The organism is Kitasatospora sp. NPDC005751 (assembly GCF_040630835.1).
Lineage (GTDB): Bacteria > Actinomycetota > Actinomycetes > Streptomycetales > Streptomycetaceae > Kitasatospora.
The window spans coordinates 1-52249 of sequence record NZ_JBEXYC010000038.1; the positions used below are offsets into that span (position 1 = coordinate 1).

Sequence of the window (52249 nt, forward strand, 5' to 3'; positions counted from 1 at the left end):
ATCTGTGTGTTAACTAGTTATGGTGTGGGCGGGGGGGTTTAATGGCGGGGGCTATCGGGCCCCCCCGGGGGGTGGCCCTACCCCCGCCGGGGGGGCCCGTGCGGACGCGTCCGCACGGGCCCCTTCACCGGGACGTTAGATCAGACCGGTCAGCCGGCCGCCTCGACGCTCTCACCGGGCGGGCGTCCGCTCACCCGTTCGGACTCAAGGGCGGTCTGCAGGATCACCACCGCGGCGGCCTGGTCGACCACCGAGCGGCCCTTCTTGGCCTTGACCCCGGAGGCGCGCAGCCCGTGGGTGGCCGTGACGGTGGACATCCGCTCGTCGACCAGCCGGACCGGCACCGGGTAGAGCCGGTTGGCCAGCCGGGTGGCGTACCCGCGGACCTTCTCCGCCGCCGGGCCCTCCTTGCCGCTGAGCGAGCGCGGCAGGCCGACGATCACCTCGATCGCCTGGTACTCGTCGGCGATGGCGGCGATCCTGGCCTGCGACTTCACCCCGGCGGGGACGGTCTCCACCGGCGTGGCGAGCACCCCGTCGGGGTCGCAGGACGCTACCCCGATCCGGGCGTCACCGACGTCGACGGCGATCCGCCGCCCGCGGCGGAAGGGCGGCCTCTCCTCCTGGTCCATCAGCTGGCGCGCTCCGCGACCAGACCGCGCACCGCGGCGATGGCCTCGCCGACCGCGCCCGCGTCGGAGCCGCCGCCCTGGGCGACGTCGTCCTTGCCGCCACCGCCGCCGCCGAGGGTCTTGGCGGCGACCCGGACCAGCTCGCCGGCCTTGATGCCGCGCCCGCGCGCGTCCTCGTTGGTGGCGATCACGGTCAGCGGGCGGTCGTTGGCCACCGTGAAGGCGGCGACCACGGCCGGCCGCGAGCCGAGCCGGCCGCGCACGTCCAGGACGAGCTTGCGCAGCTCGTCGGCGCCGGTGCCGTCGGCGACCCGGGCGGCCACCACGGCGATGCCCTGGACGTCCTCGGCGGAGTCGGCCAGACCCGCGGCGGCGGCCAGCACCTTCTCGGCGCGGAAGCGCTCGATCTCCTTCTCGGCGTCCTTGAGCTTGGCGAGCATGCCCGAGATCTTCTCCGGCAGCTCCTCCGGGCGGCCCTTGACCAGCTCGGTCAGCTGGGCGACCACGGTGTGCTCACGGGCGAGGAACTTGTAGGCGTCCACGCCGACCAGCGCCTCGACCCGGCGCACGCCGGAGCCGATCGAGGACTCGCCGAGCAGCTTCACCAGGCCCAGCTGGGCGGTGTTGCCGACGTGCGTGCCACCGCAGAGCTCCTTGGAGAAGTCCCCGATGGTGACGACGCGGACCGAGTCGCCGTACTTCTCGCCGAACATCGCGATGGCGCCGGCCTTGCGGGCCTGGTCCATCGTCATGACCTCGGCGGTCACGTCCAGCTCGCGGGTCAGCACGTCGTTGATCTTCTGCTCGACGTCGACCAGCACGCTGCCGGGCACGGCGGCGGGCGAGCCGAAGTCGAAGCGGAAGCGGCCGGGGGCGTTCTCGGAGCCGGCCTGGGCGGCCGTCGGGCCGAGCGCGTCGCGCAGCGCCTGGTGGGTCAGGTGGGTGGCCGAGTGGGCGCGGGCGATGGCACGGCGGCGCTCGATGTCGATGGTGGCGTACGCCGAGGCGCCGAGCACGACCTCGCCGAACAGCACGCCGCCGGAGTGCACCGTCACGCCCGGGACGGGCTGCTGCACGTCGCGGATCTCCACCACGGCGCCGGAGTCCAGTCGGATCCGGCCGTGGTCGGCGAGCTGGCCGCCGCCCTCGGCGTAGAACGGGGTGCGGTCGAGGATGATCTCGACCTCGTCGCCCTCGCTCGCGGCCGGCGCCGGGACGCCGTCCACCAGCAGGCCGACCACGGTGGCCTCGCCCTCGGTGAGGTTGTAGCCGGTGAAGACGCTGGCGCCGGACTTGTCGGCGACCTCGCGGTACGCGGCGACGTCGGCGTGGCCCATCTTCTTGGCCTTGGCATCGGCCTTGGCACGGTCCCGCTGCTCCTGCATGAGGCGGCGGAAGCCGGCCTCGTCGACCTGGAGGCCCTGCTCCTCGGCCATCTCCAGGGTCAGGTCGATCGGGAACCCGTAGGTGTCGTGCAGCTTGAACGCCTGCTCGCCGGAGAGCACCGCGCCGCCGGACTGCTTGGTCTCGGTGACCGCGGTGTCCAGCAGGGTGGTGCCGGCCTTCAGGGTCTGCAGGAAGGCCGCCTCCTCGCCGCTGACGACCGTCTCGATGCGCTTGCGGTCGGCCTCCAGCTCCGGGTACTGCGGGGCCATCGCCTTGATCGCGACCTCGGTCAGGTCCTTGGCGACCTGGCCGGTGGCGCCCAGCAGGCGCATGTTGCGGATGGCGCGGCGCAGGATGCGGCGCAGCACGTAGCCGCGGCCCTCGTTGCCGGGGGTGACACCGTCGCCGATCAGCATCAGCGCGGTGCGGATGTGGTCGGTGACCACGCGCAGCGAGACGTCCGACTTGTGGTCGGCGCCGTAGGTGTGACCGGTCAGCTCGGCGGCGCGGTCGAGGATCATCCGGCTGGTGTCGATCTCGAAGAGGTTGTCGACGCCCTGCAGGATGGCGGCGAGGCGCTCCAGGCCGAGGCCGGTGTCGATGTTCTTGCTCGGCAGGTCGCCGAGGATCTCGAAACCGTCCTTGCCGTCACCGTGGCCGCGCTCGTACTGCATGAAGACCAGGTTCCAGATCTCCAGGTAGCGCTCGCCGTTGACGGCCGGGCCGCCCTCCTCGCCGTACGCGGGGCCGCGGTCGTAGTTGATCTCCGAGCACGGGCCGCACGGGCCGGGGACGCCCATCGACCAGAAGTTGTCCTTCATGCCGAGGCGCTGGATGCGCTCGGAGGGCACGCCGATGACGTCGCGCCAGATCTGCTCGGCCTCGTCGTCGTCCTTGTAGACGGTGATCCAGAGCTTCTCCTTCTCCAGGCCGTAGCCGCCGTCCGCGACGGGAGTGGTGAGCAGCTCCCACGCGAACTTGATGGCCCCTTCCTTGAAGTAGTCGCCGAAGGAGAAGTTGCCGCACATCTGGAAGAAGGAGCCGTGCCGGGTGGTCTTCCCGACCTCCTCGATGTCCAGGGTGCGCACGCACTTCTGGACGCTGGTGGCCCGGGAGAACTGCGGCTTGACCTCGCCGAGGAAGTACGGCTTGAAGGGCACCATGCCGGCGTTGACCAGCAGCAGGGTGGGGTCGTCGGCGACCAGGGACGCCGACGGAACGACGGTGTGGCCGCGCTCCTCGAAGAAGCGCAGCCAGCGGCGGCGGATCTCTGCCGACTCCATTAGTGGTCCTTCCGGTTCGGGGTACCGCCCGGCTGCGGCAGTGCGCGGCCGGGCGTCTTTTCGATGGCTGGGGTGGTGCGCGCACCGTCGGACGATGCGCGGGCACTGCTGGACGGAGGCAGGGCGGCGGCCGGGCTGCCGGGCGCCGCCGAGATAGCTCGGTACTGCGGCTCGCCGCGCAGGACCCGGCGCCGGGGCTCGACGACGGCGGTGCCGTCCAGTCCGAGGTCCTCGCGCAGCTGCTCCTCGCGCTCGGCCATGCCCGCCTTCACGTCCTGGGCGAACCGCTTGGCCGCGTCGCCCAGGTGCAGCGCGCCGCGCGCGGCGGTGCCGGAGAGGCTGTCCGGGGTGAGCCGGTGCACGGCCTCGTTGGCCTTGTTCATGGCCCAGACGGTGGCACCGGCGCCGACCGCCATCCAGAAGATGCGTCGCACCATGCCGTCAGCCCCTCACCGCGCGCCGGACCCGGGCGAGCAGGCCGCTCCTGGCCGTCGTCGCGGCGCGCACCTCGGCCCGGATCAGCCGGGCCAGCTCCTCGCGCTCGCTCGGCTGGGTGGGCAGCGTCACGGTGCCGTTCTGCTTGGCGACGGCCTTGCGGACGCCGTAGCTGAAGGCCGCGACCTTGACCAGCGGCCCGCCCAGGGTGGCCGCGACGGTGGAGGAGAGCGCCTGGGCGTTGGCGGCGGCGTCCTGGACGTTGGCGGTGATCTCGTCCACCCGCTCCAGCTGCTCGTTGGCGCTGCGCACGGCGGCTCCGGCCTCGGTCAGCAGCGGCACGGCCTGCTCGGTCACGGCGGAGACCAGGACGGCGGCCTCCTTGAGCACCCGCGAGAGGTGCACCAGCACGACGGCGAGCAGGGTGACCAGGACCGCCCAGAACACGGCGACGAGCAAGCCGGCCAGCTCTCCCACGGACACCTTGTGCGCTCCCTCGCCTTGCTGTTCTCCGAAGGAGACCCTATCGCGACCACGGCCGGTTTCCGGACCGGATATCGGCCGGGGCGTCCCCGGGCCCGCCCCCGCGGATCCGGTCCGGTGTACGAGCCGCGCGCGTAACCTACCGGCCGGTCACCTCGTTCTGCCGGACGGGCCGTCGCCGGGGCGGCCCGCGGGCACGCCCGAACCGCGACGGTCCGGGCCCGGAGACGGGAGCAGCGCTTGGCCGCGGACCCGACAGCACGGCCCGGAGCGGGGGCGGCGCGGCGGGAGCCGGCGCCCGGCCGGCTCCCGGCCGAGGTGACCAGCTTCGTCGGCCGGCAGCGGGAGCTGACCGAGCTGGCCCGGCTGCTGGCCGCCGCGCGGCTGGTCACGGTGACCGGCCCGGGTGGCGTGGGCAAGAGCCGGCTGGCCCTGCGCGCGGCGGCCCGGGCGGGCGGCGCCTTCCCGGACGGCACCTGGCTGGTCGAGGTCGCTCCCGTGCAGGACCCGCTGCTGCTCGGCCACGCCGTGCTGGAGGCGCTGCGGCTGACCGACGGCACCCCCCGGCCGCCGCTGGACGTGCTGACCGAGCAGCTCGCCGGGCGCCGGACGCTGATCGTGCTGGACGGCTGCGAGCATCTGGTGGACGCCTGCGCGGAGCTGGTCGACGCCCTGCTGCGGGCGCTGCCCGGCCTGCGGGTGCTGGCCACCAGCCGGGCGGCGCTGCGCGCCCCGGGCGAGCACCTGCTTCTCCTGGCGCCGCTGCCGGTGGGCCCGGTCGGCCCCGGCGTACTGCCGGACGCGGTGCGGCTGTTCGCCGACCGGGCCCGGGCGGTGCTGCCCTCCTTCGAGATCACCGCGGCCTCCGCCGAGGGGATCGCCCAGCTCTGCCGCCGGCTGGACGGCATCCCGCTGGCCGTCGAGCTGGCGGCCGGCCGGCTGCGGTCGCTCTCGGTCGCGCAGATCGACGCCCGGCTGGGCGACCGGTTCCGCCTGCTCACCGGCGGCGCCCGGACGGCGCTGCCGCGCCACCAGACGCTTCGCACGACCATCGGGTGGAGTCACGAACTCTGCACGCCGCAGGAACGTTTGCTCTGGGCCCGGCTCTCGGTCTTCGCGGGGAGCTTCGACCTGGAGGCCGCCGAGTACGTCTGCGCCGGCGACGGCATCGAACCGGAGGACCTGCTCGACCTGGTGTCCGAGCTGATCAACAAGTCGGTGCTGCTCCGGGTGTCGGCCCCCGGCCGGCCGGCCGGGGAGGGGGGCGGCGTCAGGTTCGGACTGCTGGACACCCTGCGCGAGTACGGCCTGCGGTGGCTGCGCTCGACCGGTGAGGAGCAGCGGCTGCGGCGCCGCCACCGGGACTGGTACCTGGGCGTGGCCACCTGGGGCGAGGTCGAGTGGTTCGGCCCCCGGCAGGCGGAGACCGCCGAGCGCACCGAGCTCGCCCACCCCAACCTGCGCGCGGCGCTGGAGTTCTGCCTGGCCGAACCGGGCGAGGAGCAGCTCGCCCTGCTGCTGGCGAGCACGCTCTGGTTCTACTGGGTCGGCTGCGGCCACCTCGGCGAGGGCCGGCACTGGCTGGACCGCGCGCTCGCCCTCGACCCGGAGCCGACCGAGGCCCGCGCCAAGGCGCTCTGGGTCACCGGGTACATGGCGACCCTCCAGGGCGACCTGCTCACCGCCCGCCCGGCCCTGGAGGAGTGCCGCCGCCAGGCGCTGGACACCGGCGACGACCGGGCGCTCGCCTACGCCGTCCACCGGCAGGGCTGCGCCGCGCTGATCGGGGACGAGCCGGCCCGTGCCGCCGAGCTCTTCGAGGAGGCGCTCTGGCACTACCGGACGATCGGCGAGCTCAACAGCAACGTCCTGATGGCCATGTTCGAGCTGGGTATCGCCTACCTGTTCCAGGGCGACCAGGACAGCGGCGAGTTCTGGCTCGGCGAGGTCCGCGAGCTCTGCGAGGAGCACGGCGAGCAGTGGGCGTACGCCTACGGGCTCTACGCGCTCGGGTACTCGCACTGGCTGGACGGCGAGGTCCGGCTGGCCCGGGCGCGGGCCCGCGAGAGCGTCCGGCTCAACCACCTCTTCCACGACCTGCTGGGCATCGTGCTGGCGATCGACCTGCTGGCGCTGCTGGAGACCGAGCCCACCGGGCCCGGCCGGCCGGGCGACCTGCGCGAGGCCCGGGTGCTGCAGGGCGCCGCGCACCGGATCTGGCAGGCGGTGGGCAAGCCGTTCTTCGGCTCGCGCACCTTCAACGGCCCCCACCGGCACTGCGAGGAGCGGGCCAGGGCCGGGCTGACCGAGCAGGAGTTCACCGAGTGCTTCGACCGCGGTGCCCGGCTGGACCTCGACGCCGCCGTCCACCGGGCGCTCGGCGGCGACGGCCGCGCGGGCGGTCCGGGCCGGCTGCCGGGCCCCTTCCCGGTGCCGCCGGCGCCGCACCCCTCACCGGCCAGGAATAGTTGAATCTTGTCCATTGCTACACCGGTCGGCACCTCCCGGCACCCCGCCGGGCGGACGCCCGGAAGGAGCAATCGTGGCCACCAACACCGCCGACGAGTACCGCCTCGCGACGTTCTACTTCGACTCCAAGGCGTACACCGACGCCGCCCGCATGCTGGAGGGCGTCCTCGCCGAGGAGCCGGCCAACCTGTCGGTCCGGCTGCTGCTGGCCCGCAGCTACTTCCACTCGGCCCAGCTCTCCCGCGCCGAGGCCGAGCTGCGCCGGATCCTGGACGCCCACCCGGCCGAGGACTACGCCCGGCTGATGCTGGGCCGGACCCTGGAGCGCCAGGGCCGCGCCGAGGAGGCCCGCCCGCACCTGCGGCTGGCCGCCGCGATGACCGGCGAGGACGACTGAGCACAACCCGGGAGCACCCGGGAACGGGACGAGCCCCCGCCGCCTCGAAAGGCGACGGGGGCTCGCTGGGTACGGCAGGCGTACCGCTCGCGGGTCAGCGCGAGTAGTACTCGACGACGAGCTGCTCGTCGCAGATCACCGGGACCTCCTTGCGCTGCGGCGCGCGGTCCAGGCGGAAGGCCAGGGCCTTCAGGTTGACCTCGAGGTACTTCGGGGTCTGGCCCTCGCCCGCGTAGCCACCCTCACGGGCGACCTGGAACGGGACCTTCTCCTTGCTGCGCTCGCGAACGGTCACGACGAAGCCCGGCTTCATCTGGTACGACGGCTTGTTGACCTTGCCGCCGTTGACCTCGATGTGACCGTGGACGACCATCTGGCGGGCCTGGTAGATGGTGCGGGCAATGCCCGAACGCAGCACCAGGGAGTCCAGACGGGTCTCCAGCTCGGCGACGAGCGCCTCACCGGTCTTGCCCTCGGCCTTCTTCGCGCGGTCGAACGCGCGCGCCATCTGCTTCTCGCTCAGGTCGTACTGGGCGCGCAGACGCTGCTTCTCGAGCAGACGGACCTTGTAGTCCGAGTTCTGCTTGCGGCCACGGCCGTGCTGGCCGGGCGGGTACGGGCGGGCCTCGAAGTACTTGACGGACTTCGGGGTCAGCGGCACGCCGAGCGCACGCGCGATCTTGACCTTGGGACGCTTCTGGTTCGCCATGAACCAAACCTTCCTTGCTTACGAATACGGCTTCACCAGGTGTTGACGGAGGTCGCTCCTCGCGGTCCGGAGACAACCGCACCGCCCGGGGGCGGTGCGATCAGCCGCTCTCCACGACCGGGCACGGATGTGCAAGCACACGAGTAGCCCACCGAACCTGGGTTGGTGGGCTGCACGCGACACCGAAACGGTGCGCGACGCTCCTGGGGCCTCCCGGAGGAGACCACGGCCATTGCCCCGCTGGTGCGGCCGGTCGGTCAGGGTCTCCCCTGCCGCCGCGCCCGGGACACGGCACTCCGGACGAGTATACCCGCCGATCACTCGCCCTTGAGCCGACCCCTGGTCCACTCCACGATGTCCGCGTACCGGGCCTCCCCGCCGTGCCGGGTCGGCCGGTAGTACGCCTTGCCGTGCACGGCGTCCGGCGCGTACTGCTGCGCCGCGATGCCCTCCGGCAGATCGTGCGGGTACTGGTAGCCCTGGCCGTGCCCGAGCTTGCCCGCGCCGCCGTAGTGCGCGTCCCGCAGGTGCGGCGGCACCGCGCCCGCCAGGCCCTGCCGGACGTCCGCCAGCGCCGCGTCGATCGCCAGGTAGGCGGCGTTGGACTTGGGCGCCAGCGCCAGCGCGATCGCCGCCTGGGAGAGGATGATCCGCGCCTCCGGGAAGCCGATCAGCGCCACCGCCTGGGCCGCCGCGACCGCCGTGGCCAGCGCCGTCGGGTCGGCCAGGCCGACGTCCTCGCTGGCCGAGATCATCAGCCGCCGGGCGATGAACCGCGGGTCCTCCCCGGCCTCGATCATCCGGGCCAGGTAGTGCAGGGTGGCGTCCACGTCACTGCCCCGGATCGACTTGATCAGCGCGCTGGCCACGTCGTAGTGCTGGTCGCCGTCCTTGTCGTAGCGCACCGCGGCCTGGTTCACGGCCGTCTCGGTGGTGGCCAGCGTGATGCTCGCCTCGCCCTTCTCCAGCGCCGCCCCGGCGGCCGCCTCCAGCGTGGTGAGCGCCCGCCGGGCGTCCCCGCCGGCCAGCCGGACCAGGTGGTCCTCGGCCTCCGGGGTGAGCTCCAGCGCGCCCTCCAGACCGCGCTCGTCGGCCACCGCGCGGTGCAGCAGGGCGCGGATGTCCTCGTCCGTCAGCGACTCCAGCGTGAGCAGCAGCGAGCGCGACAGCAGCGGGGAGATCACCGAGAAGTACGGGTTCTCGGTGGTGGCCGCGATCAGGGTGACCCAGCGGTTCTCCACGGCGGGCAGCAGCGAGTCCTGCTGGGCCTTGGAGAAGCGGTGGATCTCGTCCAGGAAGAGCACCGTCTCCCTGCCGTTCATGCCGACCGCCCGGCGGGCGCCGTCGATCACCGCGCGGACCTCCTTGACGCCCGCGGTGATCGCGGACAGCTCCACGAAGCGGCCCTCGACGGACTGGCTGATCACGTGCGCCAGGGTGGTCTTGCCGGTACCGGGCGGCCCCCAGAGGATCACCGAACTGGTCGCCGCCGGGCCGCGCGAGCCCGACACCAGCCGGCGCAGCGGCGAGCCCGCCTTCAGCAGCTGCCGCTGCCCGGCGACCTCGTCCAGGGTGCGCGGGCGCATCCGCACGGCCAGCGGGGCCCGGCCGGGCTCCTTGGCCTGGCGTTCCTCGGCGGCGGCGGTGAAGAGGTCCGGTTCGTCCACACCGGAAGCCTATGCGAGCCGACCGACACCCCGGCCCGGCCGCCGCGCCCCCGGCCGGATCCGCGCCTCCGCGGCCCCGCGGAGCTCTCGGGCGGCCGGGCCTACCCGATCCGCGCCGAGTGGTCCGGTACGTACTTCTGCAGGTCCCGCGGCGGCCGCTGGTAGCCGCGCGACTCCGGGCGGGCCGGCAGCTCGATCCGCCGCGGGGCCACCTCGTGGTACGGGACGGTCGAGAGCAGGTGGGCGATCATGTTGATCCGGGCCCGCCGCTTGTCGTCGCTCTCCACCACGTTCCACGGCGAGTCCGGGATGTCGGTGTAGACGAACATCTCGTCCTTGGCCCGCGAGTAGTCCTCCCAGCGGCTGACCGACTCGACGTCCATCGGCGAGAGCTTCCACCGCCGCATCGGGTCCTCCAGCCGGTCCCGGAACCGCCGCTGCTGCTCGGTGTCGCTGACCGAGAACCAGTACTTGCGCAGCAGGGTGCCCGACTCGATCAGCATCCGCTCGAACATCGGGCACTGGTGCAGGAACTGCCAGTACTGCTCGTCCGTGCAGAAGCCCATCACCCGCTCGACCCCGGCCCGGTTGTACCAGCTGCGGTCGAACAGCACGATCTCCCCCGCGGCCGGCAACTGCTCGACGTAGCGCTGGAAGTACCACTGGGTCCGCTGGCGCTCGGTGGGCGTGGGCAGCGCCGCCACCCGGGCGATGCGCGGGTTCAGGTACTCCGTCACCCGCTTGATCGCGCCGCCCTTGCCGGCCGCGTCGCGCCCCTCGAAGACGACCACCAGCCGGGCGCCCTCGGCCCGCACCCACTCCTGGAGCTTCACCAGCTCGTTCTGGAGCCTCAGCAGCTCCCGCTCGTACGGCTTCTTCGCGAGCCGCTCCCGCCGGTGCTCCGGGCCGGTACCGGGATCGTGCTCGGCCTTGGCTGCCACCTGGGTGCCTCCGTTCGGCAAAGGCTGATGAGCACTCACCGTAGGCGCAACCCCGGGTTCCCGCAGGCCGGGGCGCCGGCCCGGCAGCGGCGGCCCCCTGAACCGCCGCTGCCGGACTCCCCCGTGGCCGGCCCGCGAGGGCCGAGTGATCAACCCTGTCGCAGACCTGCCGGGCTGGTCCAATATCCCGTTCCATAACCTTGGGGCATGGATGTGGACACCCGACTGCTGCGGAGCTTCGCCGCGGTCTGCGAGGAGGGCCAGCTGACGGCCGCCGCGGCCCGGCTGTTCGTCTCGCAGCCGACCCTCACCAAGCAGATCCGCCAGCTGGAGGCGCTGCTCGGGGTGGAGCTGTTCGAGCGCTCGCGCCGGGGCATGGCGCCCACCCACGCCGGCCGGGCCCTGGCCGAGCGCACCGGGCCGGTGCTGGCCGGCTGGGACGACGCGCTGCGCGCCACCCGGGCGGCGGCGGCCGAGCAGGGCTCGACGCTGCGGGTGGGCTTCGAGGGCGGCAGCATCAACCTGATGACCCGCAGCACGGTGACGGACTTCACCCGGCGGATGCCCGGCTGGCAGGTCGAGCTGCGGCAGAACAACTGGTTCGACCCGACCTCGGGGCTCGCCACCGGGGAGATCGACCTGACGCTCTGGCACGCCCCGCCGTCGCTCTCCGAGCAGTACAACGTCGCGGTGCTGGGCGAGGAGCCGCGCTGTGTGGCGCTGCCGGCCGGGCACCGGTTGGCGGGCCACCAGGTGATCCGGTTCGAGGACCTGCTGGACGAGCCCTTCGTCGCGATCCCGCTGGAGGCCGGGCACTGGCGCGACTACTGGCTGGCGGTCCCGGAACGGCGCGGGCGGCCGGTGCGGGTCGGCGCGGTGGCGCACAACTCCGACGAGTGGCTGGCCGCGGTGGTGTGCGGTCAGGGCGTCGGCTTCGCCCCGGAGGCGATGAGCAGGCTGGCGGCGCGGGAGGACATCGCGTACCGGCCGGTGCGGGGGCTCAGCCCGAGCCTGGTCGGGCTCTACTGGCCGATGGGCCGCGAACTGACGCCCGCCATGGCCGCGTTCGTGCGCAGCTGCCGGGCCACGGTCGGGTTCTCGGCCGGCCCGGCGGTCCCGGGCCAGGCGGAGTGAGCCGGACGGAGCCGGTCCGGCGCGTACGGGGGCGGGCCGGACCGGGTCAGACCGCCTCGAAGGGCTCCGGGTAGCGGCAGAGCCCGCGCGGACCGCCGTCGTAGGCCGGCAGGGCGAGGGTCTGGAAGTAGGCCTCCGGCACCTCGAACGGGCCGGTGACCTCGTGCCGGCCCGCCGGCGCGAAGCCGAACCTGCCGTAGTAGTCCGGATCGCCGAGGACGACGACGAGCTTCTCCGCCGCCTCCTCCGCGGCCGTCAGCGCGGCCCGGACGACCAGCTCGCCGACGCCCTTGCGCTGCCACTCCGGGGCGACCGCGACGGGCGCGAGCGCCAGGCCCCGGCCGTCGCCGACCGCCAGCCGGGTGAGCAGCGCGTGGCCGACCACCAGCCCGGCCTCATCCACCGCCACCACGGACAGCTCGGGCAGCCAGGCGGGGTCGCGGCGCAGCGCGTCCACCAGATCGGCCTCGTCGGGGCCGGGGAAGGCCGCCATGTGGACCCGTCTGGTGGCGGGTGCGTCCTCGGGACACTCGATTCTGGTGGTGACCTTCATGGGGGGGAGCCTCTCTCCGTCGCACACCGTTGTGGACCGGCCCCGGACGGCGGGTGCGCCGTCCGGGGCCGTGAAAGATTAGCCGATTGGGCGTCAGGCCCGGGGCTGGGCCTCGGGCTTGACCTCGGAGGACTTGGCGTCCTCGCGGACCTTCGGCTGGGCGTCGACGCCGGCCTCGCGACGCTGCGCCGGGGTGATCGGGGTCGGGGCACCGGTCAGCGGGTCACCACCGGTGGACGTCTTCGGGAACGCGATGACGTCGCGGATGGTGTCGTACCCGCCCAGCAGCGTGACGACGCGGTCCAGGCCGAAGGCGACACCGCCGTGCGGCGGCGGGCCGTAGTTGAAGGCGTCCAGCAGGAAGCCGAACTGCGAGGCCGCCTCCTCCTCGGAGAGGCCGATCGCGTCGAACGCCCGCTTCTGCACGTCCCGCTGGTGGATACGGATCGAACCGCCGCCCAGCTCCGAGCCGTTGAGGACCAGGTCGTAGGCGTTGGAGAGCGCCGAACCCGGGTCGGTGTCGAAGGTGGCGAGCGACTCGGCGGTCGGGGCGGTGAACGGGTGGTGCACCGCGTGCCAGCCCTGGAACTCGCCCTTGTCGTCCTCGATCGGCTCGAACATCGGGAAGTCGACGACCCAGAGGAAGGCCCAGCGGGACTCGTCGATCAGCTCGCAGCGGCGGCCGATCTCCAGGCGGGCGGCGCCGAGCAGCTCCTGCGAGGGGCGCTCCTTGCCGGCCGCGAAGAAGATCGCGTCACCGTTCTTGGCCCCGGCGGCGGCGGCCAGGCCGGCCAGGTGCTCCTCGGAGAGGTTCTTGGCGACCGGGCCGCGCAGCTCGCCGGTCTCGGCGTCGATCAGCACGTAGGCGAGGCCCCGGGCGCCGCGCGCCTTGGCCCAGTCCTGCCAGGCGTCGAGCTGCTTGCGCGGCTGCGAGGCACCGCCTGGCATGACCACGGCGCCGACGTACGGGGCCTGGAACACGCGGAACGAGGTGCCCTTGAAGTACTCGGTGAGGTCCGTGAGCTCCTGACCGAAGCGGACGTCCGGCTTGTCCGAGCCGTAGCGGCCCATCGCGTCCGCGTAGCTCATCCGGGGCAGCGGGTTGGGGATCTCGTACCCGTGCACGTCGCGCCAGATCGCACCGATGATCTTCTCGCCGAGGGCCAGGATGTCCTCCTGGTCGACGAAGGAGGCCTCGATGTCCAGCTGGGTGAACTCCGGCTGGCGGTCGGCGCGGAAGTCCTCGTCGCGGAAGCAGCGCGCGATCTGGTAGTACCGCTCCATGCCGGCCACCATCAGCAGCTGCTTGAACAGCTGGGGCGACTGCGGCAGCGCGTACCAGTGGCCGGGCTGCAGGCGGACCGGGACGAGGAAGTCGCGGGCGCCCTCGGGGGTGGAGCGGGTGAGGTACGGCGTCTCGATGTCGAGGTAGTCGTTCTCCTCCATCACCCGGCGGATGATGTTGCTGACCTTGGAGCGCAGGCGCAGGCCCTTGGCCGGGCCCTCGCGGCGCAGGTCCAGGTAGCGGTAGCGGAGGCGGACCTCCTCGTTGACCGTACCGGGCTCGTACTCGGCGACCGGGAAGGGCAGCGGGGCGGCCTCGGAGAGCACCTCGATCTCGCTGACCACGACCTCGACGGCGCCGGTCGGGATGTCCGGGTTCTCGTTGCCCTCGGGCCGCACGCGGACGTCGCCGACGACCTTGACGCAGTACTCGGCACGCAGGCCGTGCACCGAGTCGAGGTCGCGGACCACGATCTGCACGGTGCCGGAGGCGTCCCGCAGGTCGATGAAGGCCACGCCGCCGTGGTCTCGGCGGCGGGCGACCCAGCCGGCCAGGGTGACGGTGGTGCCTGCGTGCTCCGGGCGGAGCGTGCCCGCGTCGTGCGTGCGGATCACAGCTGCTTCTCCTTCAGGGTGGTGACGAGAGCGTCGAGGGCGACGGGGTTCTGCTCGCCGGTGGTCATGTCCTTGAGCTGGACGACGCCGTCGGCGAGGTCCCGGTCACCGGCGAGCACGGCGAAGCGGGCGCCGGAACGGTCCGCGGACTTCATCGCGTTCTTGATGCCCTTGACGCCGAAGGCGAGGTCGGTGGCGACGCCCGCGCGGCGCAGTTCGACCACCTTGGCGAAGAGGACGTTCTTGGCCTGGTCGCTGAGCGCGACGGCGTAGACGGAGGTGGCGGCCGGCAGGTCGAGGACGACGCCCTCGGCCTCCATCGCCAGGTAGCTGCGGTCCACCCCGAGGGCCCAGCCGACGGACGGCAGCGCGGGGCCGCCGATCATCTCGGAGAGCCCGTCGTAGCGGCCGCCGCCACCGATCGCGGACTGCGCGCCGAGGCCGTTGTGGACGAACTCGAAGGTGGTACGGGTGTAGTAGTCCAGGCCGCGGACCAGCTTGGGGTCGTCGGTGAAGGCCACCCCGTTGGCGGTCAGCAGCTCGCGGACCTTCTCGTCGTAGGCCTTGCACTCCTGGCAGAGGAAGTCGCGCAGCATCGGCGCGCCGCCGAGCTGGGCCTGCACCGACTCGCGCTTGTCGTCCAGCACGCGCAGCGGGTTGATCTCGGCCCGGCGGCGGGTGTCGTCGTCCAGGTCGAGGCCGGCCAGGAACTCCACCAGCGCGGCCCGGTAGACCGGGCGGCACTGCTTGTCGCCGAGGCTGTTGAGCAGCAGCGAGTAGTCGCGCAGGCCCAGCGAGCGGAAGGCGTCGTCGGCCAGGATGATCAGCTCGGCGTCCAGCGCCGGGTCCTCGGCGCCGATCGCCTCGGCGCCGACCTGCGAGAACTGGCGGTAGCGGCCCTTCTGCGCCCGCTCGTAGCGGTAGTAGGAGCCGGAGTACCAGAGCTTGACCGGCAGGTTGCCCTGCTTGTGCAGGTTGGCCTGGAGCGCGGCGCGCAGCACCGAGGCGGTGCCCTCGGGGCGCAGCGCGAGCTCGTCGCCGCCCTTGGTGGTGAGGTTGTACATCTCCTTGCTGACGATGTCGGTGGACTCGCCGACGCCGCGGGAGAAGAGCTTCACGTCCTCGAAGACCGGGGTCTCGATGTAGCCGTAGCCGGCCCGGCGGGCCGGCGCGGCGATCCGCTCGCGGATCGCCAGGAAGGTCGCGGAGCTGGGGGGCAGCAGGTCGTAGGTGCCCTTGGGGGCGGTGAAGGTGCTCAACTTCTCTTCCGTCACATTCCTCGTCGCGGGAAGGCCGGAGCGCCGAGCGCTCCCGCCGCCTGTCGGAGGTAGGGGTTGGTGGCGCGCTCGCGGCCGATGGTGGTCTGTCCGCCGTGGCCGGAGAGGACCACGGTCGCGTCGTCGAGGGGCAGGCACACCCGGGCCAGCGACCGCAGGATCGCGTCGCCGTCCCCGCCCGGGAGGTCCGTGCGCCCGATGGAGCCGGCGAAGAGCAGGTCGCCCGAGAACAGCACCGGGGGGAGGTCCTCGGCGCCGGGCGTCCGGAACGTCACCGACCCCTTGGTATGGCCGGGCGCGTGGTCGACGGTGAGCTTCAGGCCGGCCAGCTCCAGCACGCTGCCGTCGGTGAGCTCGCGCACGTCGTCGGGCTCGCCGACGGTGAGCTCGCCCATCAGCTGGGTGCCGAGCGAGCGGCCGAGCGCCTTCTCCGGGTCGGCCATCATGTAGCGGTCCTCGGGGTGGATCCAGGCCGGGACGCCGCGCGCGCCGCAGACCGGGACCACCGAGGCGACGTGGTCGATGTGGCCGTGGGTGAGGACCACCGCGACCGGCTTCAGCCGGTGCTCGCGGACCAGCTCCTCCACGCCGCGGGCGGCCTGGTGGCCCGGGTCCACGATGACGCACTCCTCGCCGGCGGCCGGTGCGACCAGGTAGCAGTTGGTGCCCCAGGCTCCAGCGGGGAATCCGGCGATGAACAACGCGCGTCCTTCGTGATTCGGGTCGGCCGTGGCGGCTGCGGGATGCGGCTACACGATGAGATGTAACGGAAGCCTACCGGCGCTCCGGGTCCGGTTGCGAACCAGATAGGCGGGACAGGTCCACTCCGTCCCGACGGGTTCACCGGGTTCTTACAGCCGCGGTCCCTACACTTGGCCGCCGATGGATGCGATGATCCGCTCCAGCATCCGCACACGATCCCTCCTCGCCCCCGGGCCGGAGGGGCCGGACAGCCCCCAGTACGACAGCACCCATGTAGGAGACACGGCCGGTGGTCAGCAGCGAACAGCGGCGGCGGCAGCTCGCCCGCGAGAAGTACGAGCGCCAGGCGCAGCGCCGGGCCGAGATGCACGCCGCGCGCCGGCGTCGCAACACGATCCTCGGCAGCGCGCTCGCCGTGGTGGTGCTGGCGGGCGGCGGTGTCCTGGTGGGCACGGGTGCCTTCACCTCGGACGACAAGAAGGACACCGCGGCGGCGCCGCCGACCGCGCCGAGCGCGCCGACCGCCACCGACGAGCCCACCACCCCGACCCGCACGCCGGTCGAGGGCTGCGCCGACCCGGCGCCGGGCGCGCCGAACGGCAAGCAGTGGAAGGCCGAGCCGGCCATGAGCGTCGACGCCGCCGGCAAGTACACGGCGACGCTGGACACCAACTGCGGCAAGGTGACGCTCTCGCTGGACGCGGCCAAGGCGCCGCACACGGTGAACTCCTTCGCCTTCCTGGCCGGCGAGCAGTACTTCGACCACACCAAGTGCCACCGGCTGACCACCGGCGGCATCTTCGTGCTGCAGTGCGGCGACCCGACCGCCAGCGCGACCAACCCGGGCGGCACCGGCGGTCCCGGCTACAAGTTCGCCGACGAGAACCTGACCGGCGCGACGTACCCGGCGGGCACCCTGGCGATGGCCAACTCCGGCCCGGGCACCAACGGGAGCCAGTTCTTCCTGGTCTACAAGGACACCCAGCTCGGCCCGAACTACACCCCGTTCGGCAAGATCACCGGCGGTCTGGACGTGCTTCAGAAGATCGCCGCCGCGGGCACCCTGGAGGGCGGGACGGACGGTCACCCGATGGCCGACGTCACCCTCAACTCGGTGACCGCCGCGAAGGGTTGACCGGCACCGGGACCGCCCCGCGGACGCCGGCGCGGCGCTCCGGCGCGGTCCCGGCCCGAAATCGCCCGGCCCGGATGCGGACAGCACCGGTCCTGGTCGCCTATGTTGGCGTTGTGTAGGGTGCCCAGACCCGCCGGCCGTCACCCTCGGCAGCAAAGCACGGCGGACGGGACGGCGGGCCCATCGGTCCGCCGCACATCAACTGTGGACGACGTACGCGTCCCGCTCCGGCGCGGGCGCGACGTCATGTGGAGGACGCGCTATGAGCAGCGACCCGTGGGGCCGTGTCGACGAGCAGGGCACGGTCTACGTCAGGACGGCCGACGGCGAACGCGTCGTGGGTTCCTGGCAGGCCGGCTCGCCCGAGGAGGCTCTCGCCTACTTCGAGCGCAAGTACCAGGGCATCGAGGTGGAGATCGGCCTGCTGGAGAAGCGGGTGCGCACCACCGACCTGGCCGCCAAGGACGCCCAGACCGCGCTGGACCACCTGCGCGCGCAGGTGACCGAGGGGCACGCGGTCGGCGACCTGGACGCGCTGGCCAAGCGGCTGGACACGCTCGCCGGTGACATCGAGAGCCGCCGCGAGGAGCGCAAGGCGGCCCGCGCCAAGGCCCAGGACGAGACCCGTACGGCCAAGGAGGAGCTGGTCGCCGAGGCCGAGCGGCTCGCCGAGTCCACCCAGTGGCGGGAGGCCGGGGACCGGCTGCGCGCGCTGGTGGACACCTGGAAGGGCCTGCCCCGGCTGGACCGCAAGAGCGACGACGAGCTGTGGCACCGGTTCTCGCACGCCCGCTCGGTCTTCTCGAAGCACCGCAAGGCCCACTTCGCGACCCTTGACGCCGAGCGCGACCAGGCCCGGGCCACCAAGGAGCGGCTGGTCAGCGAGGCCGAGGCGCTCTCCTCCTCCACCGAGTGGGGCGAGACCGCGGCCAGCTACCGCGACCTGATGGCGCGCTGGAAGGCCGCCGGGCGCGCCCAGCGGGACATCGAGGACGAGCTGTGGGCGCGTTTCCGCGGCGCCCAGGACGTCTTCTTCCAGGCCCGGTCCGCGGTGTTCAGCGAGCGCGACGCCGAGCAGGTCGGCAACCAGAAGCTCAAGGAGGCGCTGGCGGCCGAGGCCGAGGCGATCCTGCCGATCACCGACCTGAAGGCCGCCAAGGCCGCCCTGCGGGACGTCAACGAGCGCTGGGAGGCGATCGGGCACGTGCCGCGCGACGCCCGCCCGAAGCTGGACGCCCGGCTGAACACCGTCGAGCGGGCGATCCGCGAGGCCGAGGACAGCGAGTGGAAGCGCTCGAACCCGGAGGCCAAGGCCCGCGCCGCCGGCATGGTCGGCCTCTTCGAGGCCAAGGCCGAGAAGATCCAGGCCGACCTGGACAAGGCCCGTGCCGCCGGCAACGCGAGCAAGGTCGCCAAGCTGGAGTCCGAGCTGGCGGGCGTGCAGACCCTGCTGGAGCAGGCGCACCGCAGCCAGGAGGAGTTCAGCGGCTGATCCGCCGCCCTCCGGACCTGGCGAAGGGCCCCACCGCCGAGGCGGTGGGGCCCTTCGCCGTACCCGCTACTTGCGGGCCGAGGTGACCCGGTAGACGTCGTAGACACCCTCCACGCCGCGGACCGCCTTCAGGACGTGGCCGAGGTGCTTCGGGTCGCCCATCTCGAAGGTGAAGCGGCTCATCGCCACCCGGTCGCGGGAGGTCTGCACCGCCGCCGACAGGATGTTGACGTGCTGGTCGGAGAGGACCCGGGTGACGTCCGAGAGCAGCCGGGAGCGGTCCAGCGCCTCGACCTGGATGGCCACCAGGAAGACGGACGACTGGGTGGCCGCCCACTCGACCTCGATCATCCGCTCGGGCTGCTGGCTGAGCGCCTCCACGTTGACGCAGTCGGCGCGGTGCACCGAGACGCCGTTGCCGCGGGTGACGAAGCCGACGATCGGGTCGCCCGGCACCGGGGTGCAGCAGCGCGACAGCTTGACCCAGACGTCCTCGACGCCCTTGACGATGACGCCCGGATCGCCCTTGGCCCGGCGGCGCACCGCCCGGCGGTTGTCGTGCGTCGGCGTGGCCGTCTCGGCCAGGTCCTCGGTGGCACCCTCCTCGCCGCCGAGCGCCTGCACCAGCTTCTGCACGATGTTCTGCGCGGCGACGTGGCCCTCGCCGATCGCCGCGTACAGCGAGGAGATGTCCGGGTAGCGCATCTCGTGGGCCAGGGTGACCAGCGAGTCGCCGGTCAGGATCCGCTGGATCGGCAGGCCCTGCTTGCGCATCGCCCGGGCGATGGCCTCCTTGCCGTGCTCGATCGCCTCCTCGCGGCGCTCCTTGGAGAACCAGGCGCGGATCTTGTTGCGGGCGCGCGGGGACTTGACGAAGCCAAGCCAGTCCCGGGAGGGGCCGGCGTTCTCCGCCTTGGAGGTGAAGACCTCGACGCTGTCGCCGTTCTCCAGGGTCGACTCCAGCGGCACCAGCCGCCCGTTGACCCGCGCCCCTATGCAGCGGTACCCGACCTCGGTGTGGACGGCGAAGGCGAAGTCCACCGGGGTGGCACCGGCCGGCAGCGCTATCACGTCGCCCTTGGGCGTGAAGACGAAGACCTCGTTGTTGGAGAGGTCGAAGCGCAGCGACTCCAGGAACTCGCTCGGGTCCTCGGTCTCCTTCTGCCAGTCCAGCAGCTGCCGCAGCCAGGCCATCTCGTTGACGGCGCCGGCCTTGTCGTCCTTGCGGGTCTGGGTGGGGGTGTCGGTGCGGACCTTGGAGGCGCCGGCCACCGCGCGCTGCTTGTACTTCCAGTGCGCGGCGATGCCGTACTCGGCCCGGCGGTGCATGTCGAAGGTGCGGATCTGCAGCTCGACCGGCTTGCCCCCGGGACCGATCACCGTGGTGTGCAGCGACTGGTACATGTTGAACTTGGGCATCGCGATGTAGTCCTTGAACCGCCCCGGCACCGGGTTCCACCGCGCGTGGATGGTGCCCAGCGCCGCGTAGCAGTCGCGGACGGTGTCGACCAGGACCCGGATGCCCACCAGGTCGTAGATCTCGGCGAAGTCCCGGCCCCGGACGATCATCTTCTGGTAGACCGAGTAGTAGTGCTTCGGCCGGCCGGTCACGGACGCGGTGATCCGGGCGCCGCGCAGGTCGCCCTGGACCTGGTCGATGACGGTGGCGAGGTACTCGTCCCGCTTGGGGGCGCGTTCGGCGACCAGGCGCACGATCTCGTCGTACATCTTGGGGTAGAGGATCGCGAAGGCGAGGTCCTCCAGCTCCCACTTGATGGTGTTCATGCCCAGCCGGTGCGCCAGCGGGGCGTAGATCTCCAGCGTCTCGCGGGCCTTCTTCTCCTGCTTCTCCCGCTTGAGGTAGCGCATGGTGCGCATGTTGTGCAGCCGGTCCGCGAGCTTGATCACCAGGACGCGCGGGTCCTTGGCCATCGCGACGACCATCTTGCGGACGGTCTCGGCCTGCGCGGCCTCGCCGAACTTCACCCGGTCCAGCTTGGTGACGCCGTCGACCAGCAGGGCCACCGAGTCGCCGAAGTCCTTGCGCAGGGTCTCCAGGCCGTAGTCGGTGTCCTCGACGGTGTCGTGCAGCAGGCCGGCCATCAGGGTCGCGGCGTCCATGCCCAGCTCGGCCAGGATGGTCGCCACCGCCAGCGGGTGGGTGATGTACGGGTCGCCGCTCTTGCGCTTCTGCCCGCGGTGCCACTTCTCCGCGACGGCGTACGCCTTCTCGATGTCCCGCAGCAGGACCGGGTCGGCCTTGGGGTCGTTGGCCCGGATCGAGCGGAACAGCGGCTCCAGGACGGGGTTGAGCACGCTGGAGCGCTGGCCGCCGAGGCGGGCCAGCCGGGCGCGCATGCCCCCGGAGGAGGACGGACGGCTCGCGGGAGCCACCGGGCGGGAGGAGGTCGGCGCCGGGCGTGCCGGGGTGGCCCCCGAGGGCGTGGGACGGTTTTCGGGGGCGGCCGCTTCGGCCGTGGGCACAACCTCGTCGGGCAAGGACACTCCTCGGGGCACCGGGCCGGCCCCTCGTGCGGCTCGCACCATCACGCACAACCGGGAGGGGATGAACCTTCATGGTACCGAGCCCGGCGCTCCCGTGTTCAGCCGGTCGGCCCCGGACACGCGGAGGGCGGCGGTCGGATGATCCGACCACCGCCCTCCGTCCGTTCGTCGGACGCTTCCCTCAGACCGTGACCAGCGTCTCCAGCGGCGCGCCGGCCAGGTGCCCGGCCAGCCGCTCCCGGCCGTCCAGGAAGCCCAGCTCCATCAGCACCACGACGCCCACCAGCTCGGCGCCGGCCTCCTTGACCAGGTCCAGCGAGGCACCGATCGTCCCGCCGGTGGCCAGCACGTCGTCCACCACCAGCACCCGCTCACCGGGTGCGAAGGCGTCGCACTGCACCTCCAGCGTCGCCGAGCCGTACTCCAGCTCGTACGAGCGCCGGAACACCTCGCCGGGCAGCTTGCCCTCCTTGCGGATCGGCACGAAGCCGAGGCCGGCCGCGAAGGCCGCCGGGGCCGCCAGGACGAAGCCGCGCGCCTCCAGGCCCACCACCTTGGTCGCACCGAGGGCCGTCGCCCGCTCCGCCAGCGCCCGGGTGAGGGCCGCGAAGGCCTCGGCGTCGGCGAGCAGCGGTGCGATGTCCTTGAACAGCACACCGGGCTTCGGGTAGTCCGGAACGTCCCGGATCCGGCTGTTCAGCAGCTCGGCCAGGGCGGTGTCGGCGGTGGTCACGGAAGAGTCCTCACGGTCGGTCGGGCGTCAGCGCTTGGTGGACGGACGGCCCTTGGCACGCGAGGTGCCGGCCGCCCGGCCGCGCTGACCGACCATACCCGCCGGCAGGTCGCCGTCGGCGATCTCCTCGCCCTCCGGGGCCTCGCCGCGCGCCTCCGCGGCGGCGTTCCTGGCCTCCGCGGCCCGCCGCTGGGCGACCCGCTTGGCCAGCGCCTTCATCTCCGGCTGCTCCTCCTTGAGCTGCGCGAGCAGCGGGGTGGCGACGCAGATCGAGGAGTAGGCACCGGCGGCGAGACCGATGAACAGGGCCAGCGAGATGTCGTTCAGCGTGCCGGCGCCCAGGAGGCCGCCACCGATGAACAGCAGCGCCGCCACCGGGAGCAGGGCGACCACCGTGGTGTTCAGCGAGCGGACCAGGGTCTGGTTGAGGCCCGCGTTGGCCGCCTCGCTGTAGGTGATCTTGTTCTGCTTGGTGAGCCCCTTCGCGTTCTCCTTCACGGTGTCGAAGACGACGACCGTGTCGTAGAGCGAGTACCCGAGGATCGTCAGGAAGCCGATCACCGTACCGGGGGTGACCTCGAAGCCCACCAGGGCGTACACCCCGATGGTGATCAGGAGGTCGTGGATGAGGGCGACCAGGGCGGCCACCGCCATCCGCCACTCGAAGGCGATCGCCAGGTAGACCGTCACCAGGACCATGAAGATGATCAGGCCGGTGAGGGCCTTGTCGGAGATCTGCTCACCCCAGCTGGGGCCGATCACCTGGGTGTCGATCTCCGCGATCGGGACGCTGAGCTCCTTGGACAGCTTGTCGGTGAAGACGGCCGAGGAGACCTGGTCCTCGGAGCTGACCTGGATGCGGATCTTCTTGCCGTCGTCCACGGACTGGACCAGCGGGTGCGAGTGGACGATCTTGTCCACCACGTCCTGCGTCTGCGAGATGGTCAGCCCCGGCTTGGCGACGGTGTAGACCGAGCCGCCCTTGAACTCGATGCCGAGTTTCAGGCCCATGGCCAGGCCGACGGCGGCGACCAGCACGATCACGCCGGAGATGCTGTACCAGAGCTTGCGGCGGCCGACGAAGTCGAAGCTGACCTCGCCCTGGTAGAGCCGGTGACCCAGATTGGAGAAGCGCGACACGGTGTCAGGCCTCCTTCACGGCGGCAGAGGAGGAGGAGCTGCGACGACGGGTGCTGCGCAGCGGCGGGCGGGCGCCCAGGCGCTTCGGGTCCAGGCCCGACCACGGGTGACCGTCGGAGAAGAACTTCCGGCGGGCCAGCAGGGTGATCAGCGGCTTGGTGAACAGGAAGATCACCACGACGTCGAGCGCGGTGGTCAGGCCCAGCGTGAACGCGAAGCCCTGCACCTTGCCGACCGAGACCAGGTAGAGCACCGCGGCACAGAGGAAGGACACGAAGTCCGACACCAGGATGGTGCGCCGGGCGCGCGGCCAGGCCCGCTGGACCGCCGGGCGCAGCGGGGCGCCCTCGCGGACCTCGTCGCGGATGCGCTCGAAGTAGACGATGAAGGAGTCCGCGGTGATACCGATCGCGACGATCGCGCCGCAGACGGCCGGCAGGTTCAGCGCGAAGCCGATCCCCGCGCCGAGGAGGCTCATGATCGAGTAGGTCAGGATCGCCGAGACGATCAGACCCGCGATCGAGACCAGGCCGAGGCCGCGGTAGTAGACCAGCGAGTAGAGGACCACCAGCACCATGCCGATGAGGCCGGCGATCAGGCCCGCCTTCAGCTGGTCGCCGCCGAGCTGCGGCGAGACGGTGGTGACGTCGTCCGTGGTGAACTCCAGCGGCAGCGCGCCGAAGCTCAGCACGTTGGCGAGGTTCTGCGCCTCCGCCTGGCTGAAGCTGCCGGAGATCACGGCCGAGCCGCCGGGGATGGCGTTGCGCACGTACGGGTGGGAGACGACCTGCCCGTCCAGCACGATGGCGAACTGGTTGGTCGGGTCCGGCTGGGCGGCGAGCTTGCCCGTGACGTCGGTGAAGGCGTCGGTGCCCCGGCCGTTGAACTGCAGCGCGACCTGCCAGCCGGCACCCTGCTGGGTGTCGATGGTGGCCTGCGCCTTGGAGACGTCGGCACCCTTCACCGCGACCGGGCCGAGGGCGAGCTTGTAGAAGATCCCGCGCTCGTCCTTCTGGGTGCAGGCGACGGTCGGCTGCCCCTCGGACTTCTGCAGGTTCTTGCGCTGCTCGGGCTTGGAGCAGTCGATGGCGGCGAACTCGGCGGCCAGCTCCGGCGGCACGGTGCCCGTGGTCATCGCGGCGGAGAGGTCCGGGTTGACCGGTGCGGTGGGCGCGGGAGCGCTCGGGGTCGCGGCGGCGGGCGCGCTCGGAGCGGTGCTCGCGCTGCCGGTGGCGGCCGGGGTCGGGGTGGCGTCGGCGGCGAGCGCCTCACCGACGGCGCGGCCCTGCTTGGTCGCACTGGCGCTGGGGGCGCCGGCGGACGCGGCGGGCGTGCCGGTGGCCGAGGGGGTCGCGCTCGGGGCGGCGCTGCCGCTCGCCGAGGGGGACGCGCTCGGGGCCGGGGCCTGGACACCGCTCGGGGCGAGGGCGAGGACGGGGCGGAAGTAGAGCTGCGCGGTGGTGCCGACCTGGTCGACCGCGCTCTGCTTGTCACCACCCTTGGGGATGTTGACGATGATGTTCCGGTCGCCCTGGGTCTGGACCTCCGCCTCGGAGACGCCCATCCCGTTGACCCGCTGCTCGATGATCCCGGTGGCGATGTCCATGTTGGACTTGTTGATCGCCTTGGGGTCGGTCGACTTCGCGCTCAAGGTGATGCTGGTACCGCCGGCGAGGTCGATACCCAGGCGGGGCTTGGTGTGGCCCGTCCCGAACATGAGGGCGACCAGTCCGACGGTGACCACCAGGATGAGGGCCAGAGCCCGCCCCGGGTAACCGTCGCGCGGGCGCGACTTGGGTGTTGCCACCTTGCTCGTTTCTCCCTGTCCATGCCACCTCCCCTACCGGACCCCCGTCCGGCTCGTGGCGGACGGGGGCATGGCGGATCTGCGGCCCTGAGATCCTGTGGGCTCGCGGCACTACTCACTGCGCCGCGCGGCCGGGCGGGTGCCCGGCCGTACTACTTGGTCGCGGGACCAGCGCCCTCGACGTCGCCCTTGTCGGCGCTGTCCTTGGTGAGCGTCAGCGGCTTGTCCTCGACCGGCTCGACGTCGGCGTCCTCGGCCTCCGGCTCGGACAGCTCGTCCACGGCGGGGCGACCGTTGATGATCGCGTCGTACTCCTGCGGGTCCAGGACCGCCGCCACCGCGCTCTTGGTGAAGTGGGTGACCACGCCGGGCGCGATCTCCAGCTCGACGGTCTCCTCGTTGACCGCCTTCACCTGGGCGTACAGGCCGCCGATGGTGCGCACTCCCGCCCCGGGCTCCAGCGCGGTCTGCATGCTCGCCTGCTGCTGCTGGCGCTTCTTCTGCGACCGGAACATGAGCACGATCGCGATGATCGGGAGGAGAAGGATGATGAGGTTCACTGCAGCCAGGGTCCTTTACGGGCCGCCGGCCGGCGGCCTGTGTGGTAATGGTCGGCCCGTCAGGTGAGAGGGGCGGTCCGGCGGAGTCTAGGCGACCCCGAACTGATCGGACAACGCCAAGCATCGCATCCTGCCGCCGAAAGTGGCGAGCCTGCGCCTGCACAGATTCCCCGGACTTCTCCCCCGGCTTCTCCGCGCGGACCTGCTCAGGCGTCCGCGCGCCCCGATCGCCCCGGTGTCACCCGTTCAGCCCTCGTCCGCCGGGAAAAGTTCCGACTGGGCCGGTACCGCGCCCCTGGTGGTCTGAACCGGCGGGGTCAGGCCGAGGTGCTGCCACGCGGCGGCGGTGGCGATCCGGCCGCGCGGGGTCCGGGCCAGCAGGCCCTCGCGGACCAGGAACGGCTCGGCGACCTCCTCGACCGTCTCGGACTCCTCACCCACCGCGACCGCCAGGGTCGACAGGCCGACCGGTCCGCCGCCGAACAGCCGCAGCAGCGCGTCCAGCACCGCGCGGTCCAGCCGGTCCAGACCGCGGGCGTCCACCTCGTAGACGTCCAGCGCCCGGGCGGCGATCTCCGGGGTGACCACCCCGTCGTGCCGGACCTGCGCGAAGTCGCGGACCCGGCGCAGCAGCCGGTTGGCGATCCGCGGGGTGCCCCGGGAGCGGCCGGCGATCTCGGCGGCGCCGGCCGGGTCGATCTCGACGTCCAGCAGGGCGGCCGAGCGGTGCACCACCCGCTCCAGCTCGGCGGGCGCGTAGAACTCCATGTGGCCGGTGAAGCCGAACCGGTCACGCAGCGGCGGCGGCAGCAGCCCGGCCCGGGTGGTCGCGCCGACCAGCGTGAACGGCGGCAGCTCCAGCGGGATGGCGGTGGCGCCCGGGCCCTTGCCGACGATCACGTCGACCCGGAAGTCCTCCATCGCCATGTAGAGCATCTCCTCCGCCGGCCGGGACATCCGGTGGATCTCGTCCAGGAAGAGCACCTCGCCCTCGGAGAGCGAGGAGAGGATCGCGGCCAGGTCGCCGGCGTGCTGGATGGCCGGGCCCGAGGTGATCCGGATCGGGGCGCCCAGCTCGGCCGCGATGATCATGGAAAGGGTGGTCTTGCCGAGCCCGGGCGGACCGCTGAGCAGCACGTGGTCCGGCGCGGTCCCGCGCTGCCGGGCGGCCTGCAGCACCAGGGACAGCTGCTCGCGCACCCGCTCCTGGCCGATGAACTCGTCCAGCTGCTTGGGGCGCAGCGCCGCCTCGACCGCCTGGTCCTCGCCGTCGGCGGCGGCCGTCACCAGCCGGTCGGCCGGGTCGGAGTCGTACGGGCTCATCGGTGCGGGCTCCAATGTCGACAAGGTGACAGATGGTCGGTTCGGTGGAGGGCGGTGGCCGACGCGGCGTCAGCGCGTCCGGTTGAGGGTCCGCAGCGCGGCCCTGAGCAGCGCGCCCACATCGGTGACGGCCTGCGCCTCGGCCTCGGGGGCGACGGCGGTGACCGCCTCGTCCGCCTCGCGCGGCGCGTAGCCGAGGCCGACCAGGGCGGCGTGCAGCTGCTCGCTCCACGGCGCGGGCCCCGCGGCGATCGGCTTCTGGGCCGGGACGCTGCCGTGCGGGGCGCCCAGCTTGTCCTTGTACTCCAACAGCAGCTTGGCGGCCTTCGCCTTGCCGATACCGGGGACGGCGATCAGCGCCTTCTCGTTCCCGGCGGCGACGGCGGCGCGCAGCTCGTCCGGGCTGTGCACGCCGAGCATGGCCTGGGCCAGGCGCGGCCCGACACCGGGCGCGGCCTGGAGGATCTCGAAGACGGCCCGCTCGTCGTCGTCGGCGAAGCCGTACAGCGTGAGCGAGTCCTCCCGGACGACCAGCGAGGTGGCGAGCCGGGCCGGCTCCCCGAGGCGCAGGCCGGCCGCGGTCGCCGGGGTGCACTGGACGGCCATGCCGACGCCGCCGACCTCGACGACGACGGTGCCGCCGCTGACGGCGGCCACCGGCCCTTGGACGAAGGCGATCATCGAGCGGCTCCTCGGGGGGATCGTGCGGAGTACGGGGCCCGGGCGGCGGGCGCGGCCGCGCCGGGCGCGGTCCTGGCGGGCGCCGCCTTGGCGAGCGCCGCGGCGATCCGGTCGCTCGCGCCGCCGCGCCAGATGTGGCAGATGGCCAGCGCCAGCGCGTCGGCGGCGTCGGCCGGCTTGGGCGGGGCGTCCAGCCGCAGCAGCCGCTGCACCATGGCGGTGACCTGGGCCTTGTCGGCCCGGCCGGAGCCGGTGACGGCGGCCTTCACCTCGCTGGGGGTGTGCAGGGTGACGGGGATGCCGCGCCGGGTGGCGCAGAGCATCGCGACCGCGCTGGCCTGCGCGGTGCCCATCACGGTGCGGACGTTGTGCTGGGCGAAGACCCGCTCGACCGCGACCAGGTCGGGCCGATGCTCGTCGAGCCAGCCCTCGATGCCCTGCTCGACCAGCAGCAGCCGGGGCCCGATGTCCGCCTCGGCGGGCGTGCGCACCACCCCGACGCCGACCATCCTCAGCGGCCGGCCCGGCGCGCCGTCGACCACTCCGATCCCGCACCTGGTCAGCCCCGGGTCCACACCCAGTACCCGCACCTCGACCCCGCCTCTCCGAAACGCGCCGCTCGCCGTGGCGACCTGCGAAGGCTACCGCCAGGGTCGGACAGTCCCACCGACGACACCGGCCCGGTGGTCGTGGGACCACCGGGCCGGGAAGTGGGAACGGTCACTCGGCGTCGAGCTGCGCACCGACCTCGTCGCTGATGTCGAAGTTGGCGAAGACGTTCTGCACGTCGTCGCTGTCCTCCAGAGCGTCGATCAGCTTCAGGATCTTGCGGGCGCCGTCGACGTCCAGCTCGACCTGCATGCTCGGGAGGAAGTTGGCCTCGGCCGAGTCGTAGTCGACGCCGGCGTCCACCAGCGCGGTCCGGACGGCGACCATCTTCGAGGCCTCGGAGACGATCTCGAAGGACTCGCCGAGGTCGTTGATCTCCTCGGGCTCCTGGTCGAGGACGACCTCGAACAGCTTGTCCTCGTCGACGCCGTCGGCCTTGGGGACGATCACGACGCCCTTGCGGTTGAACAGGTACGAGACCGAGCCCGGGTCGGCCATCGAGCCGCCGTTGCGGGTCATCGCCACGCGCACGTCGGAGGCGGCGCGGTTGCGGTTGTCGGTGAGGCACTCGATGAGGACGGCGACACCGTTCGGGCCGTAGCCCTCGTACATGATCGTCGAGTAGTCGGCCCCGCCGGCCTCCGCGCCCGAGCCGCGCTTGACGGCGCGGTTGATGTTGTCGATCGGGACGGAGCTCTTCTTCGCCTTCTGGATGGCGTCGTACAGCGTGGGGTTGCCGGCCGGGTCGCCGCCGCCGGTGCGCGCCGCCACCTCGATGTTCTTGATCATCTTGGCGAAGAGCTTGCCGCGCTTGGCGTCGATCACGGCCTTCTTGTGCTTGGTGGTAGCCCACTTAGAGTGGCCGGACATCGCCAGCTCCTTTACGTCGCCAAAGGGAAATGAACAGGACGGATCTTACCGGTGCCGCCGCCGGTGGGGTGCACACGGTCCGCGTGCGGCGGCGAAGCGTTACCGGGCCGCCGCCGCCAGGTGCTCCTCGACCATCCGCACGAAGTAGCCGTGCACCCGGTGGTCGCCGGTGAGCTCGGGGTGGAAGGAGGTCGCCAGCAGGTTGCCCTGGCGGACGGCGACGACGCGGCTCTCCGGACCGTCGGCGGCCGGCAGCTCGGCCAGCACCTCGACGCCCGCGCCGACGGCCTCGACCCAGGGCGCGCGGATGAACACGCCGTGCACCGGGGCGTCGTCCAGGCCGCGGAAGGCGATGCCGGACTCGAAGGACTCGTTCTGGCGGCCGAAGGCGTTGCGGCGCACGGTCATGTCGATGCCGCCCACGGTCTCCTGGTCGTCGCGGCCGTCCAGGATCTTGTCGGCCAGCATGATCATGCCCGCGCAGGTGCCGTAGACCGGCATGCCCCCGGCGACCCGCTCGCGCAGCGGGTCCATCACGCCGAACAGCAGGGCCAGCTTGGACATGGTGGTGGACTCCCCGCCGGGGATCACCAGCGCGTCGACCTCGGCCAGCTCCTCGGCACGGCGCACCGGGCGGGCGAGCGCGTCGGCCTCGGCCAGCGCGACCAGGTGCTCGCGGACATCGCCCTGCAGGGCGAGGACGCCGATGACTGGAGTGCTCACGGTCTCAAACCTCTTCGATCGTTACGTCGTGTGTACGTGGCGCGGCCCGCCGCGCGCCGAGGCGCTGCGGCGGGCCGGCGCTTGGCGCGGGGCCGACTACCAGCCGCGGTTGGCGTAGCGCTCGCTCTCGGGAAGGGTGTCGCAGTTGATGCCGACCATGGCCTCGCCCAGGTTGCGGGAGGCGTCCGCGATGATCTTCGGGTCGTCGAAGAAGGTGGTGGCCTTGACGATCGCGGCGGCACGCTTGGCCGGGTCGCCCGACTTGAAGATGCCGGAGCCGACGAAGACGCCCTCGGCACCGAGCTGGCGCATCAGCGCGGCGTCGGCCGGGGTGGCCACACCACCGGCGGAGAACAGCACGACCGGCAGCTTGCCGAGCTCGGCGACCTCCTTGACCAGCTCGTACGGAGCGCGCAGCTCCTTGGCGGCGGCGAACAGCTCGTTGTTGTCGTAGCCGCGCAGCCGGGCGATCTCGTTCTTGATCTGGCGCAGGTGGCGGACCGCCTCGACGACGTTGCCGGTGCCGGCCTCGCCCTTGGAGCGGATCATGGCCGCACCCTCGGCGATGCGGCGCAGGGCCTCGCCCAGGTTGGTGGCACCACAGACGAACGGCGTGGTGAACGCCCACTTGTCCGAGTGGTTCACCTCGTCGGCCGGGGTCAGCACCTCGGACTCGTCGATGTAGTCCACGCCGAGCGACTGCAGGACCTGGGCCTCGACGAAGTGGCCGATCCGGGACTTCGCCATGACCGGGATCGAGACCGCGGCGATGATCTCCTCGATCATGTTCGGGTCCGACATGCGCGCGACGCCGCCGTCCTTGCGGATGTCGGCGGGCACCCGCTCCAGCGCCATGACGGCGACAGCGCCGGCATCCTCGGCGATCTTGGCCTGCTCGGCGTTGACCACGTCCATGATCACACCGCCCTTGAGCTGCTCGGCCATGCCGCGCTTGACCCGGGCGGTACCGATCTGCGGCTGGTCTGCGGTGGTGGGGGTGGTGGACACGTGAGACCTCACTCGAAGATGAACCAGTGCTATCGCCCTATGGTAGGCGGAAGAAATGGTCTTTCCATGCGCCATCAAGTCCAGGCTGGCCGACGGGATACGACAAACAGGCCGGATCCGGGCGCACCCGGTCCGGCCTGTGAGACGCCCGCTCCTCAGGCCGGAGCACCCTCCGGGGTCAGCGCCGACGGCGGGGCGTCGTCCATCTCGAAGGCCATCGGGAACGGTGCCTTGCCCGCCAGCCGGAAGTAGCGCACCAGCCGGTGTTCGCGCACCGCCCGGGCCGCACGCACCGCGTCGTTGTGGAACCGCCGCGCCATCGGCACCCGGCGCACCGCGGCCGTCAGCTCCTTGACCGCCTCCTCGCCGCCCGGCTCGGCCACCAGCACCGCGACCTGTTCCGGCTCGGCGAACACCGCCCGCAGCGCCATGCTCAACTGGCTCTCCGCCACCTCGCGCTGCTCGTCGTCGGCCTGCCGGGCCGCGTGCGCCGCGTCCAGCAGCAGCAGCGAGGCCGCCGGGTCCAGCAGCGAGGAGGCCGCCAGCTCGATCGCGACCGAGGCCCGCCGGACCAGCTGCGCGTCCAGCGCCGCCCGGGCGGCGTCGATCCGGGCGTGCAGCCGGTCCAGTCGGCCGGCCGTCCAACTCAGGTACATGCCGAACAGCACCACGGCCACGGCGGCCCAGATCCAGGTAGTCACGGGGCGCTACGCTACCGGGTGCCCGGCGTCAGCCCTCGGCGGTGGCACTCCGGTAGCTGGCGCGGTCGATGTCCTCGACGTTCACCGCGGTGAACAGCCGGGTGCCCGGCGCCGGCGCGATCCGCTCCGCCAGCAGCGCCAGCACGGCGTCGCCGAGCGCCGCCTTCGCCTCCGGGGTACGGCCCGGGAAGATCTGGAACTCGACGTACACCTGGGCGTCGCCCGCGCCCTCGCCGTCCTCGACGCCCACCACGAACTCCCGCACCTCGCGGAAGACCGTCTTGCACGCCTCCGGGCTCGCGTCGATGGTCTTCACCACCAGCCGGTTGATCGCCAGGCCCAGCGCACGCCGGTCGAAGGCGCCGGACAGGCTCGGGGAGTAGTCGACGGAGATCTGCGGCATCCGGTGCCTCCAGGGTCACGATGATCGGTGGTTCAGGCAGCCCAACCCCGGACGGCCCCCGCCGATTCCCGGCCGACCGGCCCCCGGACGCCGGAGGTCAGTCCCGGGCCAGCCCGAACCGCCCGCGCCGGCCGCCGCGCTCGTCCTCGCCGATCACCGCCACCGCGCCGGCCGTCACCGTCTCGTACACCGACAGGATGTCCGCACCGACCGTCGACCAGTCGAACCGCCGCACGTGCCGGGACGCCGCCTTGCGCAGCTCCTCCAGGCGCCCCGGGTCCCCCAGCAGCCGCAGTGCCGCCGCGGCCAGCGCGTCCGCGTCCTCCACCGGGAACAGCTCCCCCGCGTCCCCGCCGTCCAGCACCTGCTTGAACGCGTCCAGGTCGCTCGCCAGCACCGGGGCGCCCGCCGACATCGCCTCCACCAGGATGATCCCGAAGCTCTCGCCACCGGTGTTCGGCGCCACGTACAGGTCGACGCTGCGCAGCAGCCGGGCCTTGTCCCGGTCGCTCACCATGCCGAGGAACTCCACCTGTGCGCGGACCTCCGGCGCCAGGCCGGCGACCGCCTCCTCCTCGTCGCCCTTGCCGGCCACCAGCAGCCGCACCCCCGGCCGCTCGGCCAGGATCCGCGGCAGGGCCGCCAGCAGCGTCGGCAGGCCCTTGCGCGGCTCGTTGATCCGGCCGATGAAACCGATCGTGCCGGGCTCGCCGGACGCCGCCCCACCCGTCCAGCGCGCGTCCGGCTCCGCCTCCGCGAAGAAGCCGACGTCCACCCCGTTGGGGATCACCACCGCGTCCCCGCCCAGGTGCTCCACCAGGGTCCGCCGGGCGTACTCGCTCACCGCGATCCGCGCCCGCATCTTCTCCAGGCCGGGCTGCAGGATCGGCGAGGCCGCGATCATCGCCCGCGACCGCGGATTGGACGTGTGGAAGGTGCCGACCATCGGCCCCGACGCCGACCAGGCGGCCAGCATCGACAGGCTCGGCGAGGCCGGCTCGTGCACGTGCAGGATGTCGAACCGGCCCTCGTTCAGCCAGCGCCGGACCCTGGCCGCCGAGAGGATGCCGAAGCTCAGCCGCGCGACCGAGCCGTTGTACGGCACCGCCACCGCCCGCCCCGCCGAGACCACGTACGGCGGCAGCGCCTCGTCGTCCTCCGCGGGCGCCAGCACCGACACCTCGTGGCCGAGGCCGATCAGGTGCTCGGCCAGGTCCCGGATGTGGAACTGCACCCCGCCGGGAACGTCCCAGTCGTACGGGCAGACGATGCCGATCTTCACTGGTTCCTCGTGATCCTGTAGGTGCGGCGGGTGCGGCGGGTCAGGGCCCGGAGGCCTCGGCGGCGGGCTCGCCGGCCGGAGCGGGGCGGGCGGCGCCGGCCGGCCGCGCCGGCTCCTCCACCGCCGCGCGGACCGGCAGGTCCGCCAGCCAGAACCGCTGCAGCATGTGCCAGTCCTCGGGGTGCTCGCGGATCCCCTGCTCCCAGACGTCAGCCATGGCCTGCACCATCGCCTGGGTCTTCTCCTTGCGGTCCCCCTCCGGCGGCGGAACGATCTCGGGGTGGATCCGCGCCCGCAGCAGCGGGCCGTCGTACCAGAGCGAGACCGGCAGCAGCGCCGCCCCGGTCCGCTGGCAGAGCGCCGCCGGACCGGCCGGCATCCTGGTCGCCTCCCCGAAGAAGGACACCTCGATCCCGGCCTCCGAGAGGTCCCGGTCGCCGACCAGGCAGACCAGCTTCCCCTCCCGCAGCCGGCGGGCCAGCGTACCGACGACGTTCACCCCGCCGCCGGTCAACGCGAGCACCTCCATGCCCAGGCTCTCCCGGAACGCCACGAAGCGGTCGAACAGCTTCTCGGGCTTCAGCCGCTCCGCGACCGTGGTGAACGGGTACCCCTCCAGCGCCACCCAGGCGCCCGCGAGGTCCCAGTTCCCCATGTGCGGCAAGGCGACGACCGCGCCGCGGCCGGACTCCATCGCCTCCCGCAGCTGCTCGAAGCCGGCCACCTGCACATCCCGGGCCACCCGCTGCCGGCTCCACACCGGCAACCGGAAGGACTCCATCCAGTACCGCATGTACGACCGCATCCCGGCCCGCGACAACTCCCGCAGCCCGGCCTCGTCCAGCCCCGGCCGGACCCGCCGCAGGTTCGCCTCCAGCTGGAGCACCCGCTTGCCGCGCCTGCGCCAGGCGAAGTCGGCGATCCGGTCGAACAGGCCCCGCGCCACCGGCTCCGGCAGGTGCCGCAGCACCGCCCAGCCCGACGCGTAGGCCGAGTACACCAGTCGGTCCTTCACCGAAGGCCCGCCCCCCATCAGCTCCCGGCCGCCGCTCGGTCGGCCTCGAACGCCTCGCGGCGCACCGTCAGCATCCGCTGGAACACCGTGACCAGGCTGCCCGCGGCCACCAGCCACAGCGCCACCGGCAACAGCCACTCCACATAGGGCACCCCGAAGGTGTGCAGACCCGTGACGCCGGCCGCGACCAGACTGATCACCAGCCGCTCGGCCCGCTCCACCAGCCCCGACACATCACACGGCAGCCCCTGGCTCTCCGCCCGCGCCTTGGTGTACGAGACCACCAGGCCGCTGGCCAGGCAGAAGATCGCCACGGCACAGAGCAGGTCGTTGTCGCCCCCGCCCGCGTACCACATCGCCAGCCCGCCGAAGATCGCGGCGTCCGCGACCCGGTCCAGCGTGGAGTCCAGGAAGGCACCCCACTTGGTGGACCGGCCCAGCTGCCGCGCCATGTTCCCGTCCACCAGGTCCGAGAAGATGAACAGCGTGATCGTGATGGTGCCCCAGAAGAACTCCCCACGCGGGAAGAACACCAGCGCACCGGCGACCGAACCGGCGGTACCGATCAGCGTCACGGCGTCCGGGCTCACACCCAGCCGGATCAGGAACGCGGCGAACGGGGTCAGGACACGTGTGAAGAAGGCACGCGCGTATTTGTTGAGCATGGCCTTCCGGACCGCTCCGATCTCCCTGGTACCCGCCTGCGGCGGAGTACGCGGCAGACGGCCGGACGGATCAGCCCACCCGGCGCACCCATCGTAGCCACGCCCGCGACACCCCTCCGCGCACCGCACCGCCCGCCCGCCCCCACCGCCCGCCCTCCCGCGACCCCTGGCGCACGGCCGCACACACCCGGTCACCGCGAACCCCCAGAACACGCGCCCCCGCGAACACCGCCCCTAGACTTTTCACGTCAGCCTCGGCGCGACGGGAGGAGACCCCGATGCCCGACCGCAGCACCGCACGATCCGGCCAGGCGCCCAGCGTCACCGACCCCGGACAGCTGCGCAACGTCGTCCTCATCGGCTGCAGCGGCGTGGGCAAGACCACCCTCGCCGAATCCCTCGCCCTCACCGCCGGCGCCCTCGGCCGGGCCGGCCGCGTCACCGACGGCAACACCGTCTCCGACCACGAGGACATCGAGCACCAGCAGCAGCGCTCCGTCCAGCTCTCGCTGCTCCCCCTCGAATGGAACGGCGTCAAGGTCAACCTGATCGACCCGCCCGGCCACCCCGACTTCACCGCCGACCTGCGGGCCGCCCTGCACGCCGCCGACGGCGCCGTCTTCGTCGTCTCGGCCACCGACCCGGTCACCACCCCCACCCGCGCCCTCTGGCGCGAGTGCGCCGCCGAAGGCATCCCCCGCGCCATCGCCGTCGCCAAGTTCGACATCGCCCGCAGCGACTTCGACGACATCCTCACGGCCTGCCACGATGCCTTCGGGCTCGGCCCGGACACCCTGCGCCCGCTCTTCCTCCCCGTCCACCACGACGGCCACCCCGCCGGCACCGTCGACCTGCTCACCGGCCGCACCTACGGCGAGGCCGAACCGCTGCCCGACACCGGCCCCGCCCGCGAGAGCCTCGTCGAAGCCATCTCCGGCCAGGACGACACCCTCATGGAGCGCTACCTCGCCGGCGAACCGCTCGACACCGACGCCCTCGAAGCCGGTCTGCGCCGCGAAGTCCTCGCCTGCGCCCTGCACCCCGCCCTGCCCACCACCGACCGCGGCCTCGGCTCGGCCGAACTCCTCGACCTCATCACCACCGCGTTCCCCGACCCCACCGAACGCACCCGCCCCGGCCCCGACTGCGACCCCGACGCCCCCCTCGCCGCCCAGGTCGTCCGCGTCACCGCCGACGCCTACGTCGGCCGGATCAGCCTGCTGCGGATCTACGCCGGCACCCTGCGCCCCGACACCCACATCCACCTCACCGGCCCCGACCACCCCGAGGACCAGACCGGCGACGAACGCGTCACCGGCCTCACCAGCCCGTTCGGCAAGCTCCAGCGGCCCGTCCCGCACGCCGTCGCCGGAGACCTCGTCTGCGCCGCCAAGGTCAGCACCGCCCGCCCCGGCGACACCGTCCACGAACCCGGCCACCCCGTGAAGCTCGACGGCTGGCCACTGCCCGAACCGCTCCTGCCGATCGCCATCGAGGCGCACGGCAAGGGCGACGACGACCGGCTCTCCCAGGCCCTCGCCCGGCTCACCGCCGAAGACCCGGCGCTGCGCCTGGAACAGAACCCCGACACCCACCAGCTGGTCCTCTGGTGCACCGGCGAGGCCCACGCCGAGGTCGTCCTCGACCGGCTCCGCGGCCGGCACGGCGTCCACGTCGACACCGTCGAACCCAAGGTCGCCCTGCGCGAGACCTTCGGCACCGCCGCCGCCGGCCACGGCCGACTGGTCAAGCAGTCCGGCGGGCACGGCCAGTACGCGATCTGCGAGCTGGAGGTCGAACCGCTGCCGGCCGGCGCCGGCTTCGAGTTCCGGGAACACGTCGTCGGCGGCGCCGTGCCCAAGCACTTCATCCCCTCGGTGGAGAAGGGCGTCCGCGCCCAGCTCGCCAAGGGCGTCGGCGCCGGGTACCCGCTCGTCGACATCCGGGTCACCCTCACCGACGGCAAGGCGCACTCCGTCGACTCCTCCGACTCCGCCTTCCAGAACGCCGCCGCCCTCGCCCTGCGCGACGCCGCGGAACACGCCGTCATCCGACTGCTAGAACCGGTCTCCGCGGTCAGCGTCCTGCTGCCCGACGACTACCTCGGCGCCGTCCTCGGCGACCTCTCCGCCCGCCGCGGCCGGGTCCTCGGCACCGAGACCGGCGGCCCGGGCCTCACCCTGCTCCGCGCCGAGGTCCCCGAGCTCGAACTCGCCCGCTACCCCGTCGACCTGCGCTCCCTCACCCACGGCACCGCCGAGTTCTCCCGCGCCCATCTGCGCCACGAACCCATGCCCGCCGCCCTCGCGGCCAAGCACACCACCTGACGGTCCCGCGGCCTCAGCGCCTCGGCAGCGCGCAGGCCGGCGTCCCGCCCGGCATCCGGTGCCGGTTCTTCGCCACCCAGCGGTACAGCACGTCCGCGAACGGCCGCACCGGCGCCAGCGCCAGTACCCCGCCCAGGTACGCCCAGACCCCGCCCGACCGCATCAGCAGCCGCGCCACCGCCTGCGCACCGCCGTACACCCGGCCGGCCGGCGTCACCCAGAGCACCTCGCGCCCGGCCCGCTCCCAGGACACCTCGCCGCGCCCGCCGGCCAGCGCGTCCAGCCCGGCGAGATCCGCGAACTGGAACGGCTCCGCCTCCCAGCCGCCCGACGCCAGGGTCTGGCGCAGGTACCGCTCCGCCCAGCCGGCACACGTCGTGCAGAACGCGCAGTCCCCGTCGAAAACCAGCACCGGATCCTTCATCACGGCTCCCTCCGTACGGCCCATGCGCCCATCGTGCACCATTGCGCCCGTCCACCCCCCGCACACGGGTATCGCCCGGCGCAAAGGTGGGCATCATGCCCCACGAGCGCGTACTGGCCCGAACGTGACGGCACTTCAGACGATCATCCGCGCGCCGGTACCGCGGCGCGGTACCCTGCCGCTGACAAGGGGAGGAGGGGAAGCCACCGTGACGACACTCGACATGACCCCGGGTGCGCAGATACCCCGGACCGACACCGGCCCGCAGACCGCCGTCACCCAGGCGCTCTCCTCGGCCGCCTACCGCGACGGCGAGGTCCGCGGCTTCGTCGAGACCGTCGCCAACGCCACCGAGAAGAAGGGCCGCTTCGCCCTCTTCCGCCCCAACCTCGGCGAGGCCTTCAGCCGCGCCGTGATCGGACGCACCCTCGGCGGCGACCGCAAGCCCCTCGTCCCGTCCTTCGGCATCGACACCCGGCAGATCGTCGAGCACTGCCTGGCCGCCGAGGACCTGCGCGCCGCCCGGGACCGCCGGCTCACCACCGTCACCCTCGTCACCGGTCTGCTCTTCCTGCCCGGCGCCCTGGTCTGGCTCGGCGCCTTCCAGCTCCGCGCCTGGCTCAAGCGGGACAGCCCCAGGAACGCCGGCGTCGTCGGCGCGGTGGTCCTCCTCGTGGCGGCCGCCGTCGGCGTGCTGCTCGCCCTCAAGCCGCCCGCCGGCGGCCTGTTGGGCGTCTACCTGCGCATCGTGATGCTCGCACCGGTCGTCGGCTGGTACCTCGCCAAGCGCATCGTCGTCGGCACCGCCGTCGACCTGCGCAACCGCTGGCGCGACCTCGTCGAGGGCAACGCCGTGGCCGCGACCGTCCCCATGGCCGTCCCGCGCGACGACCTGGACAAGAAGGCCGCCGACCTGCGCGCCAAGCTCGGCCGGCTCGAAGCCGAGCAGGACACCAACATCCAGCACTACGCCGGTCCCAAGGGGATCCTCGGCGCCGGCCGGCGCTGGGGCGAGTGGAAGATGGTCGACGCCCTGCGCCCGGCCGAGGGCCACGCCGACTTCCGCGCGTTCCACCCCTGGGACCTCGTCCGCAAGATCGCCGGGCACCTCAAGGGCCTCGGCATCAGCGAGGTCGCCAACAGCGGCATTCCCAACGTCGCCGTCAAGCAGTGGGTGGTCTTCGAGGTCGGCGAGGGCGCCGACGAGATCGGCCGCCCCGGCAACGCCGACATGGACGGCGACCGGATGCGCGACTTCGCCGTCCAGGCCATAGCGGACAAGCAGACCTTCCCCGGCGGCCCCCGGCACTACCTCGCAACCCAGTTCGTCACCCACGACGGCAAGCTGGTGCTCACCTTCACCGTCACCGTCGTCCTGCTCGCGCACACCATGAACGTCAGCGTGGCCGGCTACGCGCTCGGCCCGGTCAACGGCGTCTTCTCCGACAAGCCCAAGGACAAGGAGAAGTCCGTCCCGAAGAGCCTGAAGTTCTGGGAGGAGCGGACGGTCAAGCTCCCGCTGATCGACAACGACGAGGTGGTCCGGCAGGCCGTCCGCGCCCCCCTCCACCGCAGCCCCGGACTGCTCGCCTGGCTCGGCGGCGGCCTCGGCCTGCCCGAGCCGTTCGGCCTGCGCCACGTCTGGGCCGCACCGCCCTGGAACACCCGGTCGATGACCGACAACGCGCTCAACGCCGCCACCCCGGTGCTCACCGCCGTCCACGCGGCCGTGCTGGAGTTCCTGGAGGAGCACGACCTCGACACCGAGCGCTTCTTCAAGAACCGCGCCTCGATCATCAAGTCCGAGGCGCAGGGCACCCGGCCCTACAAGGTCGACCAGTACGACGCGGGCTGAGCGGCCCGACGCAGAGCAGGGGAAAGGGGCCCACCGGTTCTCCGGCGGGCCCCTTTCCCCTGTGGTCCAGCCCTGTGGTCCAGCCCTGCGGTTCAGCCCTGCGGCCAGGCCTCGGCCAGCATCTTGCGGGTGTCCGCCAGCAGCTGCGGCAGCACCTTGGTGTGGCCGACCACCGGCATGAAGTTGGTGTCCCCGCCCCAGCGCGGCACCACGTGCTGGTGCAGGTGCGCCGCGATCCCGGCGCCCGCCGCCGCGCCCTGGTTCATCCCGATGTTGAACCCGTGCGCGCCCGAGGCCGCCCGCAGCGCCGCCATCGCCTTCTTGGTGAACACGGCCAGCTCGGCCGTCTCCGCGTCGTCCAGCTCGGTGTAGTCCGCGACGTGCCGGTACGGGACCACCATCAGGTGCCCGCCGTTGTACGGGTACAGGTTGAGCACCGCGAACACGGAGTTCCCGCGCGCGACGACCAGCCCTTCCTCGTCGCTCAGCGACGGGATCGAGCAGAACGGACAACCGTCGTCCGGAGCCGGACCGGTGGGCTTGTTCTCGCCCTGGATGTAGGCCATCCGATGGGGGGTCCACAGGCGGCGGAAGCCGTCCGGCTCGCCGACGCCCCGCTGCAGTTCCGGCTCAGTCGTCATGCTGATCAGCATATTCGCCCGGCGTGGCTTGCAAAGCAGTGCGGGGCAGACTCCGTGTGGAGACTGCCCCGCGAACCCCGCTGACGCGGGGCGGGAGGTCACACCTGGACGCGACGCTCCACCGCGTCGACGATCTCGGCGACCGCCTCGGCGAGCGGCACGCCGTTCTTCTGCTCGCCGTTGCGGTAGCGGAACGACACCGCGCCCGCCTCGACGTCGTCGTTGCCCGCGATCAGCATGAACGGCACCTTGCTCTTCTGGGCGTTCCGGATCTTCTTCTGCATCCGGTCGTCCGAGGTGTCGACCTCGACCCGGATACCGCGCTTCTTCAGCTCGGCCGCGACCTCCAGCAGGTACGGCACGTGCTCGTCGGTGATCGGGATGCCGGTCACGGTGACCGGGGCCAGCCACGGCGGCATGGCGCCGGCGTAGTGCTCCAGCAGCACCGCGAAGAACCGCTCGATCGAGCCGAACAGCGCACGGTGGATCATGACCGGCCGCTGACGCGAGCCGTCCGCCGCCGTGTACTCCAGGTCGAAGCGCTCGGGCAGGTTGAAGTCGAGCTGAATGGTCGACATCTGCCAGGTCCGGCCGATCGCGTCCTTCGCCTGGACGGAGATCTTCGGGCCGTAGAAGGCCGCGCCGCCCGGGTCCGGGACCAGCGGCAGGCCCTGCTTCTCGGCCACGTTCGCGAGCACGGCGGTGGCCTCCTCCCAGGCCTCGTCCGAACCGACGAACTTGACCGGGTCCTTGGTGGAGAGCTCCAGGTAGAAGTCGGTCAGACCGTAGTCCCGCAGCAGGTTGAGCACGAAGGTCAGCGTGGAGTCGAGCTCCTCCGCCATCTGCTCACGGGTGCAGTAGATGTGCGCGTCGTCCTGGGTGAAGCCGCGGGCGCGGGTCAGGCCGTGCACCACGCCGGACTTCTCGTACCGGTACACCGTGCCGAACTCGAAGAGGCGCAGCGGCAGTTCACGGTACGAGCGGCCGCGCGCGTCGAAGATCAGGTTGTGCATCGGGCAGTTCATGGGCTTCAGGTAGTAGTCCACGCCCTCGTCGAGCTGCATGGGCGGGTACATACCGTCCGCGTACCAGTCCAGGTGGCCGCTCTTCTCGAAGAGCTTCCCCTTGGTGGCGTGCGGGGTGTAGACGAACTCGTAGCCCTCCTCCTCGTGCCGGCGGCGCGAGTAGTCCTCCATGGCGCGGCGGATGATGCCGCCCCTGGGGTGGAAGACGGCGAGGCCGGAGCCGATCTCCTCGGGGATGGAGAAGAGGTCGAGCTCGTTGCCGAGCTTGCGGTGGTCGCGCTTCTCGGCCTCGACCAGGAAGTCGAGGTGCGCCTTCAGCTCGTCCTTGGTCGGCCAGGCGGTGCCGTAGATGCGCTGCAGCATGGGGTTGCGCTCGCTGCCGCGCCAGTAGGCGGCGGCGTTGCGCATCAGCTTGAAGGCCGGGATGTGCCGGGTGGACGGCAGGTGCGGGCCGCGGCAGAGGTCGCCCCAGCAGAGGTCGCCGCTCTTGGCGTCCAGGTTGTCGTAGATGGTCAGCTCGCCCGCGCCGACCTCGACGTCGGCGCCCTCGCCGGCGGTGGCGGCGGAGCCCTTGAGGCCGATCAGCTCCAGCTTGTACGGCTCGGCGGCCAGCTCCTCGGCGGCGGCCTCGTCGGTGACCACCCGGCGGGAGAACTTCTGGCCCTTCTTGATGATCTCCTGCATCTTCTTCTCGATGGCCTTGAGGTCATCGGGGTGGAACGGCTTCTCGACGTCGAAGTCGTAGTAGAAGCCGTCCTTGACCGGCGGGCCGATGCCGAGCTTCGCCTCCGGGAAGAGCTGCTGCACGGCCTGGGCCATGACGTGCGCGGTGGAGTGGCGCAGGATGTCCAGGCCGTCCTTGCTGCCGATCTCGACCGGCTCGACCTCGTCGCCGTCCTGCACGGCGTACGCGAGGTCCTTGAGCTGGCCGGCGATGCGCGCGGCGATGATCGAGCGGTCGTCGGCGAAGAGCTCGGCGGCCGTAGTGCCCGTGGTCACCACGCGCTCTTCCCGATCGGGTTCGCGGTTGATGATTACCCGGACGTCCGTCACCGGTCTCTCCTGACGTGCTGGATTCATAGGACGCAACACGGCGCTGCGCGTGACGATGGTACCGAGAGCACCACCCCCACCGTGCACCTACGCCCCCGCTCCCCCTTCTCCCAGGGTCTTCAGCAGCCGCTCCCGCTCGGCCTCCTCCAGACCGCACGGCTCCAGCGCTCCCGGGTGGGTGAGCCGCCGGAACCCGCCGCGGCGCTCCAACCGGCCGCTGACCCGCACCGGAGCCCCGACCAGGTGGGCCTCGACGGCCACCCGGTAGGCGGGGTCGGCGAGCCGCACCCGGACCTCGCTGACCTCCGCGCCGCCGAGCACCTTCAGCCGGACGGTGCCCGGTCCGGCGGGGTCGGCGCGCTTGAGCCGGACGACCAGGCCGACCACGGTGACGGCGACCGCCGGTTCGATCCGCTCCAGCAGGGCGGCCGCCTCCTCCAGCGCGGGCAGGTCCCCGGGCGAGAACTCCAGGGCGATCCGCCGGTCGCCGAAACCGCCGGGCGGGCCGACGGCGGCCGACCAGGCGACGGACAGCTGGGCCGCCGTGGCGCCGCGCACCAGGTCCTCGACGGACTGCACCAGCTCCCGGCTGACGCCCGCCTGCACCGCGTTCTCGAAGGCCTCCGGGCCGCCGCTGACCCGCCGGTAGTCCACGGCGTCCCGCAGCGCCTCCAGGGCCCGGACCAGGGTGGTGACCACCGCCCGCCCCTCGGGCGCCGGGGTGTACGCGGTGAGTCCGGCGGCGCCGTCCGCCGCCGGACCGCCGCCGACCACCAGGACCTGCTCCAGGAAGTCCCCGGCCCAGGTGTCCAGCCGGGCGCCGAAGTAGGCGGCCCTGGTCCGCCCGGCCTTGGCGCCGGCCGCCAGCATCGCCCGGGCCGCCCGCTGGAGCCGCTCGGCGCCGTCCCAGGGCACGGTGCCGGCCGGCCCGGGGAGTTCGCGCCGCCACTGCAGCTCGTCCCCCGGCACCGCCAGGGCGAGCAGGATCGAGCGGGCGGACGGGCTGCGGGAGCGCGACAGTGCGGTGACGGCGTCGGCGAGCAGCTCGACGGCGTCGTCGAAGCCCTCCCCGGCCGGGACCAGCAGGCTGGTGCCCGGGTCGGAGTCGCCCGGGGGCGTCCAGCGGCCGTACCGGGCCGAGGGGCCGCCGCGCCGGACCCAGCCGTGCCGGGCGAGCAGCGTGGTGAGCACCGCCGGGTCGACGGCCGCCGGGTCGGGCAGCGCCCGGGAGGCCTCCTGCGGCCCGTGTGGCAGCGTCATGGTCCTGCTCCTCCCCGCCGGGGCGGGGCCGTCACGGGCTGCCGCCCGCGCCGACCCGCGCCATGATGTCGCACAGTGCCCGGTCGTCGAACACCTTCGCGGTGGGCACCCGGACGTTGGTCCGCCGCTGCCCGGTGACCGGGTGTCCGGCCAGGTTGACCCAGTAACAGCAGTGCCGCAGCTCCAGCGCGTCCGGGCCGGCCGAGAGCCAGCGGTCGACCCGGCGCGGCAGCAGCATCACGACCAGGATCCGGGGCACCGCGACCCGCTCCCGCGCGAGCTTGCGCAGGTGGTCGTTGTCCAGGGTGAAGCTGAAGAAGGGTCCGCGCGGATCGGGTGCGATCTGTGCGGTGGCCTTCAGCTGGATCTTGACGGTGACCTCGTCGTCCACCGCGTGGGCGCGCGAGCCGTGGCTGACCTGCCAGTCGATGCCGTTGTCGGGGAAGGGCTGGGACAGCGAGCAGCCGGCCGCCGCCGCCACCGCGTGCAGGTAGCCGACCTGCAGTGTCTCCATGCAGGCCGTCACGGCCAGATCGCCCCGCAGGACGGCCGCCGCCCCGTCGGGCTGCGGCTCTGTCAGCGTCATCGCCCCGTAGCCTCCCCCGGCCCGCGGGCCCGTCCGGATTCGAACGGGTCGTCTGATCGCAGGGTGCCCGGCCCGGACAGGGCCAAACGGTTGAAGGGGCGTCAGGAGCGGGTATCACCCGGGCGGGAATCGCAGTACCTGAGGGGCAGTCATGCAGCAGCACTGGTACACCGGTCCGCTCGCCTCCTTCGACACCGAGACCACCGGCGTGGACGTCGAGACCGACCGGATCGTCTCGGCCGCCCTGGTCGTCCAACTCAGCCCGGGCGCGGCACCGCGGACCACTTCCTGGCTGGCCGATCCGGGCGTGCCGATACCCGACGGCGCCCGGGCGATCCACGGCATCGGCGACGAGCGGGTGCGCGCGCACGGCCGCCCGGCGCAGACGGTGGTGGCGGAGATCGCCCGCGCCCTCGCCGAGCAGAGCCGCGCGGGGCACCCCGTGGTGGTGATGAACGCGCCGTACGATCTGACGCTGCTGGACCGGGAGTTGCGCCGCCACCGGGCCACCGCGCTGGCGGACGCCCTCGGCCCGGACGGGCTGCTGGTGCTCGATCCCCGGGTGCTGGACAAGCACGTGGACCGCTACCGCAAGGGCCGGCGCACGCTGACCGACCTGTGCGCGCACTACGGGGTGGAGCTGACCGGGGCGCACGACGCGGCGGCCGACGCGACGGCGGCCCTGGGGCTGGTCCGGACGATCGGCGCGCGCTACCCGGCGGCACTGGGCGGGCTGTCGGCGGCCGAGCTGCACCTGCGGCAGGCGGTCTGGCACGCCGCGCAGGCCCGGGGGCTGCAGAACTGGTTCGACCGCTCGGGGACGCCGGAGCGGGTGGACTTCTCCTGGCCGTTGCGCCCGGCCCGCTGCGGGTGCGGACGGCGGCTGTCGGCGGAGCACAGCTGCGAGGTCGCGGCGTAGCCGGACCGGATGCGACGGCCGGCGCTCGCCGGATCGGTCGCTCGGTCGCTCGGTCCACGAACGCAACAGGCCCCGATCGGTATCCGATCGGGGCCTGCGTGCTGTCCGGTGGGCGATACTGGGATCGAACCAGTGACCCCTTCGGTGTGAACGAAGTGCTCTCCCGCTGAGCTAATCGCCCGGGCAACGAGAAGAACAGTAGCACCATTCGGGGGGTGTCGTACAACTCGCACCAGCCCGGGCGGCCGGCGCATCGGCAGAACTCGCGCTCCGCGCGGAAGGTGACTGCGCCTCAGTCCGATTCGCCGGCGGCAGTTCACGGGATTACGGAAATACATGTGAGGCCCAGCCGATAATCGACTGGGCCTCACATATCACAATGCATTCCGGTGGGCGATACTGGGATCGAACCAGTGACCCCTTCGGTGTGAACGAAGTGCTCTCCCGCTGAGCTAATCGCCCGGGTGCAGGGAAAACATTACCGCATCCCCCGGGGTGCTCCGAACACGCCCGCCCCGGGCCCCCGCCCCGGCCCGTCACCCGAACGGGCCGCCACCGGTCGCCGCGGCCGGGTCAGTGCCGGTCGATCTTCCAGGGCATGGTGAGCCCGTACTTCCAGAGGTACCAGGCGCCGATCCCGGCGATCACCGCCAGACCGATCGCGGTGAGTGTGATGTTGCGGCGGCGGACCCTCGGGTCCATCGCCTTCTGCGCCGCCTCGGCCACCTTGCGGCGGGTCCAGCGCAGGGCCAGCTGGGCCCAGACGAACTCGGTGGCCCAGACGCCCATACCCAGGAAGATGACCACCCAGCCGGGGCCGGGCAGCGGCAGCATGATCACTCCGGCCACCACCACCGCCAGGCCGACCAGGAAGACGGCCACCTGCCAGCTCAGGTGCAGCGGCCTGGACCGCCGGATGAAGTGCGGCGCGCGCGAGCCCAGCGGCCGGCCGCCGTCGGCGCCCGCCGCGTCCTCCGCCCCGTCCCCGTCGCCGTCCCCGTCCGGCGTGTGTACCCCCGAGTCGTCCGGCACGACCGCATCACCCGTTCTCGTGTTCCCGCCCGCGTTCCCGCGCGCCTTGTCGCTTCGCACAGTCATGCCAGGAAACTAACCGAGAAGTGGCCCGGTAATGCCCCCGCGGGCACTCCGTGCCGATTCCGCAATGCGCCGTAAGGGGTACGACTCGGCCCCGAATCGGGACAGAGGGGTTTACATCGGTCGCGGAGGTGGGATGGTCCGTTCGCCGACGTGCGATTCCCCGAGCGCACACTGAGCGAAAGGCCATGGCGCTTATGAACACCACGGTCAGCTGCGAGCTGCACCTGCGCCTCATCGTGTCCAGCGAGTCCTCACTGCCCGTCCCCGCGGGCCTGCGCTACGACACCGCCGACCCCTATGCCGTGCACGCCACGTTCCACACCGGCGCCGACGAGACGGTGGAGTGGGTGTTCGCCCGAGATCTCCTTGCGGAGGGGCTGCATCGACCCACCGGCACCGGCGACGTCCGGGTCTGGCCCTCGCGCAGTCACGGGCAAGGGGTGGTCTGCATCGCGCTGAGCTCTCCGGAAGGAGAAGCCCTGCTGGAGGCCCCGGCCCGAGCGCTTGAGTCGTTTCTCAAGCGCACGGACGCCGCCGTACCGCCCGGCACCGAACACCGTCACTTCGACCTCGACCGGGAGCTGTCCCACATCCTCGCCGAAAGCTGACCCCGACCGGAGGCGGTCACGCCCCGCCGTCGGCGGGGCCGTAACCCCCTGCTGTCACCGCTGCCGTCCTACTCGGGGGCACGGCAGCACGACTCAGCCGCGCACGACGCGGACTCGGGGCCGGTGAAACGGTCCGCCCCCACCGGGGCGGGCCCCAGCACCGCAGGCGCCCGGCACTGGAGCCGGCCATCCGTACGGGTGGCCGGCCTCGCTGCCGGGCGCCGCTGTTTCCCGGCGGCGGGTGATCGGACGTTGCGGGTCCGCGACACGACCGCCCGCACACCCCGTCGCGATCCGTACACGCCTTCGACCGAAGCGGCGGCCCGCCGCTGCGGGGCCCGGTAAGGTCTGAGACTGACCGTAGACGCGGGGTGCCGACGGCCCCCTCCGCGCGAGGAGCCCCCACGTGCTGATCACCCATGACACCGAGTGCGCGCTGAGCATCCTCGTCGAGCTGCTCAACACGGCGCCCGAGGTGTGCGGCAGCGAGCTGCTGCCCGACGTGGCCGCGCTGGACGCCTTCGTGGTCCGCCAGGAGATCAGCGAGATCGACTCGCTGACCGAGGACGACCTGCGCAAGGTGCAGGAGCTGCGCACCCGGCTGCGGGAGGTGTTCGGCACCGAGTCCACGGCGGAGGCCGCCGAGCTGGTCAACGCGCTGGTCGCGGCCGCCGGCACCACGCCCCGGCTCACCAACCACGACCACCACGGCTGGCACATCCACTACTTCGCCCCGCACGCCGCGCTGCACGACCACCTGGCGGCCGAGCTGGGCATGGCGCTGGCGTTCATCCTCACGGCGGGCGAGCGCGAGCGGCTGCGCCGCTGCGAGGCGCCGGACTGCGCCCGCGTCTTCGTCGACCTCTCCCGTAACCGGTCCCGGCGCTACTGCGACAGCCGGACCTGCGGGAACCGGCTGCACGTCGCCGCCTACCGGGCGCGCCAGCGCTCGGCGGAGGCCGTGCCCTCCGCCTGAGCGCTCACCGGCCCCCGCTCGCCGTGACCGCCGCGTTCAGATGCCGCGGCGGCGCAGGATCTCCTCGATGTCGGCGAAGTCGCCGAGGCCGTCGTCCCGCTTGGCCGCCTTCGGCGCGGTGCTCCCGGGAGCGGCGGCCTTCGGGGCGGCGGAGGGCCGGCCGGCCGGTGCACCGGTGACGGCGGCCCGTCCCGGGGCGGGCCCGGCGGCGGCCGGCGCGGAGCCGGTGGTGTCCACCGCGCGGCGCCGGCCCGCCCAGCGGGTGGTGACCAGCAGGGCGGCCGACACCGCGAGCAGCGCGATGCCCGTCCAGACCCGGGGGTCGAACACCAGCTCGGTCGCCCAGTCGGCGAGCTCGCTGCCGATCGTGCGCGCCACCGGGAAGAGGCCGGTCAGATAGAGGCCGGCCGGCAGCAGCGCCACGGCGAACCAGCGGGTCGCGGAGAGGTAGCGCCGACGGTAGGCGCGCAGGCCCGCGACGGCCACGCCCGCAGCGGTGAGAATGAAGGAGACCGCCGCCGTCAGCACGGCGGCACTCCGTCACGTCCAGTTGTCCTCGTCATCGGGTCGGACCTCCCGTCGCTTCCGGCCGGCGCCCGGGCACACCGCCGGGACGGCGCGGTGCCCACTAGTGGAACACTGGGGGCATGATCGAAGGTTCCCTCCCCCGTCTCGAGTTCTGGTGCGAGCTCCAGTGCCCGGACTGCCGCACCGCCCTGGACGACGTCCGGGCACTGCGCGAGCAGTACGGTGACGCGCTCGTCGTCGAGTTGCGCCACTTCCCGCTGGAGAAGCACAAGCACGCGTACGCCGCGGCGCAGGCCGCCGAGGAGGCGTTCGCCCAGGGCCTGGGGTGGCCGTACGTGGAGGCCCTGCTGGAGCGGGTCGACGACCTGGCGGCTCGCGGCGAGGAGGTGCTGCTGGAGGTGGCCCGTGCCGTGGGAGTGGATGCCGAGGAGGTCGACACCGCGCTGGTCGACGGCCGGCACACGCTGATCGTGGACGCCGACCAGGCCGAGGGGAAGGCGATCGGGGTGCGGGGCACCCCGACGTATGTGATCGGCGGGAAGCGGCTGGACGGCGGGCAGAACCAGGACGGCCTGCGGGACCGGATCGTCGCCGTCATCGAGGCGGCGAAGGCGTCCTGACGCCAGGTCAGGTCAGCGGCTTGCCGTAGACCCGATTGGTGACCCGGTAGCCGAGCGACTCGTAGAGCCGGATCGCGACCGCGTTCCCGGTGAACACGTTGAGCCCGAGGTCCCTCACACCGGCGGCCAGGCACTCGCGTTCGGCGAGCAGCATCAGCGAGCGGCCGTGGCCGGCGCCCCGGTGGGCCTCGGCCACCTCGACGACCATCACCCAGGCGAGCGGGGCGCCGTCGGGCAGGTCCCGGACCCGCAGGGCAAGCCAGAGCGAGCCCAGCGGGTCCGGCGCGTCCCCGTAGAGCCGGCGCAGGGCCACGCCGGGGCTGTCGGCGCCCTGCGGCAGCAGGGACTGGTGGTCGGCGTCCGACTTGGCGCGGGCCTGCTCGGCGCCGAGGCCGGAGGAGACCAGGTCGGACAGGTAGCCCTCCTTGGCGTCGGCCAGCCACCCGGGGAAGGCCTCGGCGTCGATCCGGCGCGCGGCGACGCCGGCCGGGAGCGCGGGCGGGGCGGCGAGCCGCTTGGCCATGTTCCGCATCCGCTCGGCGTAGCCGAGGGCGACGGCGAGGCCGCGGGCGGCCGGCGCCGCCTCGGGGACGTCGGCGTCGACCCGGGTGCAGCCCCAGCCGCGGAGCACCTCCTCGGCCGCGAGCGCACCGAAGGTGCCGCGCCCCCGGCCGCGCCCCTCGTGCACCTCCAACTCCGATATCTCACCCCAGAGTTGATTGCCGCGGCGAATGGCGGTGGTGCGCAGCGCGCCGACCGGGCGGCCGTTGGCGCAGATCTGCCAGCGTCTGGTGCGGCCGCCGGCGGCGGGTGACTCCGGCCCCTCGGGGCGCAGCGTGGTGGTCATGTCGTGGTCCCTTCCCCGCCGCCCGGGTGTTCTATCCGCCGGGGGCCGCGAGGAGTCCGGGGCCGGTGTGGTGGGACTCAGGGGTCGAGGTCGTCGCCGCTGCGCTCGGTGAAGACGGCCAGGGCCTTGGTGGTGACGGGGCCCGGTCCGGCGAGTTCACGGTCGTCGATCCGGGTGACGGCCTGGACGTCGCGCAGGGTGGAGGTCAGGAAGATCTCGTCGGCCTCCCGGAGCACGTCCAGCGGCAGGTCCGTCTCCTCGGCGCCGCACCAGTCGACGACGAGCTGCCGGGTGATGCCGGCCAGGCAGCCGGAGGCGAGGGTGGGGGTGAGCAGGCGGCCACCGAGGACGACGAAGACGTTGGAGCCGGTGCCCTCGCAGAGCTGCCCGGCGGTGTTGGCGAACAGGGCTTCGGAGGCCTGGACGCGATGGGCGGCGGCGAGCGCGACGACGTTCTCGGCGTAGGAGGTGGTCTTGAGGCCGGCGACGGCGCTGTGCTCGTTGCGGCGCCACGGGACGGTGGCGGCGGCGGTGGTGTCGGGGCGGCGGGCGGCGGTGCCGAGGGAGACCACCAGGGTGGGGGCGTCCTGGCCGCGCTCCGAGCCGAGCGGGGCGATGCCGCCGGTGTAGGTGAGGCGCAGGCGGCCCAGGGGCATCGGGTTGGCGGCCAGCACCTGGGCGCAGGCTTCGCGGACCAGGTCGTGGTCGGGGTCGGGCAGGCCGAGGCCGCGGGCGGAGCGGGTGAGCCGGTCGAGGTGGCGGGTGACGGCGAAGGCCCGGCCGTCGACGGCCTTCATCGTTTCGAAGACGCCGTCGCCGGTGGTGAGGCCGTGGTCGAGGACGGACAGGGCGGCGTCGGCGGAGTCGACGAGTGACCCGTTGACCCAGCTCGTGGTGGGGTGCTGCATCGAGGGCTGCTCCTCAAGGCGGTTGCGCGGTGCGGTGAGCCTGGGTCGGTGGTGGCCCGGGGGCGTGCGTCCCGCTTCAGTCGGTTGCGGTGCCCGACGCTATCGCGACCAGGCGGGCGGCCTTCAGTTCGGTTTCCGCCCACTCGCGCGCCGGGTCGGAGCCCCAGGTGATGCCCGCGCCGGTGCCGAAGCGCAGCACGGGTGCGCCGGGGTCGGTCCGGTCGATCCAGAACGTGCGGATGCCGACGGCGAGTTCGCTCTCGCCGCGGTCGGCGTCGACCCAGCCGACGGCTCCGCAGTAGGGGCCGCGCGGGGCGGTCTCCAGGGCGTCGATGATCCGCAGGGCGCTGGACTTGGGGGCGCCGGTGACGGAGCCGGGCGGGAAGGTCGCGCCGAGGAGTTCGGGCCAGCCGGCCTCCGGGCGCAGGGTGCCCTGGACGGTGGAGACCAGGTGGACGAGGCCGGGGTGCTTCTCGACGACGCAGAGGTCGGGGACGGTGACGGTGCCGGTCTCGCACACCCGGCCGAGGTCGTTGCGGACCAGGTCGACGATCATCACGTTCTCGGCGTGGTCCTTCTCCAGCAGGTCGGCCTCGGTGCGGCCGGTGCCCTTGATCGGTCCGGAGGAGACGGTGCGGCCGTCGCGGCGCAGGTAGAGCTCGGGCGAGGCGGTCGCGATCTCGACGCCGTGTCCGGGCAACCGGACGGTGCCCGCGTAGGGGGCGGGGTTCCCGCGTGCGAGCAGACCGGTGAGGGCGTCGATGTCGGTGCGGTCCCGGTCCGGCAGCGGCGCGGAGAGGACGCGGCAGAGGTTGGCCTGGTAGACCTCGCCGGCCGCGATGTGGTCGCGGATGCGGCGGACGCCGGCCTCGTAGGCGGCGCGGTCCAGGGAGCTGTGCCAGCTGTCGGCGGCCGGGCCGAGCCAACCCGCGCCGGACGGGGGCGCGGGGGCGGGGCGGACGTCGTCGAAGCGGGCGCAGGTGAGGCGGCCCTCGAAGTCGTGGACGACGGCCCAGAAGCCGGCGGAGTCGAGGGCGGCCGGGTCCGAGGTGACGTCGCGCAGCCCGGTGGCGAGGCGGCCGCCGAAGCGGGCGAGCGGGCTGTGGGGGACGGGCTGGCCGGACACGGTTCTCCTGCGCGGGCTGGTGGGGCGGCGGTGCCTGAAGTGTAGGTCGGGGGCGCGGGCGGGGGTCGGGCCGCCGTAGGGGGCGTGAGCAGGTGCGGGCGTCGCGCGGGTGTGCGCCGGGTGGCCGGCGGCTGACCGTCGGGTGCGCCGCAGGTGGGGGCGGTGGCCGCCCGGAACGGCTGACGGGGCGGCACCCCGGGGGCACCCCCGCGGCACGCTGCGGGAACGGATTTTTAGCTGGCCCGGGAATCCGCTAGAGTTCAACACGTCGCCAGGGAGCGCAGCCGCACAAAAGCGGTGAGGCCCCCGGGAGACAGGCGGACGTGGCTCAGTTGGTAGAGCATCACCTTGCCAAGGTGAGGGTCGCGAGTTCGAATCTCGTCGTCCGCTCGATGGAGAACAGTGTAAGATCGTTCTTCGAGTGTTGCCTGGTGGAGTGGCCGAGAGGCGAGGCAACGGCCTGCAAAGCCGTCTACACGGGTTCAAATCCCGTCTCCACCTCCAAGAGGTACGACCGGTTAGACCGGGCGACCTCCCCGCGCGATTAGCTCAGCGGGAGAGCACTACCTTGACACGGTAGGGGTCACTGGTTCAATCCCAGTATCGCGCACGTCGGATCCTTCGGGGTCTGCTGCAGGACCGCCACACCAGGCGCGATTAGCTCAGCGGGAGAGCACTACCTTGACACGGTAGGGGTCACTGGTTCAATCCCAGTATCGCGCACGTCGGGCCCTTCGGGGTCTGCTGCAGGACCGCCACACCAGGCGCGATTAGCTCAGCGGGAGAGCACTACCTTGACACGGTAGGGGTCACTGGTTCAATCCCAGTA

General features: G+C 72.6%; 48 protein-coding genes and 6 tRNA genes. 15 read left to right on the top strand and 39 right to left on the bottom strand.

Annotated elements, in window-relative coordinates:
* Positions 1–149: 149 nt before the first annotated feature.
* From ruvX to ABZ497_RS26305, 4 genes are read right to left on the bottom strand one after another with little or no spacing between them, the layout of a single operon-like run.
* Entirely contained in the window at positions 150–632 is a 483-nt protein-coding gene (gene ruvX / locus ABZ497_RS26290; protein ID WP_329486798.1) for a Holliday junction resolvase RuvX, read from the bottom strand.
* Positions 632–3301 carry an alanine--tRNA ligase gene (alaS, locus tag ABZ497_RS26295; protein ID WP_359808734.1) on the bottom strand — a complete coding sequence of 890 codons (2670 nt, stop codon included), beginning with the start codon at positions 3299–3301 and terminating at the stop codon, positions 632–634. Before alaS ends, ruvX begins: the two co-directional genes overlap by 1 nt.
* Positions 3301–3738, bottom strand: a complete 438-nt coding sequence (locus ABZ497_RS26300; RefSeq protein WP_329486800.1) for a DUF6167 family protein — start codon at positions 3736–3738, stop codon at positions 3301–3303. Before ABZ497_RS26300 ends, alaS begins: the two co-directional genes overlap by 1 nt.
* Before the next feature lie 4 nt (positions 3739–3742).
* Positions 3743–4219 (bottom strand): DUF948 domain-containing protein, encoded by a 477-nt coding sequence (locus ABZ497_RS26305; RefSeq protein ID WP_359808736.1) that lies wholly within the window; start codon positions 4217–4219, stop codon positions 3743–3745.
* Between the two features lie 318 nt (positions 4220–4537).
* Here ABZ497_RS26305 and ABZ497_RS26310 point away from each other — a divergent pair, with 318 nt between their 5' ends.
* Both ABZ497_RS26310 and ABZ497_RS26315 read left to right on the top strand, forming a co-directional pair.
* The gene (locus ABZ497_RS26310) at positions 4538–6691 is read left to right on the top strand and encodes a regulator (RefSeq protein ID WP_359808738.1); all 2154 of its coding nucleotides are present in this window, start codon (positions 4538–4540) and stop codon (positions 6689–6691) included.
* Between the two features lie 70 nt (positions 6692–6761).
* Positions 6762–7085 (top strand): tetratricopeptide repeat protein, encoded by a 324-nt coding sequence (locus ABZ497_RS26315; protein WP_329486803.1) that lies wholly within the window; start codon positions 6762–6764, stop codon positions 7083–7085.
* A 94-nt stretch (positions 7086–7179) separates the two neighbouring features.
* Here the strand turns inward: ABZ497_RS26315 and rpsD are convergent, their stop codons facing one another.
* From rpsD to ppk2, 3 genes are all read right to left on the bottom strand, one after another.
* Entirely contained in the window at positions 7180–7794 is a 615-nt protein-coding gene (gene rpsD / locus ABZ497_RS26320) for a 30S ribosomal protein S4 (protein WP_063346792.1), read from the bottom strand.
* A 317-nt stretch (positions 7795–8111) separates the two neighbouring features.
* Positions 8112–9461, bottom strand: coding sequence for a replication-associated recombination protein A (locus tag ABZ497_RS26325; RefSeq protein WP_329486804.1), 1350 nt, complete (start codon positions 9459–9461; stop codon positions 8112–8114).
* A gap of 101 nt (positions 9462–9562) precedes the next feature.
* Positions 9563–10402 carry a polyphosphate kinase 2 gene (ppk2, locus tag ABZ497_RS26330; RefSeq protein WP_359808741.1) on the bottom strand — a complete coding sequence of 280 codons (840 nt, stop codon included), beginning with the start codon at positions 10400–10402 and terminating at the stop codon, positions 9563–9565.
* 207 nt (positions 10403–10609) lie between these two features.
* Between ppk2 and ABZ497_RS26335 the strand changes: the two genes are divergently transcribed.
* The gene (locus ABZ497_RS26335; protein WP_359808743.1) at positions 10610–11536 is read left to right on the top strand and encodes a LysR family transcriptional regulator; all 927 of its coding nucleotides are present in this window, start codon (positions 10610–10612) and stop codon (positions 11534–11536) included.
* A 46-nt stretch (positions 11537–11582) separates the two neighbouring features.
* Here the strand turns inward: ABZ497_RS26335 and ABZ497_RS26340 are convergent, their stop codons facing one another.
* From ABZ497_RS26340 to ABZ497_RS26355, 4 genes are all read right to left on the bottom strand, one after another.
* Positions 11583–12089, bottom strand: coding sequence for an N-acetyltransferase (locus tag ABZ497_RS26340; RefSeq protein WP_329486807.1), 507 nt, complete (start codon positions 12087–12089; stop codon positions 11583–11585).
* 93 nt (positions 12090–12182) lie between these two features.
* On the bottom strand, positions 12183–13988 hold the full coding sequence (aspS, locus tag ABZ497_RS26345) for an aspartate--tRNA ligase (RefSeq protein ID WP_359808745.1): 1806 nt from the start codon (positions 13986–13988) through the stop codon (positions 12183–12185).
* Positions 13985–15247 (bottom strand): histidine--tRNA ligase, encoded by a 1263-nt coding sequence (gene hisS / locus ABZ497_RS26350; RefSeq protein ID WP_359808747.1) that lies wholly within the window; start codon positions 15245–15247, stop codon positions 13985–13987. The genes aspS and hisS overlap by 4 nt, the downstream gene beginning before the upstream one ends.
* Before the next feature lie 11 nt (positions 15248–15258).
* Positions 15259–15966, bottom strand: coding sequence for an MBL fold metallo-hydrolase (locus ABZ497_RS26355; RefSeq protein WP_329486810.1), 708 nt, complete (start codon positions 15964–15966; stop codon positions 15259–15261).
* A 290-nt stretch (positions 15967–16256) separates the two neighbouring features.
* On the opposite strand from ABZ497_RS26355, the gene ABZ497_RS26360 reads away from it, so the two are divergent.
* Positions 16257–17102: a peptidylprolyl isomerase gene (locus tag ABZ497_RS26360; protein ID WP_359808749.1), complete on the top strand. Its 846-nt coding sequence runs from the start codon at positions 16257–16259 to the stop codon at positions 17100–17102.
* Between the two features lie 262 nt (positions 17103–17364).
* The gene (locus ABZ497_RS26365; protein WP_329486812.1) at positions 17365–18594 is read left to right on the top strand and encodes a DUF349 domain-containing protein; all 1230 of its coding nucleotides are present in this window, start codon (positions 17365–17367) and stop codon (positions 18592–18594) included.
* Positions 18595–18660: 66 nt separating this feature from the next.
* Here ABZ497_RS26365 and ABZ497_RS26370 read toward each other — a convergent pair whose 3' ends face one another.
* From ABZ497_RS26370 to pgsA, 16 genes are all read right to left on the bottom strand, one after another.
* Positions 18661–21093, bottom strand: coding sequence for a bifunctional (p)ppGpp synthetase/guanosine-3',5'-bis(diphosphate) 3'-pyrophosphohydrolase (locus ABZ497_RS26370; protein ID WP_329486813.1), 2433 nt, complete (start codon positions 21091–21093; stop codon positions 18661–18663).
* A gap of 187 nt (positions 21094–21280) precedes the next feature.
* On the bottom strand, positions 21281–21832 hold the full coding sequence (locus ABZ497_RS26375; protein WP_359808752.1) for an adenine phosphoribosyltransferase: 552 nt from the start codon (positions 21830–21832) through the stop codon (positions 21281–21283).
* A gap of 27 nt (positions 21833–21859) precedes the next feature.
* Complete coding sequence (gene secF, locus ABZ497_RS26380) at positions 21860–22972, bottom strand: protein translocase subunit SecF (protein ID WP_359808754.1); 1113 nt, start codon at positions 22970–22972, stop codon at positions 21860–21862.
* A 4-nt stretch (positions 22973–22976) separates the two neighbouring features.
* On the bottom strand, positions 22977–24689 hold the full coding sequence (secD, locus tag ABZ497_RS26385) for a protein translocase subunit SecD (RefSeq protein WP_359808788.1): 1713 nt from the start codon (positions 24687–24689) through the stop codon (positions 22977–22979).
* 242 nt (positions 24690–24931) lie between these two features.
* Positions 24932–25339 (bottom strand): preprotein translocase subunit YajC, encoded by a 408-nt coding sequence (gene yajC / locus ABZ497_RS26390; RefSeq protein ID WP_329486816.1) that lies wholly within the window; start codon positions 25337–25339, stop codon positions 24932–24934.
* Between the two features lie 246 nt (positions 25340–25585).
* Positions 25586–26662 carry a Holliday junction branch migration DNA helicase RuvB gene (ruvB, locus tag ABZ497_RS26395; protein WP_329486817.1) on the bottom strand — a complete coding sequence of 359 codons (1077 nt, stop codon included), beginning with the start codon at positions 26660–26662 and terminating at the stop codon, positions 25586–25588.
* 69 nt (positions 26663–26731) lie between these two features.
* Complete coding sequence (gene ruvA / locus ABZ497_RS26400; protein WP_329486818.1) at positions 26732–27343, bottom strand: Holliday junction branch migration protein RuvA; 612 nt, start codon at positions 27341–27343, stop codon at positions 26732–26734.
* A complete protein-coding gene (gene ruvC / locus ABZ497_RS26405) occupies positions 27340–27933 on the bottom strand; it encodes a crossover junction endodeoxyribonuclease RuvC (protein ID WP_359808757.1) in 594 nt (197 codons plus the stop codon). Before ruvC ends, ruvA begins: the two co-directional genes overlap by 4 nt.
* A 130-nt stretch (positions 27934–28063) precedes the next feature.
* Entirely contained in the window at positions 28064–28822 is a 759-nt protein-coding gene (locus ABZ497_RS26410) for a YebC/PmpR family DNA-binding transcriptional regulator (RefSeq protein WP_329486820.1), read from the bottom strand.
* Positions 28823–28921: 99 nt separating this feature from the next.
* Entirely contained in the window at positions 28922–29545 is a 624-nt protein-coding gene (gene pdxT / locus ABZ497_RS26415; protein ID WP_329486821.1) for a pyridoxal 5'-phosphate synthase glutaminase subunit PdxT, read from the bottom strand.
* A gap of 96 nt (positions 29546–29641) precedes the next feature.
* Positions 29642–30553, bottom strand: a complete 912-nt coding sequence (gene pdxS / locus ABZ497_RS26420; RefSeq protein ID WP_329486822.1) for a pyridoxal 5'-phosphate synthase lyase subunit PdxS — start codon at positions 30551–30553, stop codon at positions 29642–29644.
* A 155-nt stretch (positions 30554–30708) separates the two neighbouring features.
* Complete coding sequence (locus ABZ497_RS26425) at positions 30709–31254, bottom strand: hypothetical protein (protein WP_329486823.1); 546 nt, start codon at positions 31252–31254, stop codon at positions 30709–30711.
* 28 nt (positions 31255–31282) lie between these two features.
* Positions 31283–31657 carry an isomerase gene (locus ABZ497_RS26430; RefSeq protein ID WP_359808760.1) on the bottom strand — a complete coding sequence of 125 codons (375 nt, stop codon included), beginning with the start codon at positions 31655–31657 and terminating at the stop codon, positions 31283–31285.
* 97 nt (positions 31658–31754) lie between these two features.
* Positions 31755–32939, bottom strand: a complete 1185-nt coding sequence (locus tag ABZ497_RS26435) for a glycosyltransferase family 4 protein (RefSeq protein ID WP_359808762.1) — start codon at positions 32937–32939, stop codon at positions 31755–31757.
* Between the two features lie 40 nt (positions 32940–32979).
* Entirely contained in the window at positions 32980–33972 is a 993-nt protein-coding gene (locus ABZ497_RS26440) for a phosphatidylinositol mannoside acyltransferase (protein WP_359808764.1), read from the bottom strand.
* Positions 33972–34619: a phosphatidylinositol phosphate synthase gene (gene pgsA / locus ABZ497_RS26445; RefSeq protein WP_359808765.1), complete on the bottom strand. Its 648-nt coding sequence runs from the start codon at positions 34617–34619 to the stop codon at positions 33972–33974. The genes ABZ497_RS26440 and pgsA overlap by 1 nt, the downstream gene beginning before the upstream one ends.
* Positions 34620–34897: 278 nt before the next feature.
* Between pgsA and ABZ497_RS26450 the strand changes: the two genes are divergently transcribed.
* The gene (locus tag ABZ497_RS26450) at positions 34898–36946 is read left to right on the top strand and encodes an elongation factor G-like protein EF-G2 (protein ID WP_359808767.1); all 2049 of its coding nucleotides are present in this window, start codon (positions 34898–34900) and stop codon (positions 36944–36946) included.
* Positions 36947–36959: 13 nt separating this feature from the next.
* Here ABZ497_RS26450 and ABZ497_RS26455 read toward each other — a convergent pair whose 3' ends face one another.
* A complete protein-coding gene (locus ABZ497_RS26455) occupies positions 36960–37394 on the bottom strand; it encodes a DUF393 domain-containing protein (RefSeq protein WP_359808768.1) in 435 nt (144 codons plus the stop codon).
* Between the two features lie 184 nt (positions 37395–37578).
* Between ABZ497_RS26455 and ABZ497_RS26460 the strand changes: the two genes are divergently transcribed.
* Positions 37579–39225: a hypothetical protein gene (locus ABZ497_RS26460; RefSeq protein WP_352293271.1), complete on the top strand. Its 1647-nt coding sequence runs from the start codon at positions 37579–37581 to the stop codon at positions 39223–39225.
* A 92-nt stretch (positions 39226–39317) separates the two neighbouring features.
* Here ABZ497_RS26460 and ABZ497_RS26465 read toward each other — a convergent pair whose 3' ends face one another.
* The 4 genes from ABZ497_RS26465 to ABZ497_RS26480 all read right to left on the bottom strand — a co-directional run bounded on the left by ABZ497_RS26465 (position 39318) and on the right by ABZ497_RS26480 (position 43790).
* Positions 39318–39878, bottom strand: coding sequence for an HIT domain-containing protein (locus ABZ497_RS26465; RefSeq protein WP_329486834.1), 561 nt, complete (start codon positions 39876–39878; stop codon positions 39318–39320).
* 86 nt (positions 39879–39964) lie between these two features.
* Positions 39965–41944, bottom strand: a complete 1980-nt coding sequence (gene thrS, locus ABZ497_RS26470; protein WP_359808770.1) for a threonine--tRNA ligase — start codon at positions 41942–41944, stop codon at positions 39965–39967.
* An 87-nt stretch (positions 41945–42031) separates the two neighbouring features.
* Entirely contained in the window at positions 42032–43204 is a 1173-nt protein-coding gene (locus ABZ497_RS26475) for a hypothetical protein (protein WP_359808772.1), read from the bottom strand.
* Positions 43205–43235: 31 nt separating this feature from the next.
* Entirely contained in the window at positions 43236–43790 is a 555-nt protein-coding gene (locus ABZ497_RS26480) for a DUF4365 domain-containing protein (protein WP_329486837.1), read from the bottom strand.
* Between the two features lie 151 nt (positions 43791–43941).
* On the opposite strand from ABZ497_RS26480, the gene ABZ497_RS26485 reads away from it, so the two are divergent.
* Positions 43942–44709: a 3'-5' exonuclease gene (locus ABZ497_RS26485; RefSeq protein ID WP_352293261.1), complete on the top strand. Its 768-nt coding sequence runs from the start codon at positions 43942–43944 to the stop codon at positions 44707–44709.
* A gap of 109 nt (positions 44710–44818) precedes the next feature.
* On the opposite strand, the gene ABZ497_RS26490 is transcribed toward ABZ497_RS26485, so the two are convergent.
* The 3 genes from ABZ497_RS26490 to ABZ497_RS26500 form a co-directional block, all read right to left on the bottom strand.
* Positions 44819–44890 (bottom strand) — tRNA-Val (locus ABZ497_RS26490).
* 209 nt (positions 44891–45099) lie between these two features.
* A tRNA-Val gene (locus ABZ497_RS26495) sits at positions 45100–45171 on the bottom strand.
* 111 nt (positions 45172–45282) lie between these two features.
* Entirely contained in the window at positions 45283–45807 is a 525-nt protein-coding gene (locus ABZ497_RS26500; protein ID WP_359808774.1) for a TIGR02611 family protein, read from the bottom strand.
* A gap of 194 nt (positions 45808–46001) precedes the next feature.
* On the opposite strand from ABZ497_RS26500, the gene ABZ497_RS26505 reads away from it, so the two are divergent.
* Together ABZ497_RS26505 and ABZ497_RS26510 are read left to right on the top strand one after the other, a co-directional pair.
* Positions 46002–46415 (top strand): SsgA family sporulation/cell division regulator, encoded by a 414-nt coding sequence (locus ABZ497_RS26505; protein WP_030056266.1) that lies wholly within the window; start codon positions 46002–46004, stop codon positions 46413–46415.
* Between the two features lie 406 nt (positions 46416–46821).
* Positions 46822–47391, top strand: coding sequence for a CGNR zinc finger domain-containing protein (locus tag ABZ497_RS26510; protein ID WP_352293258.1), 570 nt, complete (start codon positions 46822–46824; stop codon positions 47389–47391).
* A gap of 36 nt (positions 47392–47427) precedes the next feature.
* Here ABZ497_RS26510 and ABZ497_RS26515 read toward each other — a convergent pair whose 3' ends face one another.
* Positions 47428–47919, bottom strand: coding sequence for a hypothetical protein (locus ABZ497_RS26515; protein WP_359808776.1), 492 nt, complete (start codon positions 47917–47919; stop codon positions 47428–47430).
* Between the two features lie 119 nt (positions 47920–48038).
* Here ABZ497_RS26515 and ABZ497_RS26520 point away from each other — a divergent pair, with 119 nt between their 5' ends.
* Positions 48039–48539 (top strand): DsbA family protein, encoded by a 501-nt coding sequence (locus ABZ497_RS26520; protein WP_359808778.1) that lies wholly within the window; start codon positions 48039–48041, stop codon positions 48537–48539.
* Positions 48540–48546: 7 nt separating this feature from the next.
* On the opposite strand, the gene ABZ497_RS26525 is transcribed toward ABZ497_RS26520, so the two are convergent.
* From ABZ497_RS26525 to ABZ497_RS26535, 3 genes are all read right to left on the bottom strand, one after another.
* On the bottom strand, positions 48547–49386 hold the full coding sequence (locus ABZ497_RS26525; protein ID WP_359808780.1) for a GNAT family N-acetyltransferase: 840 nt from the start codon (positions 49384–49386) through the stop codon (positions 48547–48549).
* 77 nt (positions 49387–49463) lie between these two features.
* The gene (locus ABZ497_RS26530; RefSeq protein ID WP_359808782.1) at positions 49464–50294 is read right to left on the bottom strand and encodes an aminodeoxychorismate lyase; all 831 of its coding nucleotides are present in this window, start codon (positions 50292–50294) and stop codon (positions 49464–49466) included.
* Positions 50295–50370: 76 nt separating this feature from the next.
* Positions 50371–51420 carry a chorismate-binding protein gene (locus ABZ497_RS26535; RefSeq protein ID WP_359808784.1) on the bottom strand — a complete coding sequence of 350 codons (1050 nt, stop codon included), beginning with the start codon at positions 51418–51420 and terminating at the stop codon, positions 50371–50373.
* Between the two features lie 317 nt (positions 51421–51737).
* Here ABZ497_RS26535 and ABZ497_RS26540 point away from each other — a divergent pair.
* The 4 genes from ABZ497_RS26540 to ABZ497_RS26555 all read left to right on the top strand — a co-directional run bounded on the left by ABZ497_RS26540 (position 51738) and on the right by ABZ497_RS26555 (position 52143).
* Positions 51738–51810 (top strand) — tRNA-Gly (locus ABZ497_RS26540).
* A 40-nt stretch (positions 51811–51850) separates the two neighbouring features.
* Positions 51851–51924: transfer RNA gene (locus tag ABZ497_RS26545), tRNA-Cys, on the top strand.
* A 34-nt stretch (positions 51925–51958) separates the two neighbouring features.
* A tRNA-Val gene (locus ABZ497_RS26550) sits at positions 51959–52030 on the top strand.
* 41 nt (positions 52031–52071) lie between these two features.
* A tRNA-Val gene (locus tag ABZ497_RS26555) sits at positions 52072–52143 on the top strand.
* The last annotated feature ends 106 nt before the right edge of the window (positions 52144–52249 follow it).

What these genes read in the sequence shown, in the direction of transcription:
- ruvX (WP_329486798.1), bottom strand. Translation starts at nt 632, where the DNA reads ATGGACCAGGAGGAGAGGCCGCCCTTCCGCCGCGGGCGGCGGATCGCC.
- alaS (WP_359808734.1), bottom strand. Translation starts at nt 3,301, where the DNA reads ATGGAGTCGGCAGAGATCCGCCGCCGCTGGCTGCGCTTCTTCGAGGAG.
- ABZ497_RS26300 (WP_329486800.1), bottom strand. Translation starts at nt 3,738, where the DNA reads ATGGTGCGACGCATCTTCTGGATGGCGGTCGGCGCCGGTGCCACCGTC.
- rpsD (WP_063346792.1), bottom strand. Translation starts at nt 7,794, where the DNA reads ATGGCGAACCAGAAGCGTCCCAAGGTCAAGATCGCGCGTGCGCTCGGC.
- ABZ497_RS26335 (WP_359808743.1), top strand. Translation starts at nt 10,610, where the DNA reads ATGGATGTGGACACCCGACTGCTGCGGAGCTTCGCCGCGGTCTGCGAG.
- ABZ497_RS26340 (WP_329486807.1), bottom strand. Translation starts at nt 12,089, where the DNA reads ATGAAGGTCACCACCAGAATCGAGTGTCCCGAGGACGCACCCGCCACC.
- ABZ497_RS26365 (WP_329486812.1), top strand. Translation starts at nt 17,365, where the DNA reads ATGAGCAGCGACCCGTGGGGCCGTGTCGACGAGCAGGGCACGGTCTAC.
- secD (WP_359808788.1), bottom strand. Translation starts at nt 24,689, where the DNA reads ATGTTCGGGACGGGCCACACCAAGCCCCGCCTGGGTATCGACCTCGCC.
- ruvB (WP_329486817.1), bottom strand. Translation starts at nt 26,662, where the DNA reads ATGAGCCCGTACGACTCCGACCCGGCCGACCGGCTGGTGACGGCCGCC.
- ruvA (WP_329486818.1), bottom strand. Translation starts at nt 27,343, where the DNA reads ATGATCGCCTTCGTCCAAGGGCCGGTGGCCGCCGTCAGCGGCGGCACC.
- ABZ497_RS26410 (WP_329486820.1), bottom strand. Translation starts at nt 28,822, where the DNA reads ATGTCCGGCCACTCTAAGTGGGCTACCACCAAGCACAAGAAGGCCGTG.
- ABZ497_RS26430 (WP_359808760.1), bottom strand. Translation starts at nt 31,657, where the DNA reads ATGCCGCAGATCTCCGTCGACTACTCCCCGAGCCTGTCCGGCGCCTTC.
- ABZ497_RS26440 (WP_359808764.1), bottom strand. Translation starts at nt 33,972, where the DNA reads ATGGGGGGCGGGCCTTCGGTGAAGGACCGACTGGTGTACTCGGCCTAC.
- pgsA (WP_359808765.1), bottom strand. Translation starts at nt 34,619, where the DNA reads ATGCTCAACAAATACGCGCGTGCCTTCTTCACACGTGTCCTGACCCCG.
- ABZ497_RS26450 (WP_359808767.1), top strand. Translation starts at nt 34,898, where the DNA reads ATGCCCGACCGCAGCACCGCACGATCCGGCCAGGCGCCCAGCGTCACC.
- ABZ497_RS26455 (WP_359808768.1), bottom strand. Translation starts at nt 37,394, where the DNA reads ATGGGCCGTACGGAGGGAGCCGTGATGAAGGATCCGGTGCTGGTTTTC.
- ABZ497_RS26465 (WP_329486834.1), bottom strand. Translation starts at nt 39,878, where the DNA reads ATGCTGATCAGCATGACGACTGAGCCGGAACTGCAGCGGGGCGTCGGC.
- ABZ497_RS26475 (WP_359808772.1), bottom strand. Translation starts at nt 43,204, where the DNA reads ATGACGCTGCCACACGGGCCGCAGGAGGCCTCCCGGGCGCTGCCCGAC.
- ABZ497_RS26480 (WP_329486837.1), bottom strand. Translation starts at nt 43,790, where the DNA reads ATGACGCTGACAGAGCCGCAGCCCGACGGGGCGGCGGCCGTCCTGCGG.
- ABZ497_RS26485 (WP_352293261.1), top strand. Translation starts at nt 43,942, where the DNA reads ATGCAGCAGCACTGGTACACCGGTCCGCTCGCCTCCTTCGACACCGAG.
- ABZ497_RS26500 (WP_359808774.1), bottom strand. Translation starts at nt 45,807, where the DNA reads ATGACTGTGCGAAGCGACAAGGCGCGCGGGAACGCGGGCGGGAACACG.
- ABZ497_RS26505 (WP_030056266.1), top strand. Translation starts at nt 46,002, where the DNA reads ATGAACACCACGGTCAGCTGCGAGCTGCACCTGCGCCTCATCGTGTCC.
- ABZ497_RS26520 (WP_359808778.1), top strand. Translation starts at nt 48,039, where the DNA reads ATGATCGAAGGTTCCCTCCCCCGTCTCGAGTTCTGGTGCGAGCTCCAG.
- ABZ497_RS26525 (WP_359808780.1), bottom strand. Translation starts at nt 49,386, where the DNA reads ATGACCACCACGCTGCGCCCCGAGGGGCCGGAGTCACCCGCCGCCGGC.
- ABZ497_RS26530 (WP_359808782.1), bottom strand. Translation starts at nt 50,294, where the DNA reads ATGCAGCACCCCACCACGAGCTGGGTCAACGGGTCACTCGTCGACTCC.